This window comes from uncultured Campylobacter sp. (genome assembly GCF_938041645.1).
In the GTDB taxonomy this organism is placed as follows: domain Bacteria; phylum Campylobacterota; class Campylobacteria; order Campylobacterales; family Campylobacteraceae; genus Campylobacter_B.
This window is the reverse complement of sequence record NZ_CALIST010000040.1, coordinates 1-41,488: the sequence shown is the minus strand read 5'-3', so window position 1 is coordinate 41,488 and position 41,488 is coordinate 1. Positions and strand designations below refer to the sequence as shown.

The 41,488-nt window shown below is 45.0% G+C and carries 38 protein-coding genes, 1 tRNA gene and 4 pseudogenes; 29 read left to right on the top strand and 14 right to left on the bottom strand.

The features are described 5' to 3' along the window. From Q0600_RS06360 to Q0600_RS06325, 8 genes are all read left to right on the top strand, one after another. Positions 1-1,989, top strand: a 1,989-nt coding sequence (locus Q0600_RS06360; protein ID WP_298758243.1) for a heparinase II/III family protein, incomplete at its 5' end; no start/stop codon positions are given. Continuing rightward, entirely contained in the window at positions 1,982-3,112 is a 1,131-nt protein-coding gene (locus tag Q0600_RS06355) for a glycosyltransferase (protein WP_298758240.1), read from the top strand. The genes Q0600_RS06360 and Q0600_RS06355, both read left to right, overlap by 8 nt. A 497-nt stretch (positions 3,113-3,609) precedes the next feature. Beyond that, positions 3,610-4,209, top strand: a complete 600-nt coding sequence (locus Q0600_RS06350) for an O-antigen ligase family protein (protein ID WP_366517544.1) — start codon at positions 3,610-3,612, stop codon at positions 4,207-4,209. Continuing rightward, a complete protein-coding gene (locus Q0600_RS06345) occupies positions 4,206-5,309 on the top strand; it encodes a glycosyltransferase (RefSeq protein WP_298758237.1) in 1,104 nt (367 codons plus the stop codon). The genes Q0600_RS06350 and Q0600_RS06345 overlap by 4 nt, the downstream gene beginning before the upstream one ends. Next, the gene (locus tag Q0600_RS06340) at positions 5,306-6,430 is read left to right on the top strand and encodes a glycosyltransferase family 4 protein (RefSeq protein WP_298758234.1); all 1,125 of its coding nucleotides are present in this window, start codon (positions 5,306-5,308) and stop codon (positions 6,428-6,430) included. The genes Q0600_RS06345 and Q0600_RS06340 overlap by 4 nt, the downstream gene beginning before the upstream one ends. Beyond that, positions 6,423-7,787 (top strand): mannose-1-phosphate guanylyltransferase/mannose-6-phosphate isomerase, encoded by a 1,365-nt coding sequence (locus Q0600_RS06335; RefSeq protein WP_298758230.1) that lies wholly within the window; start codon positions 6,423-6,425, stop codon positions 7,785-7,787. Before Q0600_RS06340 ends, Q0600_RS06335 begins: the two co-directional genes overlap by 8 nt. A 1-nt stretch (position 7,788) precedes the next feature. After that, complete coding sequence (locus tag Q0600_RS06330; RefSeq protein ID WP_298758227.1) at positions 7,789-9,099, top strand: sugar transferase; 1,311 nt, start codon at positions 7,789-7,791, stop codon at positions 9,097-9,099. 22 nt (positions 9,100-9,121) lie between these two features. Further along, positions 9,122-10,051 (top strand): Wzz/FepE/Etk N-terminal domain-containing protein, encoded by a 930-nt coding sequence (locus tag Q0600_RS06325; protein WP_298758224.1) that lies wholly within the window; start codon positions 9,122-9,124, stop codon positions 10,049-10,051. A gap of 398 nt (positions 10,052-10,449) precedes the next feature. On the opposite strand, the gene Q0600_RS06320 is transcribed toward Q0600_RS06325, so the two are convergent. Further along, a tRNA-Lys gene (locus Q0600_RS06320) sits at positions 10,450-10,525 on the bottom strand. A 254-nt stretch (positions 10,526-10,779) separates the two neighbouring features. Next, on the bottom strand, positions 10,780-11,595 hold the full coding sequence (locus Q0600_RS06315; protein ID WP_005872227.1) for a lipid-binding SYLF domain-containing protein: 816 nt from the start codon (positions 11,593-11,595) through the stop codon (positions 10,780-10,782). A gap of 108 nt (positions 11,596-11,703) precedes the next feature. Between Q0600_RS06315 and Q0600_RS06310 the strand changes: the two genes are divergently transcribed. The 4 genes from Q0600_RS06310 to Q0600_RS06295 all read left to right on the top strand — a co-directional run bounded on the left by Q0600_RS06310 (position 11,704) and on the right by Q0600_RS06295 (position 15,868). Further along, positions 11,704-12,516, top strand: coding sequence for a M23 family metallopeptidase (locus Q0600_RS06310; protein WP_298758220.1), 813 nt, complete (start codon positions 11,704-11,706; stop codon positions 12,514-12,516). A 25-nt stretch (positions 12,517-12,541) separates the two neighbouring features. After that, positions 12,542-14,371, top strand: coding sequence for a hypothetical protein (locus Q0600_RS06305; protein WP_298758217.1), 1,830 nt, complete (start codon positions 12,542-12,544; stop codon positions 14,369-14,371). Positions 14,372-14,515: 144 nt separating this feature from the next. Continuing rightward, complete coding sequence (locus Q0600_RS06300; RefSeq protein ID WP_298758214.1) at positions 14,516-15,079, top strand: methylated-DNA--[protein]-cysteine S-methyltransferase; 564 nt, start codon at positions 14,516-14,518, stop codon at positions 15,077-15,079. Between the two features lie 666 nt (positions 15,080-15,745). Next, positions 15,746-15,868: a hypothetical protein gene (locus tag Q0600_RS06295; protein ID WP_298758209.1), complete on the top strand. Its 123-nt coding sequence runs from the start codon at positions 15,746-15,748 to the stop codon at positions 15,866-15,868. 300 nt (positions 15,869-16,168) lie between these two features. On the opposite strand, the gene dapE is transcribed toward Q0600_RS06295, so the two are convergent. Both dapE and Q0600_RS06285 read right to left on the bottom strand, forming a co-directional pair. Then, positions 16,169-17,347 (bottom strand): succinyl-diaminopimelate desuccinylase, encoded by a 1,179-nt coding sequence (dapE, locus tag Q0600_RS06290; protein WP_298758206.1) that lies wholly within the window; start codon positions 17,345-17,347, stop codon positions 16,169-16,171. Positions 17,348-17,362: 15 nt separating this feature from the next. Beyond that, entirely contained in the window at positions 17,363-17,959 is a 597-nt protein-coding gene (locus tag Q0600_RS06285; RefSeq protein ID WP_298758203.1) for a LysE family translocator, read from the bottom strand. A 556-nt stretch (positions 17,960-18,515) separates the two neighbouring features. Here Q0600_RS06285 and Q0600_RS06280 point away from each other — a divergent pair. Next, positions 18,516-18,761, top strand: coding sequence for a hypothetical protein (locus Q0600_RS06280; RefSeq protein WP_298758200.1), 246 nt, complete (start codon positions 18,516-18,518; stop codon positions 18,759-18,761). Positions 18,762-18,904: 143 nt separating this feature from the next. Here Q0600_RS06280 and Q0600_RS06275 read toward each other — a convergent pair whose 3' ends face one another. From Q0600_RS06275 to mobB, 4 genes are all read right to left on the bottom strand, one after another. Beyond that, positions 18,905-19,072 carry a hypothetical protein gene (locus tag Q0600_RS06275; RefSeq protein ID WP_298758198.1) on the bottom strand — a complete coding sequence of 56 codons (168 nt, stop codon included), beginning with the start codon at positions 19,070-19,072 and terminating at the stop codon, positions 18,905-18,907. 157 nt (positions 19,073-19,229) lie between these two features. Further along, complete coding sequence (locus tag Q0600_RS06270; protein WP_005872202.1) at positions 19,230-19,439, bottom strand: hypothetical protein; 210 nt, start codon at positions 19,437-19,439, stop codon at positions 19,230-19,232. Next, positions 19,439-20,287, bottom strand: a complete 849-nt coding sequence (locus Q0600_RS06265; protein ID WP_298758196.1) for a class 1 fructose-bisphosphatase — start codon at positions 20,285-20,287, stop codon at positions 19,439-19,441. Before Q0600_RS06265 ends, Q0600_RS06270 begins: the two co-directional genes overlap by 1 nt. A gap of 9 nt (positions 20,288-20,296) precedes the next feature. Further along, on the bottom strand, positions 20,297-20,785 hold the full coding sequence (gene mobB, locus Q0600_RS06260; RefSeq protein ID WP_298758194.1) for a molybdopterin-guanine dinucleotide biosynthesis protein B: 489 nt from the start codon (positions 20,783-20,785) through the stop codon (positions 20,297-20,299). 100 nt (positions 20,786-20,885) lie between these two features. On the opposite strand from mobB, the gene Q0600_RS06255 reads away from it, so the two are divergent. Next, positions 20,886-21,407, top strand: coding sequence for a hypothetical protein (locus tag Q0600_RS06255; RefSeq protein ID WP_298758192.1), 522 nt, complete (start codon positions 20,886-20,888; stop codon positions 21,405-21,407). Positions 21,408-21,417: 10 nt separating this feature from the next. Beyond that, positions 21,418-22,374 carry a hypothetical protein gene (locus Q0600_RS06250; protein WP_298758186.1) on the top strand — a complete coding sequence of 319 codons (957 nt, stop codon included), beginning with the start codon at positions 21,418-21,420 and terminating at the stop codon, positions 22,372-22,374. Positions 22,375-22,655: 281 nt separating this feature from the next. On the opposite strand, the gene Q0600_RS06245 is transcribed toward Q0600_RS06250, so the two are convergent. The 5 genes from Q0600_RS06245 to gltX form a co-directional block, all read right to left on the bottom strand. Beyond that, on the bottom strand, positions 22,656-23,468 hold the full coding sequence (locus Q0600_RS06245; protein ID WP_298758183.1) for a hypothetical protein: 813 nt from the start codon (positions 23,466-23,468) through the stop codon (positions 22,656-22,658). Between the two features lie 80 nt (positions 23,469-23,548). Further along, positions 23,549-24,928: a hypothetical protein gene (locus tag Q0600_RS06240; RefSeq protein WP_298758181.1), complete on the bottom strand. Its 1,380-nt coding sequence runs from the start codon at positions 24,926-24,928 to the stop codon at positions 23,549-23,551. Positions 24,929-25,007: 79 nt separating this feature from the next. Then, the gene (locus tag Q0600_RS06235; RefSeq protein ID WP_298758179.1) at positions 25,008-26,672 is read right to left on the bottom strand and encodes a lytic transglycosylase domain-containing protein; all 1,665 of its coding nucleotides are present in this window, start codon (positions 26,670-26,672) and stop codon (positions 25,008-25,010) included. Further along, positions 26,669-26,965, bottom strand: coding sequence for a YggT family protein (locus Q0600_RS06230; RefSeq protein WP_298758176.1), 297 nt, complete (start codon positions 26,963-26,965; stop codon positions 26,669-26,671). Before Q0600_RS06230 ends, Q0600_RS06235 begins: the two co-directional genes overlap by 4 nt. After that, positions 26,959-28,266 (bottom strand): glutamate--tRNA ligase, encoded by a 1,308-nt coding sequence (gene gltX, locus Q0600_RS06225; RefSeq protein WP_298758173.1) that lies wholly within the window; start codon positions 28,264-28,266, stop codon positions 26,959-26,961. Before gltX ends, Q0600_RS06230 begins: the two co-directional genes overlap by 7 nt. A gap of 114 nt (positions 28,267-28,380) precedes the next feature. Here gltX and mscL point away from each other — a divergent pair, with 114 nt between their 5' ends. The 11 genes and pseudogenes from mscL to Q0600_RS06175 all read left to right on the top strand — a co-directional run bounded on the left by mscL (position 28,381) and on the right by Q0600_RS06175 (position 38,417). Beyond that, the gene (gene mscL / locus Q0600_RS06220; protein ID WP_298758170.1) at positions 28,381-28,785 is read left to right on the top strand and encodes a large-conductance mechanosensitive channel protein MscL; all 405 of its coding nucleotides are present in this window, start codon (positions 28,381-28,383) and stop codon (positions 28,783-28,785) included. A gap of 9 nt (positions 28,786-28,794) precedes the next feature. Further along, the gene (locus Q0600_RS06215; RefSeq protein ID WP_297962290.1) at positions 28,795-29,433 is read left to right on the top strand and encodes a Crp/Fnr family transcriptional regulator; all 639 of its coding nucleotides are present in this window, start codon (positions 28,795-28,797) and stop codon (positions 29,431-29,433) included. Positions 29,434-29,436: 3 nt separating this feature from the next. Further along, positions 29,437-30,564: a metallophosphoesterase gene (locus Q0600_RS06210; protein WP_298758166.1), complete on the top strand. Its 1,128-nt coding sequence runs from the start codon at positions 29,437-29,439 to the stop codon at positions 30,562-30,564. Next, positions 30,565-31,635: an archaetidylserine decarboxylase gene (gene asd / locus Q0600_RS06205; RefSeq protein ID WP_298758165.1), complete on the top strand. Its 1,071-nt coding sequence runs from the start codon at positions 30,565-30,567 to the stop codon at positions 31,633-31,635. A gap of 82 nt (positions 31,636-31,717) precedes the next feature. Beyond that, a complete protein-coding gene (locus Q0600_RS06200) occupies positions 31,718-32,203 on the top strand; it encodes a prepilin-type N-terminal cleavage/methylation domain-containing protein (RefSeq protein WP_298758162.1) in 486 nt (161 codons plus the stop codon). Between the two features lie 4 nt (positions 32,204-32,207). Continuing rightward, positions 32,208-32,459: pseudogene (locus Q0600_RS10575) on the top strand (primosomal protein N'); the annotation flags it as partial. 693 nt (positions 32,460-33,152) lie between these two features. After that, a pseudogene (gene priA, locus Q0600_RS10570) lies at positions 33,153-34,481 on the top strand (primosomal protein N'); the annotation flags it as partial. Positions 34,482-35,131: 650 nt separating this feature from the next. Continuing rightward, positions 35,132-36,055, top strand: coding sequence for a hypothetical protein (locus Q0600_RS06190; protein WP_298758157.1), 924 nt, complete (start codon positions 35,132-35,134; stop codon positions 36,053-36,055). A 278-nt stretch (positions 36,056-36,333) separates the two neighbouring features. Then, positions 36,334-36,882, top strand: coding sequence for a hypothetical protein (locus tag Q0600_RS06185; protein WP_298758153.1), 549 nt, complete (start codon positions 36,334-36,336; stop codon positions 36,880-36,882). A 59-nt stretch (positions 36,883-36,941) separates the two neighbouring features. Beyond that, positions 36,942-37,556, top strand: a complete 615-nt coding sequence (locus Q0600_RS06180; RefSeq protein WP_297914539.1) for a hypothetical protein — start codon at positions 36,942-36,944, stop codon at positions 37,554-37,556. Positions 37,557-37,847: 291 nt separating this feature from the next. Continuing rightward, a complete protein-coding gene (locus tag Q0600_RS06175) occupies positions 37,848-38,417 on the top strand; it encodes a hypothetical protein (RefSeq protein ID WP_298758150.1) in 570 nt (189 codons plus the stop codon). A gap of 215 nt (positions 38,418-38,632) precedes the next feature. Here the strand turns inward: Q0600_RS06175 and ybeY are convergent, their stop codons facing one another. Beyond that, positions 38,633-39,262 (bottom strand): rRNA maturation RNase YbeY, encoded by a 630-nt coding sequence (ybeY, locus tag Q0600_RS06170; protein ID WP_298758147.1) that lies wholly within the window; start codon positions 39,260-39,262, stop codon positions 38,633-38,635. Between the two features lie 54 nt (positions 39,263-39,316). On the opposite strand from ybeY, the pseudogene Q0600_RS06165 reads away from it, so the two are divergent. The 3 genes and pseudogenes from Q0600_RS06165 to Q0600_RS06155 all read left to right on the top strand — a co-directional run. Continuing rightward, positions 39,317-39,565 (top strand): annotated as a pseudogene (locus Q0600_RS06165) (7-cyano-7-deazaguanine synthase); the annotation flags it as partial. A 333-nt stretch (positions 39,566-39,898) separates the two neighbouring features. After that, a pseudogene (locus tag Q0600_RS06160) lies at positions 39,899-40,345 on the top strand (7-cyano-7-deazaguanine synthase); the annotation flags it as partial. 362 nt (positions 40,346-40,707) lie between these two features. Further along, positions 40,708-41,157 (top strand): hypothetical protein, encoded by a 450-nt coding sequence (locus Q0600_RS06155; protein WP_298758145.1) that lies wholly within the window; start codon positions 40,708-40,710, stop codon positions 41,155-41,157. The last annotated feature ends 331 nt before the right edge of the window (positions 41,158-41,488 follow it).

Genomic DNA, 41,488 nt, shown 5'->3' with positions numbered 1-41,488 from the left:
AAGAATATGCTTTTGAAATTTGCTCAAACTATATACAGTCATTCCAATTGTTCAATAATCAAATTAAATTCTATAAATATAAAAAAGCTCGACCTGCCAAATATAGATCCGGATGTCGCAAAATATCTATCTAAAATGTACATTGAGCATAAATTTGATCTGCTCGGTAGCGGGTGGGTAAAAAATAGCTATGATAGCGCGGCGCTCGGGCTTGAGGGCTACAGGTACGATATGAATGTCGCGGCGCCCGCGAATGTGCCAGAGGGCTACGAGCCGATCGATTGGCAAAAGGATTTTAAAAGCGGCTTTCGGTGGGATGAAAAAAAATGGTACAAAGATCAGCGCATAGCCCATAAGCCCGGTAGCGATATAAAGGTGCCGTGGGAGCTTGCGAGGTTCCAGCACTTGCCGCAGCTTGCTATTTTTGCGATGACGGATCCGAGTCTAAAAGAGCAAAATTTAAAAGAATTTAAAAACCAAATTTTAGATTTTATCCACAATAATCCGCCTAGAATGGGCGTAAATTGGACCTGCACGATGGATGTTGGCATTAGGGTAGCTAATATGCTGGCGGCTTACGATATGTTTTGCCAGATGGATGAGGGTGGAATTTTAGATCAAAATTTTAAGCAGGCCTTTTCAAATAGCGTCTACGAGCACGCTCTTCATATCGTAAATAATCTGGAGTATTCGCCGCATCTTACGTCAAATCACTATCTAAGCGACATCGTGGGGCTGCTGTTTGCGTGCGCGTATTTGAACGGCGATGGCGAGATAGACGCGTGGCTAGCGTTTGCCCTCCAAGAGATAATTAGCGAAATGAAAAAGGAATTTTACGAAGATGGCGGAAATTTCGAGAGTTCTACGAGCTATCACCGCCTAAGCGGCGAGCTGATGGCGTATGCTACGGCTATGATACTGGGTCTAAAAAGTGAAAAAATTTCATCGCTAAAAAATTACGATGTAAAGCTTTGGCGCAAAAAGCCGAAACTTTTACCGCCGGAGGAGCAGGAATTTAAAATTTTAAACGGACAAATAGCGCTGCCGCAGTGGTTTGTGGACAGGCTGTATAAAATCGGCAGGTTTACTGCCGACATTACAAAGCCAAACGGAGAAGTGCCGCAATTCGGCGATAACGACAGCGGCAGGCTTTTTAAATTTAGCCCAAACGGCGAGTTTTTGAGTAATGAACAGGCCGCGCGAAAATATCTAAATTTAAGCGGCTTTGGGGGTGGCGACGAGCCGTTTTGGGACGAAAATATCTTAAACCACTCCACGCTAATTAGCTGCATGGGCGGGATTTTTGACGATGAGATATTTAAAAACGATATGCGCTTTGAGAGGAGTTTTACGAGAGCTCTTGCGGGACGCACGCTGCAAGTAGGCGATAAAACATACAAAAGCCAGGTCGCTTTGAGCATAAAATTCGGCGAACTACCGTACCGAAAAAGCATGGAATTTAAAATTCCAAATTCGCAAGAGATCAAAAATCTATTTTATCCAGACAGCGGAATTTTTATCTTCAAATCCAGCAAATTTTACCTCGCTATCTGCGCTACGCCGCTTGGGCAAAATGATCACGGCGGACATACGCACAACGATAAGCTGGGCTACGAGCTGTGGATAGACGGGCTGGATATAGCAAGAGATCCCGGCACCTATCTTTATACGCCGCTCCCCGGCAGAAGAAATGAATTTCGAAGCGTCAAGGCTCACAACGTGCCGATCGTGGAAGATCTAGAGCAAAATAGTTGGGGCGAGGGAGCGATCGGATTATTTGGAATGTTTGCGGAATGCAGATGTGAAGTGGCGGATTTTGGAGAAAATTTTATAAGTCTCGCCGCAGAATATAAAGACATAAAAATTATTAGAAAATTTGAGATAAAAGGGGACAAATTGGAGATTATCGATATGGCAAATAGGGAATTTTATTATAGTAAATTTGGGTTATATTCAAATGGGTATGGAAAGTTAATGAAAAATGTCTAAAAAAGTTTTAATGGCCGTTGCAAATTACTATACTTCGCCGTTTCAGGTCGGTAGTCATCACTATGCCAGAGCGTTTGAAAAGCTAGGGTATGAGGTGTTTTTTATCTCAAATCCTATCTCGCCGATACATAAAATTTTTGCAAATAGCAACGAGCTAAAAGAGCGGGAAAGAATTTATAAAAAAGGCGGCGAAAGTGCGGGGGGCATTTTTTATTATGTTCCGCGCTCCCTTTTTACTCCTCAAAACAAGCCGTTTTTATCGTCAAATTTTGTTTTAAACAATTGGCAAAATTTTACGCGTCCTAATTTATTAAATTTTATAAAGGAGCGAGGTTTTAGCGAGGTTGATATATTGTGGTTTGATAGCCCGTTGTTCGGCTTTTTGCTGGATACCATAACTTATAAAAAATCGATTTTAAGGATAGCTGATTATTCAAAAGGTTTTAATGCAGTTTCTGATACGCAGTTTAAAGCCGAGATAAATATCGCAAACAAGGTGGATACGGTCATTTATACGGCCAAAAATTTAAAGGAAAAATACGATCAAATAAAAGATAAATCTAAAATGAAATATGTACCAAATGGCATTGATCTTGATTTCTTTAAAGCGGCAGATAGGTCTTTGCCGCCACAGCTTGAAGATATTCCTGAGCCTAGGGTAATTTACGTAGGGGCAATACATGATTGGTTTGATGTGGACTTAGTGTATTACTGTGCTAAAAATTTGTCAAATTATAATTTTATTATAATAGGTCCGGAGCAAAAAGATCTATCTTTACTTAAAAAGCTAAAAAATATCCATATTTTGGGCTCTATACCATACGCTAAAATTCCTGCATTTTTATATAATTCACAGGTGGGCATAATTCCTTTTAATGTTAAGGATTATCCTGATTTAGTAAATAGTATAAATCCTTTAAAGATGTATGAGTATCTTGCTTGCGGATTAAGGGTTGTTAGCGTGGAGTGGGATCAGATTAAAGATATGAGTGATTATGTGTATTTTGCATGTAATAGCGATAGCTTTCTGAATTGTATTGAAAGTAGAGAAGCTAGGCAGAGGTTTCATCTAGAACATGTTACATGGAATGGCAAGCTAAGCACCTTGCTTAAAGATTTATGAAGTTACTTTATAGACTTTTACCTTTTTTTATATTAAAACAACCATTTAGTCTACCATTATATTTTAATGCTTTGGCTCCCATTTTTGGATTTATTTACATATTTAAGTATAAAAAGATATATGCATGCTATATTCCAATTTTTATTATGATAATATGCAATGTTGTAGTATGTGCATATACTGCCCGGATATCATCGATTTTTAGGCTACTGCAACTTACTTTAATTTTATTTTTCTCTATGTATTTAATCAAGGTATTAAAAAAGTATGATATATTTTTAATATTAAAAATAATGCTTATATTTATTATACTTGTTTTTATCTTAGAAGTATACATGGGCAATAATGCTGGCTATAGAGATTTTTTTGGTTTTTATTTGCCACGATACAGGGGGGTTATTGGAGAATTTAATTTTACTGCATTATTGCTTATAGTGATGGTTCTGTTGTTCCAGCATTCTAAAATATACTAAATAAAAAAGGGTCTGTTGTAGCTCATTTGCAACAGATCTTTTTTATTTATAATTTTTACTGCTAATAGGAGCTTTATAATATCCTTATTCTTATTTATATTTTTGTCTATAATCTCGAAGATAAACAAACGAGTAAGTGTTTATTTTGGATATCTATATATTTTATTTATATTTCTATATCCGTTTTTGATACTTGGATTGGACCGCATTTTGGATATAGATAATAAAATTTTAATAGATGATTTTTCGTCTCTTAGGTATCAGTTACATGTTGCATATGCTAATATGGGTTTTGATAATTATGGTTTTGGTATAGGATATTTTAATGGCAAAAATTTAATTCTTGATTCAGAGTACTTATTGCATTTAAATGCTTTAGAGCGTATGAATTTGATATTAGAACAACACAATCTTTTTCTACAAGTATTTTCTGAATTCGGTGTTATTGGTTATATTTTGTTTTATGCTTTTATAATTTATATTTTAAGAAAAGCTATATTGACAAATCATAATTTATTTATTGCCTTTATATCTTTATTGACTTCTTGCCTATTTGTCAATGCTTTGCATGAGCTTATTTTTTATATATATATATCATATATACTGAAGGATTATGACAAATGAAAATTTTATTTATCACGCTTAGAGCTGATCACGGCGGCGGCCCAAAACACGTCGATCTACTTATAAATAATTTATCTAGCGAGATAGAGATATATCTTGCTTGTCCGCAAGATAGGCCCTATTATGATCTGTGGAGCAAGTCAAAAAAGATTAAAGATATATTTACCCTGCCGCATAGAAAATTTAGTGCGAAAAAGCTCCTTGGACTGAATAAATTCATAAAAGATAACGATATAAAAATAATTCATTCCCACGGTAAGGGTGCTGGTATCTATTCGCGGATGCTTAAAATTTTAAATCCAGGGCTAAAAATAGTCCATACTTTACACGGCGTTCATATCGGAGAATACGGCTTTTTAAAAAAGAGCGCGTATATTTTTTTGGAGCGATTTTTAACGCTATTTACCGATAAATTTATAAATGTGTCAAATAGCGAAAATAGCGTTTGTTTAAAGCTTAAATTATTTAAAAAAAGCAAGAGTGAGATCGTATATAACGGCATAAAAGCTCTTTTGAAAGACGATAACGCCAAGATAAAATTTGATCTGTCAGGAAAAAGGGTAGTTACGACCATTTCGAGATTTGACTACGCAAAAAATATGAGTTTGGCGTACGAGATAGCCAAAAAATTTAAAGACAAATCAAGTATCGTTTTTTTATGGCTCGGAAACGGCGACGATAGGGTAAAATTTGAATCTATGGCGCAAAAAGACGGCGTAAATATAATCTTTACGGGCTTTACCGACGAAGTGCCCGCGTATCTATCCGCTACGGACATCTACCTGTCTACATCCAGGTGGGAGGGGCTGCCTTATGCGCTCATAGAGGCGCAGTCGCTCAGTATCCCTATAGTGGCGACAAACGTTGTGGGAAATAACGAGGTTGTAGAAAACGGCAAAAGCGGATTTTTGTTTGAGGACGCACAGCAGGCGTGTCGGGATATAGAAATTTTATTAAACGATGAGAAAATATACGGTAAAATGCGAGGCGAAGCATTGCTAAATTTTAAAGATAAATTTAATATCGGCGCTATGATTCGTAAAGTGGAAAAAATTTACGAGCAGATATTTGAAAATAGATCAACTAGGGAGCCGCAATGAAAAAAGCCCTTATCCACGACTGGTTTAGTACCTATGCGGGCGCGGAGAAATGCGTCGAGAGTTTTACTAATATCTGGGATGATTTTGAAATTTACAGCCTCATCGACTTTTTAAAGGGTGCCGACCGAGATAAAATTTTAAAAGGCAAGCACGCTCACACGAGCTTTATCCAGAAGCTGCCCTTTGCAAAGGACAAATACCGCAACTACCTGCCGCTATTTCCGCTTGCGATTGAGCAGTTTGATCTAAGTGGCTACGACGTCGTGCTGTCTAGCTCGCACGCCGTCGCAAAGGGTGTGCTGACGCACTCAAATCAGCTTCACATTGCCTATGTACACACGCCGATCCGCTACGCGTGGGATCTCTATCATCAGTACTTGCGCGAAAGCGGGCTAGATCGCGGTTTAAAGGGCATGCTGGCGAAGTATTTTTTACATAAAATTAGGCTTTGGGATGCGAGCACCGCAAACCGCGTGGATCACTACGTCGCAAACAGCCGCTACATCGCGCGCCGTATAAAAAAAACCTACGGCAAGCCTAGCGACGTCATCTATCCGCCCGTGGACGTGGATAAATTTAAGCTGCGCGAAGCCAAAGAGGAATTTTACCTCACTGCCTCGCGCATGGTGCCGTATAAAAAGATCGATCTCATCGTCGAGGCGTTTTCGCAGACGGATAAAAAGCTGCTCGTTATCGGCGATGGTCCCGATATGGCAAAAATAAAATCAAAAGCGGGCAAAAATGTCGAACTTTTGGGCTTCGCAGATGATGAAACGATGGCGGATCTTATGGGGCGGGCTAAGGCATTTGTTTTTGCCGCAGAGGAGGACTTCGGCATTACGCCGGTGGAGGCGCAGGCATGCGGTACGCCGGTGATCTGCTTTGGGCGCGGCGGCGCTCGCGAGACGGTGCGCGATGGCGAGAGCGGGCTGTATTTTATGGAGCAAAACGCAAAGGAGCTGCTCGCCGTCGTAGCTAAATTTGAGCAAAATTATGATAAATTTGAGCCTGTAAAAATCAGAGAAAATTCTTTAAAATTTTCGCGCGCGCGCTTTGAAGCCGAGATCAAAAGCTACGTCGAGAAAAAATATGAGGAATTTAAGGACGGCCTAAATGACTAATATAATCCTAAGCGGCGGCAGCGGCACGAGGCTGTGGCCCATCAGTCGCACGCTTATGCCAAAGCAGTTCGTGCGCCTCTTTGACGATCGCTCGCTTTTTATGATGAGTTACGAGCGAAACTCCCCGCTATGCGAGCGCACGCTCGTCGTCTCAAACGAGCAGCAGTATTTTTTGGCGCTCGATCAGCTTGAGGCCCTAGGCGCGCGCGGCGTGAAATTTCTACTCGAGCCCGTTGGCAGAAACACGGCTCCTGCGATCGCGCTTGCGTGTTTGAGCTTAAAGGCCGAGGAGATCGTTTTCGTAACGCCGAGCGATCATCTAATTAAAGACGAAGCGGCGTATAAAAACAGCGTCTTGCGCGCGTACGAGCTTGCAAAACAGGGATTTTTGGTGACGTTTGGTATCAAGCCAGCGGATGCAAATACGGGCTACGGCTATATCGAAGCAAGCGGCGAGGACGTGTTAAAATTTCACGAAAAGCCTGAGCTTGCGGCTGCGCAAAGCTACATAGCGGCGGGGAATTTTTACTGGAACAGCGGCATGTTTATGTTTAAAGCGGGCGTATTTTTAGGCGAACTAAAAGCGCAGGGCCCTGAAATTTACGAAGCCTGCGTTCGCGCGCACGGAAATTCTAACGCGGAAAATCCGATTAGAATTAAACTAGGCGATATGCAAGAAATCCCCGCAGATAGTATCGATTACGCAGTTATGGAGCGCACGAGCCTTGCTAAGGTCGTACCCGCAGATATCGGCTGGAGCGATCTGGGAAGCTTTGATAGCTTAGACGCCGAGCTGCCCAAAGACGCGAACGGCAACACCGCAAGCGGGCAAAATATCGCTCTAAATTCTAAAAACAATCTCATCATCGGCTCGGGCCGCACGATAGCCGCCATAGACATCGAGGATCTCGCTATCGTAGATACCAAGGACGCCCTGCTCGTATGCAAAAAAGGCTCTACCCAAAAGGTAAAGCAGGTGGTGGAACGGCTAAAGAATAGCGATCTAGCGCGCGTGCATGTAACGACGCACCGCCCGTGGGGCAGCTACACGGTGCTCGAAGATGAGCGCGGCTACAAGATCAAGCGCATCGTCGTTAAGCCCGGCAAGCGGCTATCGCTGCAGAAGCACTACCATCGCAACGAGCACTGGATCGTTGTTAGTGGCACTGCGACCGTGACTGTGGGCGAGCGAAATTTCTTACTACGCGAGAATGAATCTACGTTCATTAGGATGGGCGAGGTTCACCGTCTCGCAAACGAGGGCAAAATTCCCGTTGTACTAATCGAAGCTCAAGTGGGCAGCTACACCGGCGAGGACGATATCGTGCGCCTGCAAGACGATTTTAATAGGAGTTAGGATGAAAAAGCAACTCTGCATTTTGATAATCTTGGCGGTCGATATTTTCGGCATCTGGCTTTGCTTCGGGCTTGCCGTGGTGCTTAAAAATCTGCTCTACGGCGATAGCGTGCTGCTGGATATCGGCAGGTATCAAGGCTTCGCACCGTCCTACGTCATAATGATATTTCTATTTTTCTATCAGGGGATCTATTCGAGGCGATATGATTTTTGGCACGAGAGTAGAATTTTAGTGAGAAGCTGCTTTTTTGGGCTTTTGCTCAGCCTTGCGTTGCTTGCTTTAATCAAAGTCAATTACGAATTTTCGCGCGCCAGCTTTATTCTGAGCTTTGCCTTTATGGCGGTGGTTTTGCCGATTTTTAAGCTCATAACGAAAAGGGAGCTTTTTAAATTTGGCCTATGGCAGAAGAGGGCGAAAATTTTAGGCGAGGGCGAAGAGTTTGAGAGCGCCGTCTTAGAAAGCGCGTATTTGGGATACGTTAGAGCTCTTGGCAGCGATTACGACGTGTTGTTTATCGGCGGAAGTAGGCTTGGGGCGAAAGCCTTGAACGAGCTTATCGAGCATAATATCAGAAAGAACAAAGAAATTTTATTCACCCCCGTGCTGCGCTCATACGACTTTACGCAGGCAGATATTTACAGCGTTTTTGCCTCGCGCACGAGCCTCTTTGCGATACGAAATTCTCTGAAAAGCCCTTTAAATTTAGCTCTTAAACGCGGGCTTGATTTGGCGCTAATTTTCTTAGCGCTTCCTTTGCTGGTGCCGATCTTTGGCGTAATCGCGCTGATGATGAAGCTAAAAGAGCCCAAGGGGCGCATATTTTTTTCGCATCAAAGGATGGGGTTTGGCGGCAAGCCGTTTGGATGTCTGAAATTTCGCTCGATGAAAGAAAACGGCGATGAAATTTTAGCTCAGTATCTCAAGCAAAATCCGCAAGAGGTGGAGTATTTTGAAAAATATCACAAATACGAGCATGATCCGCGCATCACGAAGCTGGGCGATTTTTTGCGCAAAAGCTCGCTAGATGAGCTCCCTCAGCTGATCAACGTCCTAAAGGGCGAAATGAGTATCGTAGGCCCTCGCCCGTGCGCACAATACGAACGCAAGGATATGGGCGAATATGCAGATCTAATCCTGGCCGTCAAGCCCGGAATTACGGGGCTTTGGCAGGTGAGCGGGCGCAGCGACGTGGATTTTGCGACCAGGGCGGGCATGGATGCGTGGTATATGAAAAACTGGTCAATATGGAACGACATCGTGATAATCATAAAAACCTTTAAGGTGGTCCTTGTTCGCGAGGGCGCAATTTAAATTTTAAATTTGGAGAAGAAATATGCAACAGAATTATTGTGAAGATGATGAGATTGATTTGCTAGATTTGGCAAAAAAGATATGGAAATATAAAAAGCAAATTTGTATAGTAACTTGCGGATTTATTGCTGTTGGGCTTTTGTACATTCTATTTGCTACTCCGTGGTATAAAGCAACGGCGGTGGTAGAAACCGCCTATTATAATAATGAAACTGGTATGCCACAGTATATAACCGAAAGATCCGTTCGGATGCATGAGCTTAGAGTAAAATATATTGATGGACTAAAGGATATTAAGGACAAGAACGTAACGGTTGATAGTATCGTCGCTGATAAAGATAGCGCCAATATATTTATTATAACGGCGTTTGCCAAATCAAACGAATTACTAAAAAAACAGATAGATGAGATGGTAGCAGATTTAAGCAAAGAAGATGCTATAGTTTTAGATGAATATAAAAAGGCTGTACGCGAACAATCGGTAAGTATTGATTCGCAGATAAGTTATTTAAAAAATGATAAAATTCGTAATTTAAAAGAACGCATAGAATATTTAAAAGGTGTTCAGATAGCCAAAATAGATGATCAAATAGACATGTTGAACAAGAAAGAAAAGCCTAGCGATGCTGGCGAATTAAAACTTATGGAGTTAATGAATATAAAAGACAAAATTTTAAATGACAATATACCTAAAATAAGTGACGAAATGAGTGCTATAACTCTAGTACAAATTCCTGATTTAATGAAGAAAAAGAGCATTATAGAAAGTAGGCTTTCTGATTTTAATTTTAAAACTTCTCATATAATTTCTAATATAGTTTTATCTGATCGCCCAGCAAAGCCTAAAAAACTAATCATTTTAGCAATATCTGCAATAATAGGACTTATGCTTTCTACCTTTGTAGTATTGGTTTATGATAAATTTAAAACCTGCAATTCCGAAAATAGATAAATTTTAAATAATTTATTTCTATATTGGGGTGTTACGGTTGAATGTAAAGGCTGCTTTGATAAAACTCCCTACTGCAGCGCTTTATATGGAATATTATGTTGCACGAACCTTAGCAAAATTATATATTGGCGCTAAATCAGCAAATGCTATTTTACTAAAGAGTAAGGATGACATTTGGCTATTGCGGTATCAAAGATAGATTTGTTTTGTGCTTTTGGCTGTGACTATTAAATTTTATCTATGCATCGAATCCTATCGCTTGGATACATTATCAAAAAAGTCATTTATTACTATCGAGTAGCCCCAATTTGCATTTACAAAAGCATCGTGATTATAAATTTAGGTGTATTAATTAAAAATCGCCGATTAAAATTCTATAATTGTATGTAAAAAAGTATTGGTGTCCCGTGTAGGATTCGAACCTACGGCCGCCTGATTAAGAGTCAGATGCTCTACCAACTGAGCTAACGAGACAAGAACTATAATTGTAGTGATAAAAATATAAAAAACTGATTAAATTTTATAAAAATTTCGTTAAATTTCATAAAATTTTATCCGGTCTTTATATATCTAATAACTCATAAAAATTAAATGAAATACTTTAGTAAAGAATCAATAAATCTTTTTAAAATAACCTATGCGCTTCGATTTCACATCTAGGCGCTCTTGCACAAACTCAACGCAAAGCCAAAGCAAGAAGCCCCATAAGCGGGGCTTGGCTCGATAATTTATTTTGCTTTTTTAGCCTTTTTGCTTCGCGTAGCCTTAGCGTGAGTTCTAGGAGAGCGGTTTGAGATGATCGGCTTACCGTCAGGATATTTTTTCTGCACGTGATTTACAGGTATCGCCGCACTGCTGCTAGCGCCGTATTTCTCGCCGTTTGTGAAATACTTCCTCATCACTTCTTTCCATCTTTTTGCGTATTTATTCGCGCGCGGAGAATCGTTTAAAATGTCCTCGTAGTCGTAAATTCTCTCATAGAAGTCGTTAGTTAGTTGATCGTCGATAGTGATTCTGCCGTTGTCGATCGATACGCCTAGGTAGACGCCTGTTTGCTCGCCCGGGCTTACCATCCATGCAGAAATATCAGGTAGATCGGTTGCGCGACCAGTTCTTCTACCTACGCCGCCTGCTGCAGCACCTACATTGATCTCAAGGGTGTCTGTGCCGGTAAAAATGTCTTGATATGACTTCGTAGTATGAAAGATCATAACGATGTCGCTCGTCTCGTAGCCTGCCTGTAAGCCCACGCCGTAGCCTTTATATTTGATAAAAATCGGTGAACTCCACTCGCCGTTCTCGCCTTTGACGCTAAAAATTCCATCGCCGTATTGTAGCGATGCGCCCGCAGCTAAACGTTTTACGTCGGTTAGGATTGCGACGGCTTTGGCGCTGGTTAGATAGCGCTCATCGGTGCCGAAGTTATTAGCCGCTACGAAAGATCTAACGACGTTAGTCGCCGCTATAACCTCTTGATTTGCCACGACGTCCGCGTGCAAAAGACCGCAAAGTGCAACAGATGCTAGAAGCAAAAACTTTTTCATCATTTAATCCTTTTAAAATTGAATTTTCGTTATTATAACAGCAATTTCATTTGTTTTAGCTAATTTTTAACAAAAAATTGATGAAAAATAACGAATTTTGGAAAATTTATGAAATTTCTAGCTATTTTTGCACTTTTGGCGATCAAAATTTTCGCTTTAGACATAGTAAACGGTGACGTTATTATCTTAAAATTAGATAAAAGCACAACCGAGTTGAGCTTTGGCTCAAAGAAAATCCCCCTTATCGAGGCTCCAAATTCTAACAATAAAATCGCCGTTTTAGCAGCGAATTACCGTGCTAAGGGAGATTTCGCGCTGCGAATAGTAGATCAAAGCGGCAGTCACGAGCAGATCGTCGCTTTGAAAAAGGGCGAGTATAAAAAAGAGGCCCTAAGTGTCGCTCCGGGTAAAGTTAAACCGCCTAAAGAAGCCGCCGCGCGTATCAAAAAAGAGCTCGACGAAGCCAACGCGATCTATGCGATCACCACGCCGCGCTATCTTTTTTCCACGCCGTTTGAGCTGCCTTTAAACTCCAAAATAACCTCTGCATTCGGCAATGCCCGCACTTTCAATGGCGAGCTTAAAAGCTATCACAGCGGCACCGATTATCGCGCCGCAGTAGGCACTGCAGTGCGCGCTGCCAACGACGGCGTCGTAGTCATCGCCAAAGACCGCTACTACGCGGGCGGTTCGGTCGTGATCGATCACGGCGGCGGCATCTATTCGCAGTACTATCATCTAAGCGAGATCAAAGTGGCGCTTGGCGATCACGTTCACAAAGGCGATGAAATCGCACTTTCGGGCGAGAGCGGTAGAGTTAGCGGCCCACATCTGCACTTCGGCATCGCGATCAACGGCGTGAGCGTCAATCCGCTAAGCTTCGTCGCTAAATTTAATGAAGTGGTTTTTGGTGAGCGCTAAAATGCCCTACAATCCGAAGGAATTAATGAAAAAAATTCTCGCAGGCAGCGATTTTAAGCTAAAAGGCTCGGTCAAAGGCCGCGTGCGCGTCGCGAGTAGGGACGGAGCGATCGTAAATTTTACCGCTGCAGACTTCGGCGTGCAGAGCCTAAACGACAAAATTTCGCTCAGTGGCGAGCAGTTTGAGCGTTTTAGAGCTAGAATTTTTGGGATTTTAAACTCTGGCGGACGCGAGCTTGCAGGCAGGCTCACGCTCTCTTCTACGCCCAAAAAGAAAGCCCGCGCAGATCGTCTCCGCACGGCGGATGGCTATGCGGAGCTTGACGACGCCTGCGATTTTGGTAGCTTTTGCGAAGGAGATTTAAGCGCAGTTTCGCCCGAGGCTGGCGGCAGCTTGGCAAAGACTTCGTATGCCATAAATGCAAGGTGTGGCGAGCGAGATTTTTCTGCGCGTAGCGCTCAGAGCGCGCAAGGCTTTACTTCTAGGGCAGAATTTCAAGATGTTTCGCAAGCAGAATTTTATGGTGCGGCTCGGGCGGAATTTTGCGTAGATACCGCGTGGGATACGTCGTGCGAGAATTTAATTTTGCAAAATGATGCTGCGCAGGATGACATGAGCGTGGGGCTTGCTGCTAGTTTCGAAGAGAGCGAAAATGCGAGGAGTGACAAATTTATGCCGCAAAGCTCTGCGCTCGTGAAAGATTCCGCATTTGAATCGCAAAATTCTAATTTTATGGCGCAAACGGAGAATTTTGCAGCTGAAAATTCGTTTTTAGCAGAGCAGGACGCGAACCTACGAAGTAAAAATTCTACGGCACAAAGCTCTGCATCAAAAAATTCCACTTTCGTAAATTCTGCGCTTGATATAAAGTGCACAAATGATTGTGGGCCTCAAGGCTCCGAGTTTTCCAAGGGGCAAAGCGCTAATTTCGCTAGCCGCCGTGCCGCAAATTTTGCCTTAGAAAATGCCTTGGAATTCGCGCCTCAAGATGAGAATTTAGTCGGTGAGGATTCAATATTTTTGGCAAAAGGGCAAAATTACGCGCTAAAAAATTCCGACGAGCAAAATTTAGCGCAGAAAATCTCCGCACAAGAGTGGCAGCCTTTAAATTTGCCACCGCAAGCAGGAAATAAATTTGTGCCCGAATTTGAGCAATCCGCGCAGTCTGCGTTAACGGGTGAGAATTCTACGTTTGCTTCTTCTATGGCGGAGGGGGCGCTTGGTGATGAGCCCGCGTCTGCTGCTTTTGGGAGCGAATCAACTTTTGCGACTAAGCCCGTAAATTTCTATGGCAAGCCTGCGCGCAAAGCGCCTGCGAAAGAGCGCGCGCGCTTGACGGGGCGTCCGCAGGCTCTGCCTATTGCAAGCACTTCGCGTCCTATCTCGCTACCGCAAACGTCTAAAGCTAGGCTCATCGAGCTTAAGCCGCGTTTCATAGGCATCGCGCATAGGATTAAAATTTCGTTTTTGAAAAAGAGCGCGAGCGAGCCTGGCGAAGGGGTTTTGGCGCGCGTTCGTATTCCACTTTTGATGGAGAATTTCGGTCTTAATGATATTTTGTCATCCACGGCGAACTACCAAACGGCGAAAAAGATGGTGCGCACGATCGCCGATCTTTACATCGCCAAGGATCTGCGCGGCGTGCACATAGGCGTGCCGGTACGCCTTGAAATGGGCTTTAAAAGCGGTATCTCTGACGTCAGCAACCACGCCTTTATATTTAAGCTCATCGAGGACAGCCTCGTCAAAAACGGCGTCATCGACGACGACAATGCAGATATCGTGCGCGAGATCAAGCTTTTTAAGCAAGACGTTTTCGACGGGGTTTTAGTAAACATCATGCGGTTTGAGTAGAGGCTTTGCGGCGCCTTGCGTATAAATTTTAAAAAATTCGCGTTACCGCATGAAATTCCATCGTTTTCGAGCTTTAGCTCGCACCGCAACAAGCGCTTTTTAAAATTTTTTTGATCAAACCAGTAAAAATTTGAAAGGATTGAGATGCAAAAAGCCTTTTTTAATTCGCCTATTGGAATGCTTGAAATTCAGGATGACGAGATCGGGATCTGCAATATCGACTGGGTCAAAAGCTCTGTCTGCGGGCCCAATGATGAGATCTTTAAAAAACACGACGCAGAGCTTAAATTCGGCTTTGTACGTGCAGCGGATGATAAAGGACGCGATTTAAGGCTTAGCGATTTAAGAAAGAATTTGGCTCTTTGCACCGACGAGCTTAGCGCCTATTTCAGGGGCGAGCTTGAGAGCTTCAGCGTTAAACTGAGCCAAAACGGCACGCAGTTTCAAAAGTCCGTGTGGAGTGCGCTTTTAGAGATCCCTTATGGTGAGGTCGTAACATACGGCGAGCTAGCCCGGGCTATCGGCAGACCGCACGCAAGCCGCGCAGTAGGCGGCGCAAACGGCAAAAACAAAATTCCCATCATCGTGCCGTGCCACCGCGTCGTAGCTGCGGGCGGGCTCGGAGGATACAGCGGCGCGGGCGGCGTAGCGACCAAAGCGTGGCTGCTAAACTTCGAAAGAGAAAGCTTAGCCAAATTTGGCAAGTAAAATTCCGTTAAATTATGCCTTGCAGGCACGGCGCTGATTTTAAAATTTTACCGCGCGGCGCTGCGAAATTTCATAAAGCGATTTTGTAAATTTCTAGTTTTGCGGCGACCAAGGCAGTTAAAATTTTGCAAGAAGCGAAACTTGCTATGCTGACTTAAAGCCCTAATTTTAAATTTATCGCGCCTTAGACGCCTGCTATGAGCGGTTGAAATTTTTCGCAGTGATAAAATTTAGCCTCGCGAAATTACGCTCTGAAATCCTTCGATAAATTTTCATCTTGCGTGCATTTAGTGCGGCAGCGCGTAAAGCAGCAAAATTTTGAGTCCCTTTCGTGAAAATAGGCAAGGAAGCAAGGTTTTGCGGCAGAATTTTGCATAGCCTAAAAATTCTGCGTCACCGCGCTGCAAGGGTAAAATTGAACGCCGCCGTATTAAGGCAAAGTAAATTTTTAATTGCGCTTGCCGAAGCGGGGTAAAATTTCCACAGAAGTGGTAAGGCGGGGCGGAATTATCTCAGCGGCAACGTGACTAAATAAAATTCTATAAATCCACGAAGCGGGCGGTATCTTGGGGGGGGCAGAAGCAGCATTGTCTTAGCCAAGCTTCTTGCGTAAGCAGCGGGCTCGCCAAAGATAAAATTTTTCCGAAGACGGCAAAGTACAGCAGTATGCCGCTAGAGTCACCTAGCGAAGATGAAATTCTACGCAAAGAGAGCGAGATGAATTTTGCGCAAAGATCGCGCTATTTGCTGAAATTCTCGCAGAAGCAGCATTTTTATAAAAAATCCTAGTAGGGGCAGCATTATCGTCGTCAAAGCTCACCTTCGAAGTGGCGACGTTTAGCTAAGGCTTCTTTCTTGCGAAAACGACGTTGCATAGTGTTGCATAGCAAAGTAATCGTAAAAGCGGTGAGCGTGCTGCAGATAAAATTCTTAGCAAAAGCGGCGCGGCAGAGCGAAATTCTTACGTAAGACGCGCGGCAAAGATAAAATTTGCCAAGCAACTACGAGCGAAAACCCCAGCAAATTCAGCAAAGCTTGGTAGAACGCAGAATTTTTATCAAATCTACGTAGCTTTGCCAAATTCCTAAATTAGCCAAAATTTTCCATCAGATCGCTAAAAATTTTAGCTAAATTTTCGACGTCGCTAATCTCTACTCGTTCGTTGATCTGATGGATCGTGTCGTTTCGCACGCCAAACTCCGCCGTCTCCACGCCAAACTCCGCGAAGTATCTCGCGTCGCTCGTGCCGCCTGCGGTGTTTAGCTCGGCTGCTGCGCCGCAGATCTTCTGCACGCTAGCGCTTAGTTTTTGCACGATTTTGGAGCCTCGCTGAGTTAAAAAAGGCTTTGAGGAGCTTTTTAGCGCGAGGTGTAGCGACGCGCCTGCTCGCAGCTGCGCGGTGCAGCTCATTTCTAGCTTGCCGCAGGATTCGCTTTCGTTGCATAGCGCATCTTTTGCGTCCAGCTCAAATAACCTCAGTACGTAGTCTCGCACGTCCTCTAGCCCCAATCCTACGCCGCCGCGGACGTTAAACATCACGCGCACGTCCTTGGGTGTTACGTTTACGACCTGCGAACCGCCGTGAATGTCGGTGATGACTATCTTGGCTGGAGCGAAATCCTCGCTACCCGCGTCCAGATCATGCCCCGCGAGGCTTGCTAGCACCGGCGCTAAAATGTGGACAGGATTGATGCATTTGGCGGGATATGCGGCGTGCCCGCCGATACCCGTGAGTGTGAGGATGCCGTTAATCGAGCCGCGACGGCCGATCTTAATGGTATCACCGAAGCGCACTTCGCATGTAGGCTCCGCAACGACTGCGAAGTCGGGTAGGGCACCTTGCTCGCGCAATTTAGAGAGCATTTCGCGCGTGCCGTAGATGCCGTCACCCTCCTCATCGCTGGTTAGTAGTAGGCTTAGCGTGCCCTTAAAATCGTGTGCCGCCGCTAGCGCGCAGATTGCCGCTGCGATGCCGCTTTTCATATCCTGCGCGCCGCGCCCGTATAAAAAGCCCTCCGCTTCCACCGGCACAAACGGATCGCTCGCCCAACCCTCGCCCGGCGGCACGACGTCGATGTGTCCGGCAAAGCACAGATGCGGACCCTGTCCGAAGCGCTTGGTAAAAATCGCGTTAGTTACGCCGTTTAGCTCGAATCTATCCTCGCTAAAGTCTGCCAGCAGCATCGAGACGTAGTTGAAAGCTCCGTCGTCGCTAGGCGTGAGCGAGCGGAATTTGATGAGCTCTTTTAGAATTTCAATCGGTTTCATAAGCCATCCTTTGGTTTAAATTTTAGCAAAAATTATAGCGTATAAAAGCTTTAGTGCGAAAAATACCAAAATAAACGCCGAGATATATGCAAACGCCCGCACTACTATGTTTGGAAGCTTGCTACGAGCTAGATATATCGCAAGCGGAAAAAGCGTGATCCAAGCTAAGATTCCGCTTACAAGCCCCGCAAGGGCAAGCGCAAAATCTGCTCGCGCGGTGCCGGCAGAGACGCTGAGCCAAAACATAATGACGTATGGATTTAGTAAATTTATCAAAAAGCCTTTGCCGTAAAGCGCCGCGCATGAGCAAGCCTCGACGCTTGCAGGCTGCACCGAACTAGCCGTGCCATGCCAGATCTTGTATGCCGTGTAGAGTAAAAAGCATGCGCCAAATACCGATATGCAGGCAAAAACGATCGGGATTTTAGCTAACTGCGATATACCAAACGCCGATAGCGCTAGATACAGCATATCCGCGCTCATGGCACCGAGGCCCAGGCACAGCGCCTTGGTGTAACTTCGCAGCGCGTAGGACATTATCAGCACGTTTACCGGGCCGATCGGCACGCTAACGCCCAGCCCCATCAAAACCCCTTGTACGAATGGCTGCATCCTCTGCTTATACTCCTCAAATCTGCTCTAAAATTTCAATGCGCGGCGCTGCAGATAGAGCGATGACGCGCGCCTTTGCGAACAGATCGATGACGCACAGCTTCGCGAATGGATCAATTCTAAAATTCCGCGCGCCAGCCGATCGGTTTTTAAATTTAACGCAATCGTCGCCGTAATGCGCCTTAATTTTAAAATTTTAACGCGAGCGGTTGCATGTGCCTCGGCTTTGAAATTTTAACGAGCGCTTCACATACACGCTCAGTTGCAAAATTTCAATATGAGCATTATGTGCTTGAATTATACGAGTATTCGTGCGACGGACCCGCTCACTAGACTTTAAATTTAGCTTTTAAATTTCAATGCGCGGATCGCGGTTTAAATTTGTAGTTTAAATTTGCGGCTCGAATTTTGTGAGGCAAAATTTGCCGTTTTGCTGCGTCGCTAAGTTTTCGAGTTAAATTCCGCAAGGCAAAATTTAAATTTCATCGCCGGTAGCAGAGCCGTCACTCTAGTCGTGAGCTAAATTTAACAAGGCAAAATTTAAACTAGCAAAAGATTGGCGACGAACGACGGCTTGCGCAAGTCGGTAAATTTTAATCGCGTAAATTTAAAGATCGCGGCGGTAAAATTTAGCCCGCCGAAATTTTATTTTGCGTACTTCAGACATTCGCGTATTTGCACTCATAAACGGCTCATGATCGCAGCTAAAATTTTGCGAAGTAAAATTTCGCGCCTTAAAATTTTATCCGTAAATTTTAAAAACTCGACGAAGGATACAACCCCGCCGTTCCGCCTGTCTTAAAATTTTATCTACAAATTTTAAAAATCTATCTGACCGCGGAGCCCGAGATCAACGTTTGTCCGCTTCAATTAGCCGCGTGCTGAATTAACCGTATGTGCGTTTGAAATTTAGCCGCACGCCTGCAATTTAGCTACGCCCTCATTTTAAGTTTTATCGGCAGCCCCAAAACCTGGTCCGCAAAACAGATGCGCTGCAGAGTAGACCCTGCCGCAATGCCAAATCGTGCCGTAAATTTTATCGTTTCGCAGTGGGGTAAATTCCGTGCTGCAAAGTAAGAACCTATGCGCCGCCGGATCAAATTCGCATCGCATAGCAAATTCCGAGCGAATTCTGCGTCGTAGCTTGGTTTACAGAGATCTTGCGTGCAAAGCCCGCTTCATAAAAATTATGCGCCTGCAAGAGGAAGGCGACGGGGTGCATTTATGCCAAAGTCCGTCAAAAATCCCCATCACGCCGCAAAAGTACGTTTTAAAACGAAAAATCCCCCGTCGCGCCGTGCGACATGCTCTCATAGACCGCCTTGACGTATTTGTCGCGTACCGCGCAATCTAGCAGCTTCTCGCACTCCAGGCAGCTGGTGAGGTTGTGCTCGGCTTGACACGCTTGCAGCGCGGCTAAGCTTTTATCCAAAATTTCGTCGTAAACGTCGCGCGGCGCAGCGACCTCGGTATCCGCCATCAGTTTTTCCCGCCGTAAATTTCATGCATCTTCGCGATCTCGTACTTCGAGCCGAAAAAGCAAGGGCTGCTTTGGTGGATTTTCTCGATTTTAAGCTGCAAAAGCGAGCCGTTTTCGCCGTCGCTGGTGGCGCCTCCGGCGCGCTCGAAGATGAACGCGAACGGTAGCACTTCGAAGGTTACGCGAAGCTTACCGAGCGGATGGTCGCTGGTAGCGGGGTAGCTGAAAAGTCCGCCGCCTTTTAATAAAATTTGATGCAGGTCGCTTACCATCGCGCCGCTGTATCGTAGGCGGTAACCCTCGTCAAACAGCGCCCGCACGAGCTTTCGGTGCGGTTTGCTCCAGCCCTTTTGCGTCGCGCCCGTGGCGTTTAGCTTACCTTTTTCGTTCAGTCGTAGGTCTTTTACGAAGCTAAATTTGCCCTCGCGATTTAGGCGGTAGAGCTTCGGTGCGTCCTCGCAAACGACCATCTCAAGGCGCGGTCCGTAGATGCAATAGATCGCCGCCTTTAAGCTTGCGGGCGAAATTTCATCCTCGTAGATGCCAAATATCGAGCCCACGGCAAAATTTACGTCCACCAAGCTCGAGCCGTCGAGCGGATCATAAGCGACGATTAGGCGCGCATCCTTTCTAAGCTCTAGCGTCTCATCTTTCTCCTCGCTGATTAGGGCGCGTACGAGCGGGTTTTTGCGAAATTCCGCCTCGATTATGGCGTCGCTTTTTACGTCGAGTTTGAGCTGCGTATCGCCCGTGCTGTTGTGATGATCGGTGTAGCCGAAGTCCGCGTATTTCAGCTCCTCGGCGATTTGTAGCGCGATATTTTGGATTGATTTTACGATCTCTTGCATTTTATTCCTTTACATTTTTTTGGCGTTTTTTAAGATCCATTCGCTAATGCCCGCAGCGTCGTTGATATTGAAATTTACGCGGCAAAATTTATCCATCTGCTCGCCGCTTAAATTTGAAGCGATCGCGTCCGAAAATGGCAGATACGCCGGATCGATCTTGTCGCGAAACAGGCTTATGCGCGGCAGCGGCAGCGTCTTTAGCCCCTCTACGAGCAGGATGTCAAACTCTCCTAGCATCCGCACGACCTCGTCAATCTGCATACAGCGCTGCGAAAAATAGCTCGTCCGCGTAGGGCTCATCACGACGGTCTCGGCGCCGAGCTCGCTAAATTTGGCGCTGTCCTTGCCCTCTACGTCAAAGCGCGCCTTATCGCCGGGATCGTGCTTTACGATCGCAGTCCGAAGCCCGCTAGCGATAAAAATTTTAGCGATCTTGCAGATTAGCGTCGTTTTGCCGCTGTTGGAAGGGCCTGAAAATGCGATAACAAGTCTTTTCATTTTTAAAATCCGGCTTTTTAAGATGAGCAGATTGTAGCGAATTTAGCCTTTTAAAAAGCAAAATTCGTTAAAATGCGCCTAAAATTTCAAAGGAAGATCGATGAAGAAATTTGATTTTAGTGGCGCGCTAAACGGCCTGCTAAAGGGCGCGCTCCTAGCCGCGCTAGCGCTATTTTTAAACTCCTGCTCCGCAAACGATCCCCGTCATGATCCGCTTAAAAACGAGTTTCTTGCTTATACGCAAAAATTTGAATCGGTGCGCGCGGGTGATCGCTATTTGGCAGTGGCGACCTATCTAAATCCCGTAGCGCCCGAGCTTAGAAACGCCGCTGGAGACGAGGTGTTTTTGCTCGCATCCTATCCTAAAGAAGTACAGATCGGCGCGGTTCAAATTAACGGCGTAAACGCAAACGTAGTGCCGCTGCACGACGGAGATCCGCTTTTGCAAAAGGAGCTTTTTAAGATCGCTTGGTCAAGCCGCTACAAGATCACCGCGCCTAAGAGCGATAAGGACGAGCTGGTGCTTAGCTACCGCACCTCAAATGGTCTGGGTGCCACGATGAAATTTCGCAAAGTTTCAAAGTCGCTGTATTGGCACCCGCAGATCGATCTGAAAGATTAAAGGAGAGAGGATGGGTTACGACATAAGCTACCACGCGATCGGCAAAGATGAAATTTTACAGTGGTATTTTAAGCCGCTAAAGCTTGCGCAGAGGGGAGATTTTGAGGCTATCGCTAAAATCGCGCGCGAAGCGGGGATGGATGAATTTTACGCAGAAAAATACGCGGACGGCTTCCGCTCGGCGCTGCAGTACGGCACGCAGGGGATTTTTAATAAAACGCACGGATTTCATATAGCCGTGGCGCAGGGCTATTTTAGAGAGTATTTTTACACGCGCGGCACGGCGTTTAGCTTTTTGGCGGAGCAAAGCTCTAAATTTAAATCCTACATAAGCGATTGGCGTGAGGTTTTGCCGGCGGAATTTCTAGCGGAGTTTAGCGGTGAAATTCACAACGAGATCGTCGAGAATTACTGCTGCGGCGCGTATCTTGGCGCCGATAACGTGCAGAAACTGCTGCGCGATTATGAGGCGGGCGGCGAGGTTAAATCCGCCGTAGATGAGTTTTATGCGCAGAATTTGCCCGTGTTTTTAAAGGCGCTAAATTTGGCGCGCGAGCTTGAAGTGGGACTACTTGAGGCTACCGAGGTGGTTGAGCCCAATCCGATCGATCTGAATAGGTCCGAGTCGTTTTCAAATCTTTTTAATTGTGATCCGCAGGGCGCGCTGATCTACGCGGATATTGCGGCGCAGCAGATCGGCGAGGCGATAGAGCGTAGCAATACAGGCGGAGGCGTTAGGATGGTCAGAGAGAATTTTACCTCGCGCGGTGTCGATGTAACGGGCGGCGGCAGTGTGATGGAAGCGGATGGCGGCGCAATTAAGGCAAGCGGCGAGAATTCCGTCCCGTGCAGCGGCGATACGATAGAAGGCGGCAGTGAGAATTCCGCCGCAGAAGATCATGAAGATGAAACCTCCGCAGGCGGCGAAAAGTCGCTTTTCGGCAAGATCAAAGGGCTTTTTAAATAGCAATTTGATCGCTAAATTTTAAAGTACTCGCGGAGTCGTACGATTTAAATCACGATTAAATCATTTCGCATCCGTAAGTTCTGCGCCACGCGGTTAAATTTAGCTAAAACGGCGCAGTCGACAAGCGTAAATTTAAAATTTAAAACTTGCCGAAATTTTAAAACGGCGGTTTGCATATCTGAAGTTACGAAATTTTAAAGCATCGCAAACAAGCAAACAAGCTGCAAAGCGGCTAAATTTAAACTTGTCGCAGCCTTTGCGGCGGATAAGCTGCGGATAGTTTATCTGTTTAAATTTTTGATCTTTTGTTGATCCAGCGGCAGGTCGGAGCGAATTTTTATTATGACCGTATCGTCTTTAAGGGCGTCTCCGCCTATTAAAACGCCTCCGTCATCCGTGCTTACGGCGCTTTTGAGCCAAAAGTCTTGCAGTTTCGCTTTGTTTTCACTCAATATATTGCCGTCCAAATCAAGCTCTAAAAATATCGTTTGATCCTCCGAGGCGTCGTTTGCACCAATCAAAAGTAGCCCGTCTTTGTAGTTTGCTAATTTATAGGTTGCGTTTAGCGTGTCGGGCAGATCACAGACGCCGCGATCTCTTCCGCAAATTTGCTTTCTCCAAATTTCATTACCTAAGGCATCGAATTTTGCGATATTTGCGCCGAATTTCGCCAGTAGAAATATCGATCCGTCCTTTGCTTTTAGCAGTTGCGCCCCATGATCCATTACAAGCTCGTTCGAGGCGCCGCCATCCTTCGTGCGGGCGAAATTTACGCTCTTATGCCAAAGCTCCTCACCTTTGGCGTTAAATTTTAAAAATCCGTCTTTTTCGATGATGAGCAGGATTTCGCTTTCGGATATTTTGGCTATCTTTGTCATGGCGCCGTCAAACGGCCTTTTGCTCTTTGCGATATTTAGCTTTTTCTTCCATAGCAGTTTTTCTCTCTCATAAAAGCATAGATCGTCGTTTTCGTCTATCGCGGCAAATTTATCGCCGAAGCTCGCTACTTCTTTAAATTTAAGCGGAAATTCGTAGATTATCTTTTTCGTTTCGGTGTCTAAAATTTGATTATCCAAAAGCGCGTACGAGTCCATCGCCGCTACCGGTATATTGGCTGCGGATACCATATTTAATTTTTTGCGCCAAAGCTCCGCTCCCTGCTCGTTTAACGCAACTAGCGAGACTTGGTATTCGTCGTCCGCGCTTGCAAGGAGCAGATATCCTTGCGGAGATTTTTTATTATGTTATCAACGGTTCGAAAGCCGTTTTTAGTGTAAGGAAGTTCCCAGATCGCGCCTTTTTCTTCGGGGCTTTTTTCGGCTAAAATTTCATTTTGCATCTGCGCAGATTGAGCGGATTTCTCGGCGGAGCTTAACGAAGCGCGATCAAGCCCGCTTATGAACGCTCCGTTTCTCGTAAAATAGGAAAAGAAAAGATATTTGCCGCGAGATTCGACGCTTACGCCTTTTAGGCTCTGCGGAAAGAGATATCTTTTTATCGGGGCGGGGTCGAGTTTGTTGCTAAAATCGATTAGATCTACGCTTGGAAACTCCCCCTTTTCGGATATTTTTTTACCCAAGTAGGCTAAATTTAGATCCTCTATGACTTTAAAATTATTTAAATGCGCGCCGCTGTAATACGCGCTTGATTGCGCCGTATCGTTTTCGCCTAAATCATATAGCCCAAATTCGCTCCAATTTGATGAAAATACCCGCTTGCCGTCTTTGGATAGCGCCATTTTATCAATTTCTAAATACGGATGGGCGATATAACGGATCTGCTTTAAGATATTAAAGCTTTGCGCGGCATTTGCGCGGTACCTATGCATATCCGATATATCTAAAATATAAAACCCCGTCCAGCTTGCCAGCAAGAGTTCGTTCTCAGATAGCAGTTTCAGATCGCCGAGCTCCTTTATTTCGGATAATCTATGCGGTGTGCAAGCGTAATCGTATTCCCGCTTAGTGACTTTGGAAGGGGCGATAAAATAAGCAAGCTGTGTAAATTTATCATCTTTTACGTCATAGGCAGTAAGGGTGCTGAAAAAATCCTTCGCAAAAAGGGTGCGTCCGTCGGCTGAAAGTTCTATTTTATTTACAAATCGCGCCTCAAGCCGGGCCGAAATTTTAATATCTCTTCGGTCGCTAAGATCCAGTTTATAAATTCCGAAATTCGGATCGGCGACGAATAGACTTTTGCCGTCTTTGCTCTGCGCGATATCTATGTAGGCGGGATCAAGCTCATGCTGCGGAAAAGAAAATATGCCCGCAAGCCTTAGAGTGCGCGGCTCGGTAACATCGATCAGGACGATACCGCCTTTGTCGTCGCCCAAGCCAAAGAGCGTATTTTGATCCTCAGAAAGGCGCAGCTCGTAAATTTCAAACGGAAGCTTAAGCGCGTTTTTTGCAAGCTCTCTTTCCTCTAAATTTACCTCTTGCAGCGCGCCGCCCTGTTTTTTAGCGGCGGCAAGATCGCTTTTAAGGATTAAAATTTCATCCTCTTTCAGCGATTTCGCGGCATCTTTGGTAGCCGAAAATTTTGAGTCGCCGCGCAAATTTCGCAGACAAAAGCCGAAGCGGCTAAAATTTTAACTATAAAATTTCGCTTTGCTTTCATTTCGCCGCCTCGTAAATTTATCTGAAATCATCGCTTCTGCTAGGTATCAGCAGATCTTGCAGCTCCTGCTGCACCGAGACTTTCGCGCGCGGATCGAGGATCTGCGAGTAGATGATGAAGTTTGCGAGCACCTTTTTGCCGTAGTCTCTACTCTCGGCATACGGCACGAGTTCCATGCTAAGCCACGGCTCAAATTTGCCCTTATTAAACATATCGCCGCGCTGAAGCATCTTTTTCACGAGCCCAAGCCCGCCGTTGTAAGCGTATGCGATGAAAACGGGGCTGTAAATTTTGCGCTCCAGCCAGTCGATGTGGATGTTGGCGAAGCGGTAAGCGACCTCGGGGCGGAACATATCGTCTTGATCGAAGCCTGCGATCGCAAGCTGTTTTTTGCCGATGTCGTTAGCCAAAAACGGCATAAACTGCATCATCCCTAGCGCATACGAGGTAGAAACGGCACTTGGGATAAAGCGGCTCTCTTGGCGAGCGAGCGCTAAAATAAGCGCCTTGCGGCGATTATCGCCGTCGCCGATATACTCCATAAACGGCGTCGGATAGAAGTTATCCTTACCGCCGCTTGCTTTATTCATGATGTATGAGTACTCGCCGATGCTTTGCTTAGTATCGAATTTTTTGGCAAATTCCAAAAGCTGCGGGCGAGACATCCGATCAGCGCTATTTTTCGTGCGAACCCAAGCGAAAGGATCGGTAATATCGTAGCCTTCGATGGAATTTTTAGCAGGATTTGGGATGATTATGTTTAAATTCCTATCTCCTAAGACCTCCTTGGCATAAAGCGCGTAGAGGCTGTAATAATCGCTGCTAGCAAGCTGGCGCAAGACGTTTTGATCTCCATTTAGCAGGTAGATCCAAAATTTCGCATTGTGCACGTCGTGAGGCTTCTCAAAGCTCGCTGCTGCGCGGCTAAAAAATGCAAGCGCAGCCCCTTCATCGCCCTGCATTACGGCATTTACGCCCAGCATAAACGCTACGTCCTTCTCCGCGGTTAGCGGATCGACGCCCGTGAGCGAGCGGCGCAAGTGTGGGTATTTGCGGTTGATTAGCGCGTCGTTGAGAACCGCTTTGAAGCTTGGTTGAGCGCTTAGGCCGGTAACGAAGGTCGCATCAGCGTCGATGTCGATCAGAGCGTCTTTGCCCGCATCTTTTAAGTAGTCGTAATATAAAAAGTAGTTTTGCGCGTTACGACTTTGCATAAAATACTCGCTCGGATTTTCGTCGTTAAATCCGCGCAGTAAATTTACGGCGTTTTTACTTGCTGCGTCTTGGTACTTTTCAAGCTGCGAAGCGAGCGTCTCGCGCACCGACGGGCTTAGCTTGGCGATAAAATTTGGATATGAGCGCGCCTTTTTGCAGGTTAAATTTGCATCTAAAATATTTGCCGCCGTTACTCCTGCGCAGCGATCCGGACGCTTAGGAGGGCGAATGGCGCCGAAAATTCTATCTAGCTTCTCTTTTAGTTTGCCTTTGTAGCGAAAGATACTTTGTTTTAAAATTTTAATCTCCGCTTTGTTGTATTTCGTCTCATCTATTAGGCGATAGATGTAATAATCCTTAGCTAGGGATTTTGGCTCGTCTTTGATCTGTTCGTAGCTTAAAATTTTACCGCTACTTGCGGCGCACAGCAGTCCTAAAACAAGGCTAAATTTCAGAAATATTTTCAAATGACCGTCCTATTGATGATATAGATTATCGCGCTGTCAAAGAAATTAAGCACGAGCAGGATAAGAAGCGGCGAAAGATCAAACCCGCCGAAAGTCGTAGGCAGATAGCGGCGCACCAATGCAAACGCAGGCTCCGTAAGCGCAGAGATCGCGCGGACGATTTTATAAAATTTACCGAACGGATTTGGACGGATGAAACTCAAAACGCAGGCGACGAAAATTAGCATCATATAAGCTTGAATCACGTAGTGCAAGGTTATGAGCGCACCGTAGATCAGGCTGTTTGCTAGCATATGATCTCCTTTAAATCGGCGCGGATCAGCGGATACAGCTCGCTAAGCTCCGGTCCGTGAGGTGCGCCGGTCAGTAAAAACCTAAGCGGCATAAACAGGCTCTTACCTTTTAAATTTGTAGCCTGCGAGAGCGCCGCTTTGAAATCATTAAATTCTGCTGCTGCATCGTTTGAGCTTAATAAATTTAAGATCGCCTCTCGCAGCGCCTGCGCCTGCGTCGCCCACTCCTGCGGGATATCTTTAGCGCCGTAGATCGCTGCGATCTTCTCTTTGATACGTGGGATAAGGCTCGCTTCTTGAGTGTAAAATTTTATCAAAGGCGCAAATTTCGGCTCGAGCTCAAAAAGCTCCGCCAATCGCTGCTCGCTCGCTCTTTTGATATGCTCTCGGTTTATAAAGGCGAGTTTGTCCTCGTCAAATTTTGCCGGGCTTTTTGAAATTTTAGCGATATCGAAAAACTCCACCGCCTCATCCATGCTAAATACCTCGCGCGGCGTTTTGTTACCCAGTAGGATCAGATAATTCGCAATCGCTTCGGGCAGGTAGCCGCTTTGAAGTAGCCATTTTACCGAGGAGCTAGCTTCGCGCTTGCTCATCTTTTTGCCTTCGGAATTTAATATGATCGGCAGGTGCGCGTATTTGATCTCGCCTTCGTAGCCAAGGCTTTGGCGGATCCAGTTTTGCTTCGGGGTGTTTGAGACGTGATCCTCGCCGCGGATTACGAAGCTCACGCCCTGCATCATATCGTCGCAGGCGCAGGCGAAGTTATATGTAGGCGTCTTGTCTGCGCGCATGATGACGAAGCTGTCGATATTCTGCGGCTCAAATGCGATACGGCCCTTGATCGCGTCGGTAAATTCCAGCGCATGATCAGGCTTTTTAAGGCGGATGGTAAAGGGCTTCTCACAGTTTAGCACCTCTTCGTCGTTTAAATACTCGCAGTGTCCGTCGTAGCGATAAGCCTCGCCCGCGTCCTTGGCGGCTTGTTTTTTCGCTTCAAGCTCCTCCTCGCTGCAAAAACAGCAAAACGCCTTTTTCTCGGCAAGTAGCTTGGCTGCGAACTGCTGATGAAATTTTAAATTTTTGCTTTGATAATACAGGCTCTGCCATGAGATACCGAAGCGCTTTAAAATTTCGATGATCTCTTGATCTTTGCCTTCGATATTGCGCGCAGTGTCGGTATCCTCGATGCGCAAAATAAAGCCGCTTTGATCCTGCAGCGAGCAGATGTAGTTAAAAATAGCCGCGCGTAAATTTCCGATATGCATATCGCCGGTGGGCGACGGAGCGAAGCGATACAATTTAGGTCCTTTGGGTTTAAATTTAAGCTGGGATTATACTTTTTACTTCCTAATAAAAAGCAAAAACAAAGCAAAAATAGGCTAATATCGGCGCATTTTATTTAAGGAGACAATATGAGTTTCATTCAGGAATTCAAAGAATTTGCGATGAAAGGCAACGTCATCGATATGGCGGTGGGCGTCGTCATCGGCGGGGCTTTCGGCAAGATCGTAACCTCGCTCGTAAGCGACATCATGATGCCGGTTTTAGGACTTCTTACGGGAGGCATGAATTTTACCGATCTTAAGATCGTGCTGAAAGAAGCGGTGGGGCAGACCCCGGCCGTTACGATAAACTATGGCTCGTTTATCCGGGTAACGGTCGATTTTATCATCATCGCGTTTTGTATATTCTGCGCGATCAAGGCGATCAATAAGCTTAAAAAACCCGCCGAGCCTGCGCCGGAACCTGCCGCACCTGCCGAGCCTAGCGAAGAGATTAAACTTCTTACCGAGATAAGAGACCTGCTTAAAAAATAGGTTACGGCGATGCTTGAGAGAATTCCTTATTTCAAAGCTCTAAGCGCAGCGCAAATCGATCGTTTGGAGCAGATTAGCATCCATAAAAGCTACAAAAAGGGCGAAATTTTATTTTTCGAGGGCGAGCGCTCGCAGTATCTATTAATCCTGCTAAAAGGAATTTTAAAAATCTATAAAACCTCCGCAAAGGGGCGTGAGATCCATATGCGCGAGATCCGCCCCATCTCGCTCGTGGCGGAGATGGTAAATTTCGAAGAGACGAGCTATCCTGCAAGTGGCGTGTTTTCGACAAACGGCGAGGTGCTAAAGATCGATTATGAAAAATTTAAAAACGAGTTTATGAGCGATCCAAAGATTTGCCTGGAGCTTTTAAAATCGATGTCTGAGAAGATCCGAGCGCTAAATGCGGTCTTTGATAATCAAGTCGTGCTTAACTGCGACGGCAAAATCGCTAAGTTTATCAACGAAAATTTTGATATTTTTATGAGCACAAAGTACACTAGAATAGCCAAAATTCTAAATGTCACCCCCGAAACATTTTCGCGCACCATCACTAAATTTAAAAAGAGCGGCGCGCTAATTTTAGACGATAAGCAAGAAATCACGGGCTTTGATAAAGATAAGCTGGATGAGTATATCCAAGGCTAGAGTTTGAAAAGCGCCTATATTTTCCCGATTGTCGGCACGATTTTATTTCTGTTTTTTAATCTTTACGTCTACAGATCGATCAGCGCGCGTTTTGCGCCATATAAAAGCTTCGCTACGTTTCGCCCTGTCTTGAGCTTACTTTGCGTAGCTTTGGCGATTTTAGATGCAATATTTTTTGCGGGTTTTGGGCTTAATGGAAGCTTTAAAAACGAGCTACTCTATAAGCTATGCGTATTTTGCATGGCAGCGTCCTTTTCGCTCTTTTTTATCTGCCTTGCTTACGATGTGCTAAGCACCGCTACGCATGTAGTTAAATTTAGCCAAAACAGGCGAAAATTTTTAAAAACCTTTATCGACGTGACCTTCGTAATAATGGCGTTTAGCTATATTTTTAAAGGGCTTTATAATGCACTAAAAATTCCAAAAATCACCGAGCGCGAAATAAAAATCAAAAACTTAGCTCGCGAGCTAAGCTTCGTCGTCATCTCGGACGTACATCTAGGCGAGTTTTTGAAAAAGGAGTTTTTGCAAGGCGTCGTAGCGCAGATAAACTCGCTAAATTATGACGCGCTGCTAATAGTAGGCGATATGTTTGATCTGCGCTCGGATGAGCTCGGGGATATTTTGCAGCCTCTTGAGGCGATCAAAAAGCCTATCTTTTTCGTCACGGGCAACCACGAGTATTACCGCGGCGACGCAAGCGGGCTTATCGCGGCAATGCAAAAAGCTGGCGTGCGGGTGCTGCAAAACGAAAGCGTGGAATTTGAGGGGCTAAATTTAATGGGCGTGCACGATCTTAGCGGCTTTCGCTTCGGATATATGCAGCCCGATCTCGGCGCTGCGCTAGCGCAGGCAGATCCCGATAAACCAAAAATTTTACTCGCGCATCAGCCCAAATACGTCGTGGATTTCGTGCGCGACGAGGTTGATCTGTGTATCTGCGGACACACGCACGCGGGGCAAATTTTTCCGTGGACGCTTTTGGTACTGCTTAGCCAGAAGTATCTTTACGGGCTGTATAACGACGGGCTGAAGCAAATCTACGTAAGTAGCGGCGTAGGGTTTTGGGGCCCGCCGATAAGGGTCTTTGCCGATGCCGAGATCGCGCTGCTTAAGCTTAGAAAGGCATAGATGAGAAGTTCTATTTCGAGGATTTTCGGGGTTATCGCCGCGGTGAAATTTCCTAAATTTATACAAAATTTTATCAACCGCAAATATGTGGAATTTTTCAAAATCGATATGAGCGAATTTGATCCGCCGCAAAGCTACGCGAGCCTAAACGCGCTTTTTACCCGCCGCTTGCTGCGTCCGCGCGAGATAGCGGCAGACGAGATGGCTTTTATAAGCCCTAGCGACGGCGTGATCTTTGAGAGCGGATGCTGCGACGATCTGCGGGCTTTTAGCGTAAAGGGCTGCGAATACAGCCTTAGCGAGCTGTTGGGGCGCACGTTTACTGCAAGCGAAAGCGGCGGAGCGGTTAAAAATTTAGATGACGGGGCGGTTACTACGAACGGGAGCGGCGAGGTTGGAACTGGATGCGCAAAAGATGCCGGCGCAGGGATGAAATTTCGCGCCACGCAAGCAAAAATTAGAAGCGATGAAAGCGGCGCAACTTATTCCGCAAGCGGCGTGCGAGCCGAAATTTACAGCGATGAAAATAGCGCGAGCCGCGAAACGAGCGCAGAGGACGCCCAAGGCGGCGAAAATACAAGCGGCGTAAATTTAAGCTACGCAAACATCTATCTAAGCCCGCGCGATTATCATCATTATCACGCGCCGTGCGATCTGAGCGTGCTGCAGGCGCTTTGCATACCCGCTGATCTCTACAGCGTGGCGAAGAAGCTTTTACTTAAAATTCCAAACCTCTACATAAAAAATGAGCGAGTGATTTTAAAGTGCAAAATGCGAAATGGCGGGATTTTGTGGATGGTTTTCGTGGGTGCTTTAAACGTCGGCAAGATGAGATTTGATTTCGATGCGCGAATACAAACGAATGCATGTGCAAGTAGAGCTGAGGCGCTTTACGAATATAAAAATTTGAACTTTAAAAAGGGCGATCATTTGGGAAATTTTGAGCTTGGCTCAACGATCGTGCTCGTAGCGCAAAGCGAGTTTTTAAAATTTGAAATCCCGGCTGATACGTCCGTAAAATTCGGGCAGAAAATCGCAGAATTTAATGAAATTTCACAAAATTCCATTTAAAATGCAGGATTTTTTCTTCAACTAAAATTAATTTTATTTAAATTTGGCTATAATCATCTCACTTTAAATCAAAGGATTTAACATGAAAAATTTAAAAGCTTTTACGATGATTGAGCTTGTTTTCGTCATCGTCGTTTTAGGTATTTTGGCGGGCATCGCGGTGCCTAGATTAGCCGCTACGCGCGATGATGCCACGATCGCTAAGATGCGCGGAGATATCGCTGCCATTAGAAGTGGACTTTCGCTAGTTAGAAGCGAGAATATGATGAGGGGCGTGACTACGTGGCCTGCTTTGGAGGGTTCGGACAATGCCACTCTTTTTGAAGGCGTTTTGCAGCAACCTATCTATCCTATGAGAGATGGTGGTAGGAACGGCTGGACTTTGGTTAGAAATGGCAACGATAATGCCACATCTACATATACGGCTACCGTAGCAGGCAAAAGTACTAACTTTACTTATTATCCAACAAGAGCTAGTATACCTACTTCCGGTGCAAATAAAGATAGAAATGTAGGCTCATTCGATTGTAATCACGCTGACGAGCTTTGCCAATCCTTAGCTCAATAGCTAAATGCTCTATTATGAAGTTGCGGTTTTGGGCGCCAGCCTAAAGCCGCTTACTTATAGTTCAAATTTTAAAATCCCAGCTTATCAAATCGTATCCGTTCCTGTAAAATCGAGCGTCAAATCCGCCGTGATCCTTCGTGAGGTTGCAAAGCCGAGCTTCAAAACCAAGGAAATTTCTGAAATTTCGCAGCTTAAAATTAGCTCGTTTCAGATCGCACTTGCAAATTTTATCGCGCATTACTATGTTTGCGAAAAGGGCGTTGCATTCGGGATCTTTGAGCCTGCGAGCAATACGGCGCAGGATTTGCGGAATTCGCAGGAGGATCCTATGACCGAGCGGAATTGCGCTTGCGAGCAAATTCCCGTTAGTAAGCCAACCTCCGCTTGCAAACAAGCTTCTACCCGCGAACAAAATTTTATTTCCGAGCAGGATTCCATCACCACACAAAATTCTACGCTCGACGATGACTTTAGTGCCATACAAAATTCCGCCTCAATCCAGAAGTTTGTATTGACGAGAAATTCTACTATCTCAAAAAATTCTGTTACCGTCATAAATTCCGTCATCGCGCCAAATTCCATGCAAAAGCAAAATTTAAAGCAGGCGCCAAATTCTATCTCGCAAAATTTGGCGTTAAATTCTACCGCCGCACAGAATTCTATCCAAGAGAGGGACTTTGTCGATGAGCAAAATTCCGTTTCAATTCAAAATTCTACATTGGCTCAAAATTCCGCTATGACAATAAATTTTGCTGCCGCGCCGAGTTCGGCATACAAACAAAATTCCGCCACTGCGCAAAATTCGACCCAAGAACGGGATTTTGCCAAGGGAGAGAATTCCGTTTCGATTCAAAATTCTACTTCAGCGCAAAATTCTATCTCAATTCAAAATTCAGATGCCGCAGCACAAAGCCCCATCCCGACGTCGTTATCTCCGCTTCAGATAGGTAAAATTCCAAACCTCACCCCCGCGCAGGAGCAAGCGCGTAAATTTGCCGAAGCCAATGAGACATCGCTGATTTTCGGCGATACGGGCAGCGGCAAGAGCGAAATTTATATCGCGCTGATCGCGCAGGCGCTCGCTGCGGGCAAGCAGGCGCTGTTTTTGATGCCCGAGATTTCGCTAACGCCGCAGATGACGAAGCGGCTACAGAGCTATTTCGGCGAGCGACTCGGCGTCTGGCACTCTAAAATTTCGCCGAAAAAAAAGCGCGAAATTTTAGAAAAATTTAACGCAGGCGAGATTCGGCTCATCGCGGGCGCTCGCTCGGCGCTGTTTTTGCCCTTTAGCGCTCTGGGTCTCATCGTCGTGGACGAGGAGCACGACGACAGCTACAAATCCGCCGCCGCGCCGCGCCTAAATGCCCGCGACGCCGCGATTTTCGTCGGCAAGAAGCTCGGCATCCGCGTGGTTTTGGGCTCCGCGACGCCCGCGCTTAGCACCTACGCGAAGCAGCCGCACTTCCGCCTGCGCGGCACCTACTTTAGCAGCGCCAAGCGCTTTATTTTCGATGAGAGCGAGACGGGGCTGAGCCCAAAAATTTTAACCGAGATTGGGCGCAGCCTTGAAGCCGGCAAGCAGGCGGTCGTGTTTTTGCCCACGCGAGCGAATTACAAATATATGGTTTGCGAAAACTGCGGGCAGATCGTGCGCTGTCCGTTTTGCGCCGTCGGGATGAGCTACCACGCGGACGCTGCGGCGCTGAAGTGCCATTACTGTGGCTTTAGCACGTTTTATAAGGCGTCTTGCGAAAACTGCGGCGGCGAAGTGATGCAGGCGCGCAAGATCGGCACGGGCGAGCTCGCGGCACAGCTTGCGGCGCGTTTCCCAAACGCCCGCATCGCAAAATTTGATCGCGACGAGATCACGACGCAGCGCAAACTCGAGGCGCTACTCAATAACTTCAACGCCCATAAAATCGACATTCTGGTAGGCACGCAGATGCTTAGTAAGGGGCACGATTACCATGGCGTCGATCTTGCGGTGATAATGGGGATCGACGAACATCTGAGCTATCCCGATTTTAGGGCGCGCGAAAAGACGCTGGCGCTTGCGATGCAGGTGGCTGGCCGCGCGGGTCGCTCGGGGCAGGGCAGGGTCATCATACAGACGCGCCAGAGCGACTTTTTTAGGGATTATATCGAAAACTACGATGACTTTTTGCGTGACGAGGCGGAGTTTAGAGAGGGGCTCTATCCGCCGTATATGCGGCTTTTGCGCGTGCTGATCTCGCATAAAAACGAAAAGGCGGCGAGCGAGATAATGAACGTGGCGCTTGAAATCTTACGACGCAAGCAGGCGGGAGGTAGTGCGTTTGTATCGCATGACGGACTGGATACAGGCTTGAAGCGAGCAAGTTTAAATGCTTTAAATTTAGAAAATGCCGCAGGGGGCGGCAGCAGCGAAATATCAAATTTTAAATTTCAAAGCTTGGATCTGTGCGGGAACAATGCAAATTTAAGCTCCCAAAAAAACGCTTCAAATTTAAAAAATGCCGCGCAAATTTCAGCTTGCGACGCAGACGCGGGTAGCGTAAATTTAAAGCCTGAAAGAAACGGTGCCGCGCAAAATTTTATAAATTTAGCGGCCGAAAATACTGCCGAAAATTCCGCTCAGTATTTGAAAGAGAAAGCGAGCGAGAGCTTTGAGATTATCGGCTATGGCAAGGCGGGTATCGCCTATATCGCGTCGAAATTTCGCTTTGAAATTCTGCTGCGCGCTAGCTCACACGTGCCGCTGATCAATGCCGCGCGCGCGCTTGAGCATCTGCCCGTCGAGATCGATATGGACCCCGTAAACTTTGGCTAAGCGGAGCTTTTAAAATTCGAGCGAAATTTTATCCGCCGCGGACGCCTTTTTGCAGCGTTTGTTTGCGGAGCGGGCTAAAAAATAGTGGCAAAATTTCGGGTAAAATTTAAGGAGACGATTTGAGCGATAATTTAGATGAGCTAAGAGAAGCCTTACGCGGAAGGCACGCGAAGGCGTCTTGCGGATCGCAGACGGATAGCGACGAGCCCGATGCTTGCAATCTGAATTTAAAACCGGATTTAAAACTAGATGGCTCGGAGTTTGCAGATGATAGTGCAGAAACATATACCTACAAGAACGCGAGCCTTTCGAGCAAGGATAATACCATAATCATAGATTATGACAGAGCCCCATTAATCATCACGGATCATCTCTATCGCGATTACGTTAAATATCAATTCCCTGCGATGTGCTGCGTATTTTTAATATTTTTGTTTTTTGCCATCATCGTGGTGGGTCCGCCAGAGCTAGGCGTATTGCGGATGTTTATCCTAGTGCTCTTACCACTCATAGAGGCGGCTAGGCGCGAGGGCGAAGCATATTTCGTGATGACGAACTCTTCCGTCGCGTATTATAAAAAGGGCGAAATTGTGAAATTTTTTGAGCTACAAAAGATCGGTGCGATGGCGGTTAGCTTCGATTGCAGATGGAGTTGGAGGCAGCAAATGCCGTTAGCCCTTAAGATCGTTATCGCCGTTTGGGTTTTACTCGCGCTTAAGTTTGGCGGAGACGACGAAAGCGTGAGTGTTAATATTAGAAATATAGTCTGTATTTTTACTATGGTACTTACCTTGCTTTACGGCTCTAAGATATTTATGCATCTACATAATGGCAGCCTCGGATTTTTCGGCATTCACGATCAGCTCGTGCTATATAAAGAAAACGCCAACGTCGATATAATAAATATTTTGATGGCAAACAAAGATGAATACGTGCAGCTACGAGAGTATTTCTTAGCCGTGCTAAATGTCGATATAGACGAGCTGCGGCGCACGATGTCGGTTTTCGATGAAAAGATAGAATTTAAGAAATTTAAATTCTAAATCGGCGCGCTTGAGGTTTGTCCACAAAACAAATACATACTCCGTGAGTATTGGCTAGGCGTGCAGTTAAGCGAATTTTATTCACATAAATTTTGCCCGCGGAATTTACATGATACGACGATAAATTTTACGCCCCGTCATTCTTATATCAGATTAAAATCAAAATATAATATCAAATTGCAAATGCGATTTAATCTTAACGGGATATAATAAGTCATCGCTCTTTTTGAAAGAGGCAAAACTATTTGCACCGATATAGAGCATATAAAGGCGACGATTTGAAAAAACTACTTAGAAATTTTATGATTTTCGCAGGTTTTATCTTTATACTATACACCTCTTATTTTCTATATTTTTATTCTAAAAGAGCCGAATATTCGGCTATTTTATTGCAAAAGGCGCTTGGGTATGAAGAGGAATTTTTTACTGAGAAAACACAAAATTTAGACCCGTCTGAGCAGATTGAGCTACGGCATGAGTTTGAAAAAGAGAAATTAAAGCTAGAAAAATATTGCAGCGATGCCATAATAAACGGCGACAATAGCCATTGCAAGGTTTATTATAACTTCGATTTCGACTATATTCATTTCTACGACGGGCGAAATCAAGATATCGCGCTGGGCTACGACTTTGATAACGAAAGCATTGAGTTTTATAAAAAGCTATCAGATCACTATGATTACAAAGGTAAAAAATGCAGGTCGCGCAGGGTATACAGCGAGCACCATGCGACATTTGCGATTGACAATTTTGAGAATGCGACGTTTTGGCTGGGAGATCATGGCGAATTTACCCTAAAAGATCCATATATTCATGAATGTGAATAAAATCTATTATGCTTAAAGCGAAAGGATAAATCCGCTAAAATGCCTATAAATGGAGCAATATGAGAGTATTAAAATTTATTTTTATAATAGCGGCGTCTATTTTGTTTTGTTATGTGGCGGAGGAGCTTATAAATTATTTGATAATTAAGCCGCGCATTCCTATGGAATTTACCGATATAAATTTAACTAAAGCCGGCAATAAAGCGGAATTATATATAAATAACAAAGATGATAAAATTTGTAGATATTTTACTTTGGATTTTGTCTCATACGATTACGATAGAGATATGAAGCTCTTGGATGATGAATTCGCAAATACGTATATAGGAGGGGAATACGACGTGAACGAAACGCTGCTGCGCGGTACTAAAATACCGCTAAGTCTAAAGATATACAAAATAGATAATGAGCCGAATAAATTTGGACGCAGAAAGGAGTATTTTTATTATAAGTTAAAACCCGTGTTTGCAGAGGTGAGGAATTTACGCCCCGCGTATATGCAAACGAGTATTTATAGGGGCGAGAAACACTATGACGCATATAGTGCGACGATCGCCTGCACGCCCTTACAAAAAGGTATGTATAAGGTAGAACTAGAGAATTTACAAGATTTGCCTATTTTTTCGAATGTAAAAATTTATTTTACTACGAAAGATAGCGGTCTTAAATATTAAGAGGGCTGCAAGAAAAGGTATTTGATAATTGCGATGTAGAAGCTAGTTCGTACAAACCTTTGTTTCTAGGCTTTTTATTTCGCGTTTGTAATAAAAATATTAAGCAGCATTTAATCCGCCGCACAATACAATATATCGTAAATATCATTTGAAATTTAATGAAAATGCAGTTAGATTTTGTGCGCCCATTCGCACTTTGCGGATATCGAGGGTAGCCGTTAAGTCTAATTACCGAACTTGCGATAGCGTGCGCTTTTTGGGCTACCATCTATGTTTATCTAAAGGAACACAATGAAAAATCCGCTTCGTTACGTGGATTATTGTAATGATCTAATCAAATTCGGCTTTGCTAAAAAGCATAATTTTTTAGCTATGATTGCCGTATTTTCTATGGTTCTTATGCCTATATGTTTTTTGGCCGCTTATGCAGTTGCACCCAGTGAGAAGTCCTTACAGAATCCATATATTTTCTCCGGAACAGTAGAGAATTTTTTTAGATTTCATAGTTATAAAAGCGGTAATGGTTGCAAGATATCTGTAGCGGGAAATGGCAAAATCTTTTCTTGGGAATTTATCGATTTTCATATTGATACAAACAAATACGACTATGAAGAAAAATACTTTTGTGATTTTATATTTAGTAGATACATTAATAATAAATGCGTAATCTTAAAAATGATCAATCTTCATATCGTAGAATTTGGAGATTGTGATAATAAAGTAATCATCGAAGTTGATCTTAGGCAAAATTTCTTTGAACAAAAACTCTTTTTATGCAGCGGAATTATTTTGGCGCTAATTTTATTTTTGATATTTTTTAAACTAAATAAAGCATATAAAAATTCATTAAAAGGGGCATAAATATATGGTATAACGTTTCCGCAATGTCTGATGCGATAAGAAATTCTACTTAAAAATACTCGCTGGAATTCATTCTGCTAACATCAAATAAATTTTTCAATATATCGCAAAATTTCTTGTTACTCATGCTTCGACACTTCAAATTTATTGTTCATATATAAACTTTACTTCGTGATCCATATAGCTTATCGCACGGCTCGCTATCCCCGTGGCGCTTACTCCCTACTTCCTTCCGTTCGCACGATCAGGCTTTTTGGAAGGCGGAATTTCTCGATGATCTCGCACTCTTTGGCGCGCATCTGTCCGTCGTCGCTCTCGTGGTCGTAACCTAGCACATGCAGCAGACCGTGCGTAAAAAGCAGCGCCGTCTCGTCATCCCTGCCGTGCCCCAGTTCCGCCGCCTTAAGCTCTACGAGGTCTAAATTTATCACGACCGAGCCGAGCAGTGCGGGGGCGAAATTTCCGCTGCCAAAATTCTCATTCTTTAAATTTTCGTCGTTAGAACTTTCACCCTCGGAATTTTCGAAATTTATAGTATTAGAATTTTCCCTCGCAGAATTCGCAGCGCTTGTATTTTCACTAGCGGAATTCGCAGCGTATGGATTTTTATCGCCGCTGTTTTCATGCGCGGAGCTCTCTTCGCTAAAATCCTCGCTGAAGCCCGCAAACGCCGCAGGATCGAGCGGGAAGCTTAGCACGTCGGTCGCCTTATCGATGCCGCGCGTTTGCGCATTTAGCTGCCGCATCTCCTCGCCGCGCACGAAAATTAACTCGACGCTCCCGCCGCCCAGCTCCGCCGCGATTGCGTCCAAAATTTCGGGATAGGGCTGCTCGCAAAGTATCATTTTTACCCCTCTTTTATAAAATTTTCGTATAATTTTAGCAAAAAAAGGACGAAAATGAGAGCTTTATGCGTGATCAGCGGCGGCATGGACAGCGCGACCTGCGCCTATATCGCGAAGCGCGAAGGTTACGAGATCGTGGCGCTGCATTTTGATTATAATCAGCGCACGATGGACAAGGAGCGCGAGTGCTTCGGTAAAATTTGCGACGATTTGGGGGTCGCAAAGAGGTTCGTTTTAGACGCTCGCTTCATCGCGCAAATCGGCGGCAGCGCCCTCACGGACGGTACTTTGCCGATCAGAAAGGGTGCTGCGGAGCTTGGCGTCGCGGTAAATTCCGCTAGTGTCGAGATTAACAGCGCGGCAAATTCCAAGAGCGTACGCCTAGACGGGCAAAATTCTATCGCGGCAAATTCTATTAATGCCGAGATTGGCGAGCAAAATTTTGCTGCGTCAAATTTCATGATGAGCCCCGCGGACGTTCCGCTTGATGCAGATTCGGCGCGAAGCAGCCGTACGCAGAGCGGTGAAATTTTAACGCAAGGCGGCGAAATTTCACTTCAAAGCGGAGTCGAGCCGCAGCAGGGCGATAAAATTCCACCCAAGCACGCAGGGGGTGAAATTTCATCGCAGAGCGAAAGCGATAAAATTCCGCCAGAGGGTGGCGAGAGCGTGTTTTCGGATCTGCCGAGCACCTATGTGCCGTTTCGCAACGGCGTGTTTTTGAGCATCGCCGCCGCGCTCGCCGAGAAGGAGCGCTGCGACGCGATCTTCATCGGCGTGGTGCAGGAGGATAGCAGCGGCTACCCCGACTGCAGCGCGGAGTTCATCGGCGCGTTCGAGCGAGCGCTCGATCTGGGCACGAGCCGCGACTTTCATCCGCGCATCAAAACCCCGCTCGTGCACCTTAGCAAGGCGCAGATCGTCTCGCTGGCGCTTGAAATCGGCGTGCCGCTAGAGTTTACGTGGAGCTGCTACGAGCGCGAGGACGCTGCGTGCGGGCTTTGCGACAGCTGTCTGCTGCGGCTTAAAGGCTTTGCTGGCGCCGGCGCGAAAGATAAAATCCCCTACGCGTTAGAAGCCTAGGCGAGCCGCGGCGAAATTTACCGAGCCCGCATAGCTCGGCGTGTCATCGCAGCACCTGATATGTGCGGGTTTTGAATACGTAGCGCCGCATAGTTTATAGCGGGATTTCAAACATACGGCGGCGACTTGCACTTTGGCGCGCGCCGAGCCGCGGCTGTAAATTTAAATTGCACTTTAAAATTTTAAAAATTTTAACGAGAGCGTAGCGCACGGTTCAAAGCAAAAATCAATTATAAATTTAACTCCTATGCTTATATTTATTAGCGTATAGATGGGTATAAATATATCGTAGTATAATCCAAGAATTAAATTTTAAGGAGTAAAGAATGGCGTTTGTAGCAGAATATATTTCGAAAGAGGACTTGAAGAAATATAATGTCGTAAATACTGTGAATGAATATAGAATAAAATATGGTTGTAGAGCAACTTTGAGCGATATGGCTATAGCGCAGCTTGATTGGGTTATTGATAGGCAGAGAGATATTTGGTTTATGTTCGTTTGTGATCCATGTTTACCGGATCCGCGAGATGGATTTACGGGTGAGGAGATTTATATTTTATGCTATAAGGGTAATGTTATCGAGCTTGATATAAGGCGAATTTACGACGAAACCACAAGTAAAATGCTAGTCGATAATCCATTTTTTATCAAATATAAGCTAGAAAATATAAATTCTAGCATTTATGGAATTTCATTGGACGAGCTTTATAAAATTTTAAAGGAAGCTCTAACGGAATATGGTAATCGCGGTATTGACGGTAGAGAAAATTTACCAAAAGAACACGAAGTCGTAACTTTTCTGCACGATTAAGAAAGTGCAAAAAATGACAAGCCAACAAAGCTGATCAAATTTTAGCAGATATTGCAAATGGTAAAGATATACGAACCAGTAGCGGCGCCAAGGTAACCGCTGAAAATTTTGAGAAATTTTTTCTAAACGATATGGTTGGGAGACTAGGCACTAAAAGCGAAGGCGATATCTACGAGCATATAAGCGAATATAAATATGTCGTAGATATAATTAAATATTAAATTTAAGGAGTAGAAAATGGCGTTTGTAGCAGAATATATTTCGAAAGAGGACTTAAAGAAATATGATATTATAAATCGTGTAGATCAGTGCTTGGCAAAATATCATTATA

Bases quoted from the DNA above. Each gene is read 5' to 3' on its own strand.
- Q0600_RS06315 (WP_005872227.1), bottom strand. From the start codon at position 11,595: ATGAAAAAGTTTTTGCTTCTAGCATCTGTTGCACTTTGCGGTCTTTTG.
- Q0600_RS06325 (WP_298758224.1), top strand. From the start codon at position 9,122: ATGCAACAGAATTATTGTGAAGATGATGAGATTGATTTGCTAGATTTG.
- Q0600_RS06285 (WP_298758203.1), bottom strand. From the start codon at position 17,959: ATGCAGCCATTCGTACAAGGGGTTTTGATGGGGCTGGGCGTTAGCGTG.
- Q0600_RS06180 (WP_297914539.1), top strand. From the start codon at position 36,942: ATGAGAGTATTAAAATTTATTTTTATAATAGCGGCGTCTATTTTGTTT.
- Q0600_RS06270 (WP_005872202.1), bottom strand. From the start codon at position 19,439: ATGGCGGATACCGAGGTCGCTGCGCCGCGCGACGTTTACGACGAAATT.
- Q0600_RS06335 (WP_298758230.1), top strand. From the start codon at position 6,423: ATGACTAATATAATCCTAAGCGGCGGCAGCGGCACGAGGCTGTGGCCC.
- Q0600_RS06305 (WP_298758217.1), top strand. From the start codon at position 12,542: ATGAAAAAAATTCTCGCAGGCAGCGATTTTAAGCTAAAAGGCTCGGTC.
- Q0600_RS06215 (WP_297962290.1), top strand. From the start codon at position 28,795: ATGCTTGAGAGAATTCCTTATTTCAAAGCTCTAAGCGCAGCGCAAATC.
- Q0600_RS06265 (WP_298758196.1), bottom strand. From the start codon at position 20,287: ATGCAAGAGATCGTAAAATCAATCCAAAATATCGCGCTACAAATCGCC.
- asd (WP_298758165.1), top strand. From the start codon at position 30,565: ATGAGAAGTTCTATTTCGAGGATTTTCGGGGTTATCGCCGCGGTGAAA.
- Q0600_RS06255 (WP_298758192.1), top strand. From the start codon at position 20,886: ATGAAGAAATTTGATTTTAGTGGCGCGCTAAACGGCCTGCTAAAGGGC.
- Q0600_RS06250 (WP_298758186.1), top strand. From the start codon at position 21,418: ATGGGTTACGACATAAGCTACCACGCGATCGGCAAAGATGAAATTTTA.
- Q0600_RS06295 (WP_298758209.1), top strand. From the start codon at position 15,746: ATGCCGCTAGAGTCACCTAGCGAAGATGAAATTCTACGCAAAGAGAGC.
- Q0600_RS06245 (WP_298758183.1), bottom strand. From the start codon at position 23,468: ATGGACTCGTACGCGCTTTTGGATAATCAAATTTTAGACACCGAAACG.
- Q0600_RS06300 (WP_298758214.1), top strand. From the start codon at position 14,516: ATGCAAAAAGCCTTTTTTAATTCGCCTATTGGAATGCTTGAAATTCAG.
- Q0600_RS06345 (WP_298758237.1), top strand. From the start codon at position 4,206: ATGAAAATTTTATTTATCACGCTTAGAGCTGATCACGGCGGCGGCCCA.
- dapE (WP_298758206.1), bottom strand. From the start codon at position 17,347: ATGAAACCGATTGAAATTCTAAAAGAGCTCATCAAATTCCGCTCGCTC.
- Q0600_RS06200 (WP_298758162.1), top strand. From the start codon at position 31,718: ATGAAAAATTTAAAAGCTTTTACGATGATTGAGCTTGTTTTCGTCATC.
- Q0600_RS06230 (WP_298758176.1), bottom strand. From the start codon at position 26,965: ATGCTAGCAAACAGCCTGATCTACGGTGCGCTCATAACCTTGCACTAC.
- Q0600_RS06355 (WP_298758240.1), top strand. From the start codon at position 1,982: ATGTCTAAAAAAGTTTTAATGGCCGTTGCAAATTACTATACTTCGCCG.
- Q0600_RS06175 (WP_298758150.1), top strand. From the start codon at position 37,848: ATGAAAAATCCGCTTCGTTACGTGGATTATTGTAATGATCTAATCAAA.
- Q0600_RS06340 (WP_298758234.1), top strand. From the start codon at position 5,306: ATGAAAAAAGCCCTTATCCACGACTGGTTTAGTACCTATGCGGGCGCG.
- Q0600_RS06275 (WP_298758198.1), bottom strand. From the start codon at position 19,072: ATGCGATGCGAATTTGATCCGGCGGCGCATAGGTTCTTACTTTGCAGC.
- ybeY (WP_298758147.1), bottom strand. From the start codon at position 39,262: ATGATACTTTGCGAGCAGCCCTATCCCGAAATTTTGGACGCAATCGCG.
- mobB (WP_298758194.1), bottom strand. From the start codon at position 20,785: ATGAAAAGACTTGTTATCGCATTTTCAGGCCCTTCCAACAGCGGCAAA.
- Q0600_RS06330 (WP_298758227.1), top strand. From the start codon at position 7,789: ATGAAAAAGCAACTCTGCATTTTGATAATCTTGGCGGTCGATATTTTC.
- Q0600_RS06310 (WP_298758220.1), top strand. From the start codon at position 11,704: ATGAAATTTCTAGCTATTTTTGCACTTTTGGCGATCAAAATTTTCGCT.
- mscL (WP_298758170.1), top strand. From the start codon at position 28,381: ATGAGTTTCATTCAGGAATTCAAAGAATTTGCGATGAAAGGCAACGTC.